Annotated in this window: 60 protein-coding genes, 1 tRNA gene and 2 pseudogenes (1 of these 63 running past the window's edge); 38 read left to right on the forward strand and 25 right to left on the reverse strand. The window is 36.5% G+C overall.

Translation table 11 applies throughout. The features are described from left to right. Positions 1–53 precede the first annotated feature (53 nt). From CWATDRAFT_RS00005 to tyrS, 6 genes are all read right to left on the reverse strand, one after another. The gene (locus CWATDRAFT_RS00005) at positions 54–1,580 is read right to left on the reverse strand and encodes an IS5-like element ISCwa2 family transposase (protein WP_007303038.1); all 1,527 of its coding nucleotides are present in this window, start codon (positions 1,578–1,580) and stop codon (positions 54–56) included. 125 nt (positions 1,581–1,705) lie between these two features. Further along, on the reverse strand, positions 1,706–1,915 hold the full coding sequence (locus tag CWATDRAFT_RS41575) for an RloB domain-containing protein (RefSeq protein WP_050018318.1): 210 nt from the start codon (positions 1,913–1,915) through the stop codon (positions 1,706–1,708). A 57-nt stretch (positions 1,916–1,972) separates the two neighbouring features. Continuing rightward, positions 1,973–3,277 carry an AAA family ATPase gene (locus CWATDRAFT_RS00015; protein WP_007303039.1) on the reverse strand — a complete coding sequence of 435 codons (1,305 nt, stop codon included), beginning with the start codon at positions 3,275–3,277 and terminating at the stop codon, positions 1,973–1,975. Positions 3,278–3,646: 369 nt separating this feature from the next. Continuing rightward, a complete protein-coding gene (locus tag CWATDRAFT_RS00020) occupies positions 3,647–3,973 on the reverse strand; it encodes a thioredoxin family protein (protein ID WP_007303040.1) in 327 nt (108 codons plus the stop codon). A 63-nt stretch (positions 3,974–4,036) separates the two neighbouring features. Further along, on the reverse strand, positions 4,037–4,810 hold the full coding sequence (locus CWATDRAFT_RS00025) for a PspA/IM30 family protein (protein WP_007303041.1): 774 nt from the start codon (positions 4,808–4,810) through the stop codon (positions 4,037–4,039). A 179-nt stretch (positions 4,811–4,989) separates the two neighbouring features. Continuing rightward, positions 4,990–6,219: a tyrosine--tRNA ligase gene (gene tyrS, locus CWATDRAFT_RS00030; RefSeq protein WP_007303042.1), complete on the reverse strand. Its 1,230-nt coding sequence runs from the start codon at positions 6,217–6,219 to the stop codon at positions 4,990–4,992. 221 nt (positions 6,220–6,440) lie between these two features. Between tyrS and CWATDRAFT_RS00035 the strand changes: the two genes are divergently transcribed. The 16 genes from CWATDRAFT_RS00035 to CWATDRAFT_RS00110 all read left to right on the forward strand — a co-directional run bounded on the left by CWATDRAFT_RS00035 (position 6,441) and on the right by CWATDRAFT_RS00110 (position 19,634). After that, on the forward strand, positions 6,441–6,638 hold the full coding sequence (locus tag CWATDRAFT_RS00035) for a hypothetical protein (RefSeq protein WP_042711047.1): 198 nt from the start codon (positions 6,441–6,443) through the stop codon (positions 6,636–6,638). A 223-nt stretch (positions 6,639–6,861) separates the two neighbouring features. Next, entirely contained in the window at positions 6,862–7,296 is a 435-nt protein-coding gene (locus CWATDRAFT_RS00040; RefSeq protein ID WP_007303043.1) for a ferritin-like domain-containing protein, read from the forward strand. Positions 7,297–7,472: 176 nt separating this feature from the next. Continuing rightward, positions 7,473–8,642, forward strand: a complete 1,170-nt coding sequence (chrA, locus tag CWATDRAFT_RS00045; RefSeq protein WP_007303044.1) for a chromate efflux transporter — start codon at positions 7,473–7,475, stop codon at positions 8,640–8,642. Between the two features lie 34 nt (positions 8,643–8,676). Next, on the forward strand, positions 8,677–10,104 hold the full coding sequence (locus tag CWATDRAFT_RS00050) for an FAD-dependent oxidoreductase (protein ID WP_007303045.1): 1,428 nt from the start codon (positions 8,677–8,679) through the stop codon (positions 10,102–10,104). Between the two features lie 125 nt (positions 10,105–10,229). Then, a complete protein-coding gene (gene lptC, locus CWATDRAFT_RS00055; protein WP_007303046.1) occupies positions 10,230–11,399 on the forward strand; it encodes an LPS export ABC transporter periplasmic protein LptC in 1,170 nt (389 codons plus the stop codon). A gap of 1 nt (position 11,400) precedes the next feature. Further along, positions 11,401–12,081, forward strand: coding sequence for a response regulator transcription factor NblR (gene nblR, locus CWATDRAFT_RS00060; RefSeq protein ID WP_007303047.1), 681 nt, complete (start codon positions 11,401–11,403; stop codon positions 12,079–12,081). A 65-nt stretch (positions 12,082–12,146) separates the two neighbouring features. Further along, positions 12,147–12,659, forward strand: a complete 513-nt coding sequence (locus tag CWATDRAFT_RS00065) for a DUF192 domain-containing protein (RefSeq protein WP_007303048.1) — start codon at positions 12,147–12,149, stop codon at positions 12,657–12,659. Between the two features lie 428 nt (positions 12,660–13,087). Next, positions 13,088–13,303: a DUF2949 domain-containing protein gene (locus tag CWATDRAFT_RS00070; RefSeq protein ID WP_007303049.1), complete on the forward strand. Its 216-nt coding sequence runs from the start codon at positions 13,088–13,090 to the stop codon at positions 13,301–13,303. 78 nt (positions 13,304–13,381) lie between these two features. Continuing rightward, positions 13,382–15,856, forward strand: a complete 2,475-nt coding sequence (locus CWATDRAFT_RS00075; RefSeq protein WP_007303050.1) for a dynamin-like GTPase family protein — start codon at positions 13,382–13,384, stop codon at positions 15,854–15,856. A gap of 70 nt (positions 15,857–15,926) precedes the next feature. Beyond that, entirely contained in the window at positions 15,927–16,289 is a 363-nt protein-coding gene (locus CWATDRAFT_RS00080) for a KGK domain-containing protein (protein WP_007308714.1), read from the forward strand. 124 nt (positions 16,290–16,413) lie between these two features. Further along, positions 16,414–16,743, forward strand: coding sequence for a KGK domain-containing protein (locus tag CWATDRAFT_RS41245; protein WP_007303052.1), 330 nt, complete (start codon positions 16,414–16,416; stop codon positions 16,741–16,743). A 142-nt stretch (positions 16,744–16,885) separates the two neighbouring features. Further along, entirely contained in the window at positions 16,886–17,104 is a 219-nt protein-coding gene (locus CWATDRAFT_RS00090; protein WP_007308716.1) for a hypothetical protein, read from the forward strand. Further along, positions 17,097–17,519, forward strand: a complete 423-nt coding sequence (locus tag CWATDRAFT_RS00095) for a putative toxin-antitoxin system toxin component, PIN family (RefSeq protein WP_007303053.1) — start codon at positions 17,097–17,099, stop codon at positions 17,517–17,519. Before CWATDRAFT_RS00090 ends, CWATDRAFT_RS00095 begins: the two co-directional genes overlap by 8 nt. 93 nt (positions 17,520–17,612) lie before the next feature. Then, a complete protein-coding gene (locus CWATDRAFT_RS00100) occupies positions 17,613–17,978 on the forward strand; it encodes a KGK domain-containing protein (RefSeq protein ID WP_007303054.1) in 366 nt (121 codons plus the stop codon). Between the two features lie 346 nt (positions 17,979–18,324). Then, positions 18,325–18,567: an HNH endonuclease gene (locus CWATDRAFT_RS00105; RefSeq protein WP_190273805.1), complete on the forward strand. Its 243-nt coding sequence runs from the start codon at positions 18,325–18,327 to the stop codon at positions 18,565–18,567. A 143-nt stretch (positions 18,568–18,710) separates the two neighbouring features. Next, a complete protein-coding gene (locus CWATDRAFT_RS00110; protein ID WP_007303056.1) occupies positions 18,711–19,634 on the forward strand; it encodes a nucleoside hydrolase in 924 nt (307 codons plus the stop codon). A gap of 6 nt (positions 19,635–19,640) precedes the next feature. Here CWATDRAFT_RS00110 and CWATDRAFT_RS00115 read toward each other — a convergent pair whose 3' ends face one another. The 4 genes from CWATDRAFT_RS00115 to pyrR all read right to left on the reverse strand — a co-directional run bounded on the left by CWATDRAFT_RS00115 (position 19,641) and on the right by pyrR (position 22,330). Beyond that, entirely contained in the window at positions 19,641–20,156 is a 516-nt protein-coding gene (locus tag CWATDRAFT_RS00115; protein ID WP_157134018.1) for a GNAT family N-acetyltransferase, read from the reverse strand. After that, a complete protein-coding gene (locus tag CWATDRAFT_RS00120; protein WP_007303058.1) occupies positions 20,149–20,427 on the reverse strand; it encodes a type II toxin-antitoxin system TacA family antitoxin in 279 nt (92 codons plus the stop codon). Before CWATDRAFT_RS00120 ends, CWATDRAFT_RS00115 begins: the two co-directional genes overlap by 8 nt. A gap of 118 nt (positions 20,428–20,545) precedes the next feature. After that, the gene (locus tag CWATDRAFT_RS00125; protein WP_007303059.1) at positions 20,546–21,787 is read right to left on the reverse strand and encodes a competence/damage-inducible protein A; all 1,242 of its coding nucleotides are present in this window, start codon (positions 21,785–21,787) and stop codon (positions 20,546–20,548) included. 3 nt (positions 21,788–21,790) lie between these two features. Further along, on the reverse strand, positions 21,791–22,330 hold the full coding sequence (gene pyrR, locus CWATDRAFT_RS00130) for a bifunctional pyr operon transcriptional regulator/uracil phosphoribosyltransferase PyrR (protein WP_007303060.1): 540 nt from the start codon (positions 22,328–22,330) through the stop codon (positions 21,791–21,793). A gap of 297 nt (positions 22,331–22,627) precedes the next feature. Here pyrR and CWATDRAFT_RS00135 point away from each other — a divergent pair, with 297 nt between their 5' ends. Then, positions 22,628–23,095 carry a two pore domain potassium channel family protein gene (locus tag CWATDRAFT_RS00135; protein ID WP_007303061.1) on the forward strand — a complete coding sequence of 156 codons (468 nt, stop codon included), beginning with the start codon at positions 22,628–22,630 and terminating at the stop codon, positions 23,093–23,095. Here CWATDRAFT_RS00135 and CWATDRAFT_RS00140 read toward each other — a convergent pair. Next, positions 23,092–23,427: a hypothetical protein gene (locus CWATDRAFT_RS00140; protein ID WP_007310013.1), complete on the reverse strand. Its 336-nt coding sequence runs from the start codon at positions 23,425–23,427 to the stop codon at positions 23,092–23,094. The two genes, CWATDRAFT_RS00135 and CWATDRAFT_RS00140, sit on opposite strands and share 4 nt — an antisense overlap. Before the next feature lie 172 nt (positions 23,428–23,599). Here CWATDRAFT_RS00140 and CWATDRAFT_RS00145 point away from each other — a divergent pair, with 172 nt between their 5' ends. Together CWATDRAFT_RS00145 and CWATDRAFT_RS39090 are read left to right on the forward strand one after the other, a co-directional pair. Next, positions 23,600–24,364 (forward strand): hypothetical protein, encoded by a 765-nt coding sequence (locus CWATDRAFT_RS00145; RefSeq protein WP_007303063.1) that lies wholly within the window; start codon positions 23,600–23,602, stop codon positions 24,362–24,364. A gap of 290 nt (positions 24,365–24,654) precedes the next feature. Next, positions 24,655–25,757 (forward strand): annotated as a pseudogene (locus CWATDRAFT_RS39090) (ISAzo13 family transposase). Positions 25,758–25,974: 217 nt separating this feature from the next. On the opposite strand, the gene CWATDRAFT_RS00160 reads toward CWATDRAFT_RS39090, so the two are convergent. Next, positions 25,975–27,441, reverse strand: coding sequence for an IS1634 family transposase (locus tag CWATDRAFT_RS00160; protein ID WP_007303066.1), 1,467 nt, complete (start codon positions 27,439–27,441; stop codon positions 25,975–25,977). Here CWATDRAFT_RS00160 and CWATDRAFT_RS00165 point away from each other — a divergent pair. The 3 genes from CWATDRAFT_RS00165 (at position 27,395) to CWATDRAFT_RS00175 (ending at position 29,331) form a co-directional block, all read left to right on the forward strand. Beyond that, positions 27,395–27,976: a helix-turn-helix domain-containing protein gene (locus CWATDRAFT_RS00165; RefSeq protein ID WP_007303067.1), complete on the forward strand. Its 582-nt coding sequence runs from the start codon at positions 27,395–27,397 to the stop codon at positions 27,974–27,976. The genes CWATDRAFT_RS00160 and CWATDRAFT_RS00165 overlap by 47 nt on opposite strands. A 64-nt stretch (positions 27,977–28,040) precedes the next feature. Continuing rightward, entirely contained in the window at positions 28,041–28,682 is a 642-nt protein-coding gene (locus tag CWATDRAFT_RS00170; RefSeq protein ID WP_007303068.1) for a transposase, read from the forward strand. A gap of 379 nt (positions 28,683–29,061) precedes the next feature. Beyond that, positions 29,062–29,331 carry a hypothetical protein gene (locus CWATDRAFT_RS00175; RefSeq protein ID WP_007303069.1) on the forward strand — a complete coding sequence of 90 codons (270 nt, stop codon included), beginning with the start codon at positions 29,062–29,064 and terminating at the stop codon, positions 29,329–29,331. Positions 29,332–29,348: 17 nt separating this feature from the next. Here CWATDRAFT_RS00175 and CWATDRAFT_RS00180 read toward each other — a convergent pair whose 3' ends face one another. Both CWATDRAFT_RS00180 and CWATDRAFT_RS00185 read right to left on the reverse strand, forming a co-directional pair. Next, positions 29,349–30,875, reverse strand: a complete 1,527-nt coding sequence (locus tag CWATDRAFT_RS00180; RefSeq protein WP_007303070.1) for an IS5-like element ISCwa2 family transposase — start codon at positions 30,873–30,875, stop codon at positions 29,349–29,351. A gap of 456 nt (positions 30,876–31,331) precedes the next feature. After that, positions 31,332–32,771 carry an NF041680 family putative transposase gene (locus tag CWATDRAFT_RS00185; protein WP_007303071.1) on the reverse strand — a complete coding sequence of 480 codons (1,440 nt, stop codon included), beginning with the start codon at positions 32,769–32,771 and terminating at the stop codon, positions 31,332–31,334. A 79-nt stretch (positions 32,772–32,850) separates the two neighbouring features. Between CWATDRAFT_RS00185 and CWATDRAFT_RS00190 the strand changes: the two genes are divergently transcribed. Further along, on the forward strand, positions 32,851–33,246 hold the full coding sequence (locus CWATDRAFT_RS00190) for a hypothetical protein (RefSeq protein WP_007303072.1): 396 nt from the start codon (positions 32,851–32,853) through the stop codon (positions 33,244–33,246). Between the two features lie 279 nt (positions 33,247–33,525). On the opposite strand, the gene CWATDRAFT_RS00195 is transcribed toward CWATDRAFT_RS00190, so the two are convergent. Continuing rightward, positions 33,526–33,598: transfer RNA gene (locus tag CWATDRAFT_RS00195), tRNA-Ala, on the reverse strand. Between the two features lie 663 nt (positions 33,599–34,261). Between CWATDRAFT_RS00195 and trhO the strand changes: the two genes are divergently transcribed. From trhO to chlG, 8 genes are all read left to right on the forward strand, one after another. Beyond that, complete coding sequence (gene trhO / locus CWATDRAFT_RS00200) at positions 34,262–35,149, forward strand: oxygen-dependent tRNA uridine(34) hydroxylase TrhO (RefSeq protein ID WP_007303073.1); 888 nt, start codon at positions 34,262–34,264, stop codon at positions 35,147–35,149. Between the two features lie 2 nt (positions 35,150–35,151). Then, positions 35,152–36,279 (forward strand): cobalt-precorrin-5B (C(1))-methyltransferase CbiD, encoded by a 1,128-nt coding sequence (gene cbiD / locus CWATDRAFT_RS00205; protein WP_007303074.1) that lies wholly within the window; start codon positions 35,152–35,154, stop codon positions 36,277–36,279. 324 nt (positions 36,280–36,603) lie between these two features. Next, positions 36,604–36,843, forward strand: coding sequence for an acyl carrier protein (locus CWATDRAFT_RS00210; protein WP_007303075.1), 240 nt, complete (start codon positions 36,604–36,606; stop codon positions 36,841–36,843). Positions 36,844–36,932: 89 nt separating this feature from the next. Continuing rightward, a complete protein-coding gene (gene fabF, locus CWATDRAFT_RS00215; protein ID WP_007303076.1) occupies positions 36,933–38,183 on the forward strand; it encodes a beta-ketoacyl-ACP synthase II in 1,251 nt (416 codons plus the stop codon). Between the two features lie 478 nt (positions 38,184–38,661). Further along, a complete protein-coding gene (locus CWATDRAFT_RS00220) occupies positions 38,662–39,927 on the forward strand; it encodes a site-2 protease family protein (protein WP_007303077.1) in 1,266 nt (421 codons plus the stop codon). Positions 39,928–39,970: 43 nt separating this feature from the next. Beyond that, positions 39,971–40,639 (forward strand): ParA family protein, encoded by a 669-nt coding sequence (locus tag CWATDRAFT_RS00225; RefSeq protein ID WP_007303078.1) that lies wholly within the window; start codon positions 39,971–39,973, stop codon positions 40,637–40,639. A 2-nt stretch (positions 40,640–40,641) separates the two neighbouring features. Continuing rightward, positions 40,642–41,208 carry a hypothetical protein gene (locus CWATDRAFT_RS00230; protein WP_021831401.1) on the forward strand — a complete coding sequence of 189 codons (567 nt, stop codon included), beginning with the start codon at positions 40,642–40,644 and terminating at the stop codon, positions 41,206–41,208. Between the two features lie 35 nt (positions 41,209–41,243). Beyond that, a complete protein-coding gene (gene chlG, locus CWATDRAFT_RS00235) occupies positions 41,244–42,224 on the forward strand; it encodes a chlorophyll synthase ChlG (protein WP_007303080.1) in 981 nt (326 codons plus the stop codon). 87 nt (positions 42,225–42,311) lie between these two features. Here the strand turns inward: chlG and rpsO are convergent, their stop codons facing one another. Further along, positions 42,312–42,581: a 30S ribosomal protein S15 gene (gene rpsO / locus CWATDRAFT_RS00240; RefSeq protein ID WP_035827972.1), complete on the reverse strand. Its 270-nt coding sequence runs from the start codon at positions 42,579–42,581 to the stop codon at positions 42,312–42,314. Positions 42,582–42,748: 167 nt separating this feature from the next. Here rpsO and CWATDRAFT_RS00245 point away from each other — a divergent pair, with 167 nt between their 5' ends. Continuing rightward, entirely contained in the window at positions 42,749–43,345 is a 597-nt protein-coding gene (locus CWATDRAFT_RS00245) for a serine/threonine-protein kinase (protein ID WP_007303082.1), read from the forward strand. 84 nt (positions 43,346–43,429) lie between these two features. Here CWATDRAFT_RS00245 and CWATDRAFT_RS00250 read toward each other — a convergent pair whose 3' ends face one another. From CWATDRAFT_RS00250 to CWATDRAFT_RS36795, 5 genes are all read right to left on the reverse strand, one after another. Next, a complete protein-coding gene (locus CWATDRAFT_RS00250) occupies positions 43,430–44,470 on the reverse strand; it encodes a group II intron reverse transcriptase (RefSeq protein WP_007303083.1) in 1,041 nt (346 codons plus the stop codon). A gap of 3 nt (positions 44,471–44,473) precedes the next feature. Next, positions 44,474–46,000 carry an IS5-like element ISCwa2 family transposase gene (locus tag CWATDRAFT_RS00255; RefSeq protein ID WP_007303084.1) on the reverse strand — a complete coding sequence of 509 codons (1,527 nt, stop codon included), beginning with the start codon at positions 45,998–46,000 and terminating at the stop codon, positions 44,474–44,476. A gap of 200 nt (positions 46,001–46,200) precedes the next feature. Beyond that, on the reverse strand, positions 46,201–46,842 hold the full coding sequence (locus CWATDRAFT_RS00260; RefSeq protein WP_007303085.1) for a transposase: 642 nt from the start codon (positions 46,840–46,842) through the stop codon (positions 46,201–46,203). A gap of 64 nt (positions 46,843–46,906) precedes the next feature. Next, positions 46,907–47,488: a helix-turn-helix domain-containing protein gene (locus tag CWATDRAFT_RS00265; RefSeq protein ID WP_007303067.1), complete on the reverse strand. Its 582-nt coding sequence runs from the start codon at positions 47,486–47,488 to the stop codon at positions 46,907–46,909. A gap of 154 nt (positions 47,489–47,642) precedes the next feature. Then, the gene (locus CWATDRAFT_RS36795) at positions 47,643–47,798 is read right to left on the reverse strand and encodes a hypothetical protein (RefSeq protein WP_157134019.1); all 156 of its coding nucleotides are present in this window, start codon (positions 47,796–47,798) and stop codon (positions 47,643–47,645) included. 131 nt (positions 47,799–47,929) lie between these two features. Here CWATDRAFT_RS36795 and CWATDRAFT_RS00270 point away from each other — a divergent pair, with 131 nt between their 5' ends. Continuing rightward, on the forward strand, positions 47,930–48,184 hold the full coding sequence (locus tag CWATDRAFT_RS00270) for a SemiSWEET transporter (protein ID WP_021830395.1): 255 nt from the start codon (positions 47,930–47,932) through the stop codon (positions 48,182–48,184). A gap of 85 nt (positions 48,185–48,269) precedes the next feature. On the opposite strand, the gene CWATDRAFT_RS00275 is transcribed toward CWATDRAFT_RS00270, so the two are convergent. Continuing rightward, positions 48,270–48,608, reverse strand: a complete 339-nt coding sequence (locus tag CWATDRAFT_RS00275) for a hypothetical protein (RefSeq protein WP_007303086.1) — start codon at positions 48,606–48,608, stop codon at positions 48,270–48,272. Positions 48,609–48,823: 215 nt separating this feature from the next. Between CWATDRAFT_RS00275 and CWATDRAFT_RS00280 the strand changes: the two genes are divergently transcribed. Continuing rightward, entirely contained in the window at positions 48,824–50,155 is a 1,332-nt protein-coding gene (locus tag CWATDRAFT_RS00280; RefSeq protein WP_007303087.1) for a cytochrome P450, read from the forward strand. A 146-nt stretch (positions 50,156–50,301) separates the two neighbouring features. Here CWATDRAFT_RS00280 and psaJ read toward each other — a convergent pair whose 3' ends face one another. The 3 genes from psaJ to lpxD all read right to left on the reverse strand — a co-directional run bounded on the left by psaJ (position 50,302) and on the right by lpxD (position 52,163). Beyond that, positions 50,302–50,430 carry a photosystem I reaction center subunit IX gene (gene psaJ, locus CWATDRAFT_RS00285; protein ID WP_007303088.1) on the reverse strand — a complete coding sequence of 43 codons (129 nt, stop codon included), beginning with the start codon at positions 50,428–50,430 and terminating at the stop codon, positions 50,302–50,304. A 56-nt stretch (positions 50,431–50,486) separates the two neighbouring features. Next, on the reverse strand, positions 50,487–50,981 hold the full coding sequence (locus tag CWATDRAFT_RS00290; RefSeq protein ID WP_007303089.1) for a photosystem I reaction center protein PsaF, subunit III: 495 nt from the start codon (positions 50,979–50,981) through the stop codon (positions 50,487–50,489). A gap of 138 nt (positions 50,982–51,119) precedes the next feature. Beyond that, the gene (lpxD, locus tag CWATDRAFT_RS00295; RefSeq protein ID WP_007303090.1) at positions 51,120–52,163 is read right to left on the reverse strand and encodes a UDP-3-O-(3-hydroxymyristoyl)glucosamine N-acyltransferase; all 1,044 of its coding nucleotides are present in this window, start codon (positions 52,161–52,163) and stop codon (positions 51,120–51,122) included. A gap of 127 nt (positions 52,164–52,290) precedes the next feature. Between lpxD and CWATDRAFT_RS00300 the strand changes: the two genes are divergently transcribed. The 4 genes and pseudogenes from CWATDRAFT_RS00300 to CWATDRAFT_RS00315 all read left to right on the forward strand — a co-directional run. Continuing rightward, positions 52,291–53,574, forward strand: a complete 1,284-nt coding sequence (locus CWATDRAFT_RS00300; RefSeq protein WP_007303091.1) for a glycoside hydrolase family 10 protein — start codon at positions 52,291–52,293, stop codon at positions 53,572–53,574. Between the two features lie 482 nt (positions 53,575–54,056). Further along, positions 54,057–54,903 (forward strand): annotated as a pseudogene (locus CWATDRAFT_RS00305) (prohibitin family protein). 233 nt (positions 54,904–55,136) lie between these two features. Next, a complete protein-coding gene (locus CWATDRAFT_RS00310) occupies positions 55,137–55,796 on the forward strand; it encodes an energy-coupling factor ABC transporter ATP-binding protein (RefSeq protein WP_007303094.1) in 660 nt (219 codons plus the stop codon). A 68-nt stretch (positions 55,797–55,864) separates the two neighbouring features. After that, positions 55,865–56,102, forward strand: partial view of a hypothetical protein gene (locus CWATDRAFT_RS00315; protein WP_007303095.1) — the 5' portion only. 83 nt of this gene lie beyond the right edge of the window; only the first 238 of its 321 coding nucleotides appear in the window; the start codon lies at positions 55,865–55,867; its stop codon lies beyond the right edge, outside the window.

A 56,102-nucleotide genomic window follows, 5' to 3' on the forward strand; every position in this document is an offset into this window, starting at 1 on the left:
AAAATCAATTATTGGCCTTTAAATAGGGTTTGCTGAAAAAGTTTCTCCAAAATTTATGCCACTTTTGACCAAGAATTTTCTGACAAATCAATAAGTTTTAGTACATAAAAATTGTTTAAAGTATAATCAAAATTAATGAAAGGCGGTTTAATGAGTTCCCCTGTTCTATTATTAGTAAATAAGGACAAAAAAAGCGACAAAAACTGCCTCAGAAGTTTACAAAGATTGACAACTAAAAATGTAATAGCAATAGATGTAATGGAGGTTTCAGGGAGTTTTGTCATCACGAGATTTAGGCTAAATCTTCGTTTAGCTTGTCCAAACTTTCCCTCAATAGCATTACGGAAGCATTCATCGGAGTGGGCTTGTTTCTTTTCTTCTTCACTGACATTTTTCGGAGGTCTTCCTAACTTCGGACCACTGATTCTTATCCCTCTTTCCTTACACCAATTTCTGTTTTCCCTAGTTCGATAAATTTTATCTACATGGACGGATTCGGGATAATAGCCAAACGTTTCTTTATACTTTTCTACTTGTTCTTTTAAATGACAAGATTCATTGAAGTTTTCCCAACTTATTTTGTCTAGAAACACATAGTTATCTACACAGCTTACTGAGAGTTTAGCTCCAAACTCTATTGGTTTTCCTGCTTTTCCCCTCACTATTGGACGAATATGCGGTTGAGTTAAACTTACAATTCTTTGAGGAACACTCTGGGTCTTATTCTCCCACATTGACTGTTGTTGTTCATAAACTTTTTTGATAGTCTCTAGACAATTTTTCTGTCTTTTACTCAGATTTTCCAGGGAAGCCCCAGCTTGAATTAAGTCTTCTATATTTCCTAAATTTTTCTTAAGGTATTTTAACTGTTTCCCGATAGCTTTTCTTCTTTCTTGATAAGATACTTTTCGTTTTTTAGCTACTTTTAAGTATTCCTTTCTAGCAATTATTCTAGAAGTTCTCGGCTTTTTTCTCAATTTTACTCTTAATGGTTTATAAAGATTATCTATTATTCTTTCTGTCTCAATTCTGGCTTGATTTAATATGCCTAAATCCGTTGGGTATTTGATGTCTGCTGGCGCACAAGTCGCATCTAAAATTAGTTTACCTTTATTTTTTATTTTTTCTCCTTTTTCTTGGAGACAATCCTTTTTTTTTACTTCTTTATCACTCTTGTCTATTTCTCTTTTTACTATTTTTTTATTGATTTTGTTTATCAATTCTCCATCAATTCTTTTCCTAAAATGAACTAGCATTGAAGATTCCAGTGGTGGCTCTTGTTGATAACAATTTAAACCTATAAAGTATTGTAGATAAGGATTTTCTCTAATCTGTTCTATAGTTTCTCTATCACTTGTTCCTAATTTTTCCTTAATAATTAATGTCCCTAATGCCATTCTAAATAGTTTGGCTGGCGCACCTTTTTCTGCTGAAAAAAGTTTAGCATATTCTTCCTCAAAATCATCCCAAGGTATCAACTCTGCCATGATTACCCAACGATTATTGGGGGACAATTTGCCCTCGAAAGGTAATTCAAATTTTTCTGGGGGCGGTAAAGGTTGCTCCTCTTTTCGATACATTTGTTCTTGACCAACAACTGGGAGGTGTTTCTACCAATTATAGCGGTTTGTAGCCGACAAAGCTGATCTTTTTTGCGATCGCGAATATGGGTGTAACCTTTTAAAGAATAGGGTTTTGCTTTTATTCAGCAAACCCTATTTATTGTACTGTTAAAGTTTTGAAAATTATCTTTATCAAAAACACACCAAACTTGATCATAGTCATCTTCTTTTTTATATTCAATTGTTTTATTTACTAAGATATCAGGATCTTTGTTCAATCCTTTAACTTTTATAACCTTACGAGGAACACGAAAACACTCAAAGTAGTTTTTTCTGTTTCTTCTCCTCCACAAACAATTAAAAATAGTTGTTTAGGCTCTCTTGTGTTTTTCTTTCGACTTGAATATCCTCTAGGATTTCTCTCTGTTTTCGCCATTAGAATTAATTAGTGTAGTTAAATCTCCAATATAGGGTATTGCACCATATCGACCTTTGATGTAATCATTTTCAAAGGCAGCATCATCACTAATTTTATATTCTACTAAAGAATATAAATCACTTGCACCATATCTATCTTTTTCAGTAAACCAGATTTGATCCCTACGAAAAAGTTTAGGACTGAGTAAGTTTGTGTCATGAGTCATCACAATTAGTTGACCATTATTAGGGTTGGTTTCATTAGAGTTAAACAATTCAATAATAGTACGACTAATTAAAGGATGTAATCTTGCATCAAATTCATCAATTACCAAAGTTTGACTATTTTTTAAAGTATCAAAAAGTGGTCCAGCTAAAGCAAAAGCTTTCTGCGTACCCTCGGATTCATCTTCTGTAAAATCAAAGGTTTCAGTAGAGATAAACTTATTCTCAGAATCAAATTTACGATGTTTGGTTGTAATCAAAGTTCCTTTTCCTCCTGAGTCTCTAAGTATCATTTTTCTAAATTCTTGAGGTAAATCATCAGAAAGTTGATCTTCAGTAACTTCTATTTGAGTAACGTTAATGTCATCAATTCCTAAATCTAGCTTTTTAATTAAGTTGATGATTTCGTTTTTATTTTCATTCTCCATTAAACACTTTACTGTAAAAGAACGATAAGAAGAATCATTTAAACCAGAAATCACCTGTAATGAATTAGTTAACCAGTTAAGAATATCTTCCGCAATTTTAATATTAAACTGAGCAGATACAGATAAGAAAAGAGCATTATCTCTTGTCAGTTTTTCAACTCCATTTGCTTGATATCTCTTAATAGTGTTTATTTGACCTTCTTTTCTCTCAAAAAGCTTGCTTTCCCTAACATTGGGAATGTAATATAACCATTCTGAGACAATTTTTTTTGTAGTTGCTTCAAACCCGTAACGATATTTAATCCCATCCAATAAAAAAACAATTTCAAAGAAAGAAGGATTATTCTCAGTTTCAAGACTCAATCTAAAAGGTTCTATGTCTATATCATCTGTGCTTTGAGTCTGTCTAGATGAATTAATCATAAACCATTTCATAAAAGCTAAAGCTTTAATGAGATTACTTTTTCCACTAGCATTTGCATCATAAATAGCAGCACTTTTGAGCAATTTTAAATCATCATCAACAGCAAAAAGATTATCATTATGAATAGTATTATTATCAGCAGTAAGATCGGCCGCTACCATACTAAAAGTAACAACATCTTTAAATGATCTATAATTTCCTACACTGAATTCAATTAACATTAAGTAAGTTTTTGCTATCTAATAAGACTAGAAAGACAAGAGCAATTTCCTCGCTTAAGCATAACAGACAATGGACGCTTTAATACAATCAATCTGTGCTTAAGTTCATTAAACCATGATAAATAAGACTTGCACCTTGAAATTTATGATAATACCAATTTCTTAAAGTAGGGGTTAACGCTTTGACTGCGCTCAGCGTTAAACCCTGCAATATAAAGTTATGTAGTCTAAGGTTATTTCTGATAAAAGAGATTCCTTATGTAGATGCTAAATAAGACTAAAATACGACTCTAAACTGTAGTTCAAAAGCTTAAACTGTATTGTACAAAATGCTTAAGGGGGAGAGATTGAACTCTCCAACCTTACCCACTACTTGAGATGTTTATTAAGCATCTCTTCTAACTGTGGTCTGGTGATCGCTCCTTCGTGTTTGGCCAATAGTTCCTTATTCTTATATAGTCGTAAAGCAGGAACACCCTCTACTTTGCACTTTGTCCGTGCATTGGGGTTGGGGTCAACCTCTAATTTAACTACTTTAAGACTATCGCTATAGCTATCAGCAATCTTACTAACAGAAGGAGAAACCAAACGACATGGACCACACCAAGAAGCCCAAAAATAGACTAATACAGGGGTTTGTGTTTCAAACACTTCTGCATCAAATTGAGGATCTGTAATTTCGAGAACACTACTCATAGTTTAGTTATCAGTGATCAATGATTCCGTTACCAGTTAATAGCTTACAGGGTTTGCTTACCTTTAGAGATTATCCAGTTGACGGCGTAAGTCATCTAATTCTGCATCAACTGCACTATCTTTAGGAGTCGCTTTATCCTCAGTTGATCCTTCTGGTAAAGCGGCTTTTGGTTCAGCAGATCCCGTCATTTGGGCTTTCAGCATAGCCAGTTCATCTTCTACACCGCTTCCGGCTTCCAGTTCAGCAAATTGATTTTCTAGACTCGATCCCCCTATTTCTCCTACTGCTTGGGAACGGGCTTCCATATCTAAGACCTTGTTTTCCATGCGCTCAAAAGCAGCCATAGAACCACTGGTATTCAGACCACTCATGGTTGATTGTAGTGCTTCGTTAGCCTTAGCAGCCTTAGCCCTAGAAACGAGCATATCTTTCTTGGTCTTAGCCTCAGCAATTTTGCTTTCTAAGGCCGTTAAATTACGGCGCATGGTTTCAATTTGAGCATTTTGCTGATCCAATTGTTCCTTGAGGGTGGTGGCGGTGTCTGTGAAAGATTTTTTCCGAACTAAGGCTTCTCTAGCTAGAGTTTCCTCTCCTTTGGATAGAGCTAATTTTGCCCGTTGTTCCCAGCTATTAGCTTCTTGGAGAGCTTTTGTGTATTGTCCTTCGGTTCGTTTTTGAGAACCCATAGTTTGGGCAAAAGCTTGTTTTAACTCGATCAAGTCTTTGCCCATATCCTCAATGGTTTGTTCTAAGATTTTTTCAGGATCTTCTGCTTTGCTAACAAGATCGTTGAGGTTGGCTCTGACAACTCGGCCTAGGCGATCAAATAATCCCATAATACTTTTTGTCCTCTTGGTGTGTACAAGGTTGAGTTTAAGGTTTCAAGTTAAAATGACGTTGTTATACCCGTCAAGTTAGACGTTCTTGTATTCTAGTGTATCAAACACAAGACAGGACGCAGAAACTTGGCTTCAGAGTGAGGAGTTAGGGTTTTGGGGTTCGGATTCATAAATTTTCAAGCCTTTACTAACTTGATAAACTTCTTTTTACCCACTTGTAAAACTTTACCTGAGAGTTGTTCTGATTGCTCAAAGGTTATATTAACATCGGTAATTTTTTCTCCGTCTAAACGAACTGCACCCCCTTGTATTTGTCGTCTGCCGTCCCCACTACTTCCACAGAGTCCACTGGCACTTAAAATGTAGAATAATTTAGCCGGAAATTCTACTTTTGATAAGTCATATTCGGGTACAGCATCCGTTGCACCAGTGCCTTTATTTTTTACTAAATCTTCGGCGGTTTTTTGTGCAGTTACGGCTGCTTGTTTGCCGTGAAATTGTGAGACAATTTCTAGGGCTAATAACTTTTGAGATTCACGAGGGTTTTCTGGCAATTCCTCTAAGGGTAAATTGGTTAAGAGTTCAAAATATTCTTTAATAATAGCATCGGGGGTTTTTTCTAGTTTAGAATACATTGATAACTCATCTTCTTTTAATCCCACGTAGTTATTGAGAGATTTTGACATTTTTTGGCTGCCATCTGTACCTCGTAAAATTGGTAATAATAATCCAAACTGAGGTTTCTTGCCAAAGTGTCTTTGTAAGTCTCTACCAACGGCAATATTAAACTTTTGATCCGTTCCACCTAATTCTACATCGGCATCGATCATCACCGAGTCATATCCCTGCATTAAGGGGTAGAGAAATTCGTGGAGAAAAATAGGATTTTCTTGTTTATAACGTTCAGCGAATCCCTCTTTAGCCAACATTTGTCCTACGGTCATAGTGGCTAAAAGTTCTTGAATTTTTGCTAAGTTTAGCTCACTTAACCATTCAGAATTATAACGAATTTCTAATCTTCCTGGTGTTTCAAAATCTAAGATAGGACGTAGTTGCTCTAAATAACTTTCGGCGTTTTTTCTCACAGCTTCAGAAGTCAATTGTTTACGAACTTCTGACTTACCAGTGGGATCACCAATTTGTGCGGTAAAATCTCCGATAATGACCACTGCAGTATGACCAGCATCTTGAAACCCCCGTAACTTACGAAAAGGGATACTATGACCTAGATGAATATCGGTTCCAGTGGGATCAATTCCTAATTTAATCCTCAAAGGACGATGGCATTTTTCTATCAATTTCTCTAAGTTTTCTTCGGGGTTATTCGATTCAGGTTGACTGGGAAATATCTCGCTGGTTCCTCGATATAACCAATTGAAAGAGTCAGGAATCATGACTGATGACATGGTAGACAAATAAGAATTGATTGTTTGATAAGATACTCTTTATTTTAGCAGATTTTACCCTCTGCTTATCACATTTGCTAGAAGTTTCTCGGTAAGAGTTCTTAGGGGATTCTGTAATATCCATGAATAAAAGATAAAAATTTTTCTATGATCTTTCCCAGGTCTTTTTATTTTTGTTAAGCTATAATAGTGTTTAATCATCGTTATTACTGAGGATAATCATGACGACAGAAAGAGAATACCAAGAAGGACAAAGACGAATTAGAAAACTAAGAAGACAGAAACCAAAAAATAATAATCAGTTTCTCTGGTTTGTGGTGGGAATTATTGTTTTTGTTGGCTTAATTATAGTTCAATCTTCTCGAAATCGCTCTCCAGAAAACCTTCTTCCTGCAACCTCAGATAAAATTAGTCAATAACTTAGAGATTTTTTGACTTGTAATAAACTTTTTTAAGTTACACCAGTCAACTAAATTTATTATAATAACTTAAGAAAAAACTTAAGCTTTATTTTACGGAGTAAGCAGTAGACATAGGATAACCTAAAATTATAGTATGTGGATACGTAATTTAATCGTCTTCAAAAAAGAGACCATAATTGTTATCCTTGTAAGTTTACTTCTTCTCCTCAAAAGGTAAAATATGAGAGCACTTGACAGAGAAAAAACCAATGCTTTGCTCAACACCATCATGGAATATGAATTAGCCGGTGTTGTTCGCTACACTCATTATTCTTTGATGGTAACAGGACCCCATCGTCTTCCTATTGTACAATTTTTTCAACAACAGGCTACAGAATCCTTACTTCATGCTCAACAAGTGGGAGAAATTTTGACTGGTTTAGAAGGCCATCCTAGCTTAAACATTGCTCCTATGGAAGAAACTAATGAGCATAGTTTGAAGAATATTTTAGAAGAAAGTCTCAACCACGAAAAGAAAGCCTTAGATTTATATAAAGACTTATTAGATGTGGTGGAAGATGCTTCTATTTATATCGAAGAATTTGCACGGGGAATGATTGGGCAAGAAGAAGTCCATAACATAGAATTGAAGAAAATGTTACGGGATTATGTTTAATCGAATCGAAGTAATGTAATTGAGAAGCAACCCAGATGTTATATCTGGGTTAATCATGAAATAATCGAGAAAAATTATATAATTGGTGAAAAATGTTAATTCAGTGAAATCCTTCTTTCATAACTTTAGGCAGAAAAATAACAAAAGTTGTCAATTCAGTTATAGGGAAATAAACCATGACAGAGGATTTAAAGCAACGTTTAGTCTCTTTAGCGTCTGTCTTCCTTAAACTGGGAGTAATTGGTTTTGGGGGACCGGCTGCCCATATCGCCATGATGGAAGCAGAAATCGTTACTGATCGTCAATGGCTTGAGCGATCGCAGTTTCTGGATCTTTTGGGGGCAACAAATCTAATTCCAGGCCCCAATTCCACAGAAATGGCCATTCATGTTGGTTATATCTATGGAGGGGTTTGGGGCTTAATGGTGGCAGGAATTTGCTTTCTTTTCCCCGCCATCATTATGACTACTATTTTAGCCATCATTTACACCCAGTTTGGCAGTTTGCCCCAGATCGCCCCTCTATTATTTGGTATCAAACCAGCAGTTATTGTGGTTATTATTTCTGCCTTATATCGGTTGGGTAAAAAAGCAATCAAGCAGCGCAAATTTTGGTTAATTTTTTTATTAGTCATCATTTTGAATTTATTGGGACTAAATGAAATTTTTTCCCTCCTTTTAGGGGGATTATTTGGTATGGTGGGGTTGATATTAATCGAAAGTAAAGCCAACACCATTCCCCTACTTGTGTTCTTCATTAGCAATAATATTGCTCAAGCAACAAACCAGAGTAAGCCTACTCCGTCTTTATGGCAGTTAGGGTTATTTTTTCTGAAAATTGGTAGTATTTTATTTGGTAGCGGTTATGTCTTAATTGCCTTTTTAGAAGGAGAATTAGTCAATCAATATGGTTGGTTAACTCAACAACAACTCTTAGATGCGATCGCTATTGGACAGTTTACCCCAGGCCCGCTTCTTTCTACTGCTACTTTTATCGGCTATGTAATTTTGGGAATGCCAGGGGCGATCGTCGCTACATTGGGCATCTGTTTGCCTTCTTTTTTCATTGTTTTAGCTGTTAATCCCATTATCCCGAAATTACGCCGTTCAAAATGGACTGCAGCCTTTCTAGATGCAGTAAATGTCAGCGCAGTAGCTATCATGGTAGTGGTAACATTAAACTTACTATATCAAATCCTTTGGGTTCCCACCGACGGACTTCCTGTTAACTGGGAGGCGATACTAATTATTATTTTGGCTGGATTTGCTCTTTTTAAGTATAAATTGAATGCAGCTTGGGTGGTGTTGGGATCTAGTATTATAGGATGGGGTTTATCCTATATTTAGCCCTCATAAATTCGCAGTTACTCCTTAATTAGTTATGAGTTTAGATTATGATCTAGTTATTATTGGTAATACTAATCAAGCTTTTTTTGCGGCTTCAGAAGCTATTAAATTTAACGCAAGAGTGGCTTTAGTATTGGGAAATATCCATGATGATAGTTGGCAAGAAATTGATAGTTTAATTTTTAACTATTTGACTTATATTGAACGCCACTGGCACAATTTAAACAATTGGTATCTCAACATTAATCTAGATTCTTGGTTAGATTTTAATCAATTACAAAAATGGAGTAATGAAGTCAAGAAAGATATTAAAGCAACTAATAATTTAGAAAGTTTAGCTAATTTAGGGGTAGATATTATAGAAGAATCAGGGGAGTTTTGCCGATTGCCTAAACTTGGTTTTGTTCTTAAAAATAGAACTTTGCGCTCCCGTCGTTATTTATTAGCAACGGGAGCTATTTATAACATTCCTCAAATTCAAGGATTAACAGAAGTTGGTTATATTACCCCCGAAAGATTAGATATAGATCAACTTCCTAATAGATTGGTTATTCTATCACAAACGGCTTTAGGAATCGAACTAGCACAACAATTAAACCGTTTAGGAAAAGAGATTACACTTATTTTTGACAACTCTAATATTTTACCCCTAGAAGACCCCGATATTATACAGCTTATTCAAGCTATCTTAGAAACAGGAGGGATAAAGTTATTAATGAATTGCCCTATTACTCAAGTAAGAGAAATAGAAGGTACAAAATGGATTCAAGCAGGAAATGAAGCTATAGAAACCGATGAAATTATTATTGCTGACAAAATAAAACAACAAACACAAGGATTAAATTTAGAAGGAGTAAGAGTTAAGATAGAAGCCGATAAAATTCAGATAAATAATAAATTGCAAACCACTAACCCAAGTATTTATGTCTGTGGACAGACTATTAGTTCATATAATTTATCTAATTTAGCTTGCTATGAAGCCAGTATTGCTGTAAAAAATGCTATTTTATATCCAATTTTTAAAGTTAATTATAACCTTTCTCCTATGCGAATGTTAACTAATCCTATGTTTTCACAAGTAGGGTTAACAGAAACACAAGCAAAGCGAGATTATAAAAAAGATTTAATAATTGTAAAACAAAATTATAAGAGTCTAGTTAAAGCGAAAATGTTAGACGAAACCACTGGTTTTTGTAAACTAATTACTCGTCGTAATGGTATGATTTTAGGATGTGGTATTATTGGTAATCAAAGTGAAGAAATTATTAACTTAATCGCTTTAGCTATACAAAATAAAGTTAAGATTCAGAAAATTTCTCAATTGTTTCCTCCCTACGGAACCACATCAGAAATACTATTTCAAATTTCTCAAAAATGGCAAACACAAAAACCCCCAAAGAATACATTCATCAATAATTGCTTAGAAACCCTACTATTTTGGCGTAGAAAATGGAATAAATAGAAAAAATATAATGAATATTGGTACAAAATTTAACTTGAATAGTCGTTAAAATGCTGAAAAGCTGAAAGAAGCGTTATAATTAACCCCGTTAGGATCAGCAGTAACCAACCATCATTAAGCAAGGAATGAACCAACAGCATCAATTGAGAAAAGTGAAATATTTACCTCTAAAATGGTTTAAAGGGGTGATTTTGCTGTTACTATTAAGCCTAGTTGCTTGTCAATCTAGCCAACCAGTGTCCCAAACCCTAGAAACTTCTGGGGAAACCAGAGACGAAACTAACTTAACACTACAAAATGCAACCCTAGAACAATCTAACGCTGAAGGGGAAATTCTTTGGAAAATACAAGTAGATGAGGCAAAATACAGTCCAGACCGCCAAACAGCCAATTTAACCGCAGTTAAAGGCAATATTTTCCAAGATGGTGAAATTGTATTACAAGTCAAATCCGATTACGGGGTAATTCAACGAGACGGGGCCCAGATTTTTCTCAGAGATAACGTAGTAGCTGTTGATCCCCGTAATAAAGCAGTCCTCAAGAGCGAAGAAGTGGAATGGCAACCCGAAACCTCCTTATTAACCGTTCGCAAAAATGTACGGGGTTCTCATCCTCAACTCGAAGCATCTGCAAATGAAGGCAAATATAACGCCCGTGAACAAAAATTAGAATTAACAGGGAAAATTAAAGCCACCTCAGAAGCAAGACAGTTACAATTAAAAACAGAAAAGTTAATCTGGCAAATTCCCAAACAAACTGTCATTGGCGATCGCTTTTTGACCATGATTAGATTCCAAAACAAAACTATTACTGATCGCCTTGTGGCCAATAAGGCCAGGGTTCTTTTAGATAAAAAACAAGTCATTATTAAAGAAAATATTGAATATAAATCCCTTCAACCACCCCTACAAATAGCCACCAACGAAATTATTTGGCACTATCAAACCCGTCAAGTTTATTCCAGTCAACCGGTTCAATTGATTCAATACGATCAAAATGTTACCGTCACTGGTAATCAAGGTCATGTTAACCTAGCAGAAAATATAGCTTATCTTAAAGGAGGAGTTCGAGGAATCAGTCCCATGAACGAGAGTAATTTGTACTCCAATAACTTAACCTGGAATGTAGTGGCCCAAACCATTGAAGCTCATGGTAATGTAATTTATGAGCAAAATCGAGACCCTAAGTTAAATCTGACTGGAGAAAAAGCCGTTGGTACTTTAGTGGATAATAATATTGTTGTCACTAATAGCGATCGCCAAGAACGGGTTGTTACCGAAATTTTCCCTGAATAAAATGAGTTTAAATCCTTCTATTGTTCTCGTTAATCTTAATAATATGTTTAACGAGCGTATTAGTCCTGAGTTACAAGAAGCTGGTTATACACCGATTATTGTTGATGATAGCCATCAAGTGCTAGAAAATGTCAAAATCCATCAACCAGCAATGGTGGTAATTAATCGGCAGCATAATGATAACACAGGATTTTCTTTGTGTAGTCAGTTAAGAAAGCAGCAAAAGTCCATCATTTTAATTATGATGATTAATGCAGAAACAGTCGAAGAAAGGGTTGCTTGTTTGGAAGCAGGAGCCGATGATTATCTAGTGAAAACCGATTATAGTCCAGCACTATTAAAGTTAGTTTGTTTTTATTTAACACCCACTCAAACTGCTAAAGAACAATTACAATATAGTGATATCATTCTTGACTTGACAACTAGAAAACTTTTTGTTAACAATAACTCTATTGAGTTAACAATGAAAGAATTTGAGTTACTTAAATATCTCATGTCTCATCCCCAAGAAGTTTTGAGTAGAGATAAAATTTTAGAAAATGTTTGGGGAGATGAATTTCAAGGGGAATCTAATGTAATTGAGGTTTATATCCGTTATTTACGGATCAAAATCGAAAACGAGGATCATAAACGTTTAATTCATACAGTTCGAGGTGTGGGTTATGTTTTGCGCGAAGGGTAACTTCAATAATTAACAATTAACAATTAATAATTAACAATTAATAAAATTTTGAACTATAAAAAGTTATGTTTAAAACAATCAGTTCCATACTTTTAATTGGTATTTTTTTAGTGGGATGCTCCCCTTCAACACAAGCAGAATATTCTAAAGATGTGAACAAAGAAATTACAGAAAACGGTCAACTGCTTCCCATTGAAGCTACAGTTACTATTGATAATACCCTGATAGAATTGGAAGTAGCGAAAACCCACGAACAACAACAAATAGGGTTAATGTATCGTCAATTCTTAGACAAAAATAGGGGCATGATTTTTGTATTCGAGGAGTTACGTCCTCTTAGATTTTGGATGAAAAATGTTAACATTTCTTTGGACATGATTTTTCTGATCGATGGCAGAGTAAAAGCCGTTTTGTCCAATATTCCCCCCTGTAGCCTTGATCCCTGCTCAACTTACGGACCGGACGGTTTGGCTAACCAGGTAATTGAACTACCAGGAGGAAGGGCTAAAGAATTAGGCATTGAACCAGGTGATCAACTGGAAATTGAATTTACAGAAAAGACATCTTTTAATCCTTAAAATAATAATGATTTTTATTAATTTATGTTTTGAAAAATATCTATAGATTTTCTAAATTATTTATAATACAATCTAGACGTAGGATTAAGGGAAGACTTTATCTTCCACAGTAAAAAGCCTTATGGTTCTGTGACTGCTTTACTGATGGTCATTAATAGGGCAATTGATGGTGTGAAGAGAAAAAAGGAAAATAGGGGAATTATTAAACTAAAAAAATAATTTCTCTGATAATGTGAGGAGTTTAGAAGGAAACAGAGGATAAATATCGACAAGTATCCTAGTAACTCAGTATTTAGGCCCCTCTCGGGGAAAGATTTGTCTAGATCAATGAACTCAAATATCAATAAATTATTACGCCTAACAACGATCATGACAGACTTACAAAACCAAGACTACTATTTTTGATTCATTCTCAAGGTAAGATAATTATGCCACACACCACATCTCCACAATTTTTGCGTTTTCTCCACGAAGAACTTTGTTTATCCGCTGATTCTATTGCCATTGCCCAACGTTCTATGAATGAAACTAAAGGGCCTTTACCGATGCTACTCTGGCAATATGGTTTAATTAATTTGAACGAGTTGGATAAAATTTACGATTGGTTAGACGGTTCGGTTTACCCGAGTAATCAAGATTTATAATTGAGTATAATTCTTTAAATTGAGAATTTTCTAAGGATACGGGGAACACTAAAACAAACGACCTTTTGGACTTTTGATATGATTCCCCAATCTGAAAATTTGCCTATCCATGTTGATAGCTTACTAGAACTTTTTTGTCAAGAACCCACACTGCGATCCCAACAAGATATCAGTACCATTGAAGCATCGTTAAGAAAAGCAGTTTCTCCCCAGTTTGAAATTGTTTTTGCTGGTGCATTCAGTGCTGGAAAATCTATGTTGATTAATGCGCTTTTAGAACGAGAATTATTATACAGTGCTGAAGGCCATGCAACGGGGACAGAATGTCATATTTATTATGCCGAACCGGAACAAGAAAAGGTAGTTTTAACTTTTTTGAGCGAAGCAGATATTACAGAACAAGTTAACCTGATTTGTCAAAAATTAGGCATTGATAAAGTTCCTGATATTAATAATCCTGAAGTTAAGAATATCTTAACTTCAATGGGTCAAAAAATCATCGCACAAGAAGGGGGAGAAAGTAAGTCAGAAAAAGCTAAACAAGCTAAAGCATTGATACTTTTATTAGAGGGATTTAGCAATAATTGCGATCGCATACATCCCCTTAATGCGGCCACTTATTCTATGGAACAATTTAACTTTTCTAACTTGACAGAAGCTGCAAGTTATGCTATGCGAGGCAGCAATAGTTCAGTGTTGAAAAGATTAGATTATTATTGTCATCATCCCCTATTAAAAGATGGTAACGTTTTAGTTGATATGCCGGGGATTGATGCACCGGTTAAAAAGGACGCTGAGGCAACTTATAAGAAGATTTCTGATGCGGATACTTCGGCGGTTGTTTGTGTCTTAAAACCCGCTTCTGCGGGGGATATGAGCATAGAAGAAACGGAACTTTTAGAGAAGATGCGAGAAAATTTAGGTATCCGCGATCGGGTATTTTATGTATTTAATCGCATCGATGAAACTTGGTACAATGGCCAACTGCGTCAACGTCTAGATAGTTTGATTCAAACTGAGTTTAAAGATAGCTCTCGGATACATAAAACCAGTGGATTATTAGGGTTTTATGGTAGTCAAATAAAACAGACTAATAGTAGCGATAGTTTTGGACTAGATACCCTGTTTTCTGAGAGTGTAAAAAGCATAGGAGGGGAAGAAGAAACTCCCCAGTTTGTTAGCGAATTTAACAATTATTGTGCTAATTCTGGTAAGTTGACTCGCACTGATTTTAAAGTATCGGTTAATGGTTACGAGACACCCAATGAAAATTATGTCCGTATTTTAAGCGAGTGGGGAAACCCCTTAATTAATCAGTTGATTACTGATAGTGGTATTGAGGAGTTTCGGGACTCTATTACTCGTTATTTGACAGAAGAAAAAAGACCTCAGTTATTTGCGACATTAGCGGATGATTTACAACCTTTGTGTATTGCTTTACGGCAGCATTATTTAAATCAATATCGAGACTTAGAGAGTCAACCCCGTGAAATTGATGCTATGAAAGCACAGGAGTTAAATCGGTTAAATCATGAGTTACAAGAAGTGGGAATACAGTTCCGAGAACATATTGAGCATGAAGTTAATGAAATTGTGGTTAATGGGGATCATTACTTTGAAGAAGACTTCAACAAATTGAAAGCGAGGATGGTTAGTCGGTTAGATGAATTATTACAAACTTTTTCCGTAGCAAATGCTCATCGTCGAGCAGCTATAAGTCATCCACGTAATTCTACTGTTCCCTTGATTGCCATTTTAGTTGAAGCTTTGTATTATCTAGCTAATGAGTTAGAAGATGTATTCGTGGATGGGGTGACAACTCTGGTTTCTGAATTTTGTCAACGACTGTTACACCGTGTTAAACAAACGGAATATTACCGTAAGTTATACCGTTTATTGGGGAACGATGGAGGAGTAGAAACCCAGTTGAAAGAAGTAGAAAAAACATTGATTGCTGCTTTGGTGAGTGAGTCTAAAGTTGAATGCGATCGCTATGTAAGAGAAAGTCCCAGATTTTATGATGAAGGTACTTTTTCTATCTATCAGTTTCGTCAAACATTACAACAAACTTCTCAAGTTTATGATTGTAGTAGCATGGTAGAAGCGGAACCAGCGATCCGTCAATTATTAAAGTTAGATTTTGAACCCAAAGTATCAGCAACCATCCGTAAACATTTTCGTCAAACCATTAATATGACGCTCAAAAGTCAATTATTACCCATGGCCGAGCAACAAGCAGATATTATTTTGCAACAGTACGATCAAGCAAGAGACTATTTAGGGCAAACTTTGGAACAAGAAGCACAGGAAAAAATTGCTCATAATATACGGTTACAAGGGGAAATTAAAGAGAAAATTGCTACTTATAATGAGGCCGTTCCAGGGATTAATAATTGTCTCCAAAGTATGCAAGTTTATGAGCGTCAATTACCTTTAATTAATCAGGGAAGCTTCCAAGATAAAGATATTAAGTCTGATCTTGAAGTGAACAAAATTTCTGTTAATAATGGTCACAACTCAAATATTGATGTTGAGGTAGTTGATCTAGTTTAGATTTTTCTAGGGTGGGTAATACTCACCCCACTGTTTTGTACAAATTTTCAACAATTTTTTGATGTATATTATGAGTAACAAACAATTATTAACAACAAATAAATACTTGAAAAATGACGATGATGTGATGGCTTTTTCTCCTGATTCTTTAGTGAAGGTATCTAAGGTTAAAGATGCAATAACTTCTTTTATGAAGAGTCGATTCTTAAAAGTCTTAACTGATCATTTTCATCATATAGGAATAAGAGGAGAATTCATAAATAGCTTTGATGTTTTTAAATATGGACAAAATTGTGAAATATTACAAGTGGGTTCAAATGGTTGGAAAAAAGGAAAAATAAGACTAAAAGTTAGTTTAGAGTTTATCCCTGATGAACCAGAAATCAATGAAATAGAATCACCTTTAGATGATATTCGTCAATCAATGAATTAACTATAAATCTTTGTAGGGTGGGTTAAGTAACCAGTAAACTTCGGAATTATTCTGATAGTAAAATATTTACTTAGCCCACCACCTAAACTATAATTAAATTAAACAATAAATTAGTAAAATTTCCATGAATAACAATCTTGAATCAAATAACAAAATAATATTATTAAATCCAGATGATATCATTTCCGTATCTTCACAACATGATGTTATTTTAATAAAAAATAACACATTTAAAGTCCAAGAAATAATGAATAAGTTGACACATACAGTTAAAGATGCACATTGGTCTGATGTTAATAAATGGTCTGTTGAAGGTGTAGAATGTGAAGTATTAATTCCTAATAAAACATGGCAAAAAGGAAAGGTTAAATTTTGCATAGAGTTTATTCCCGATGAACCAGAAATCAACGAAATAGAATCACCTTTAGATGATATTCGTCAATCAATAAATTAACCGTAAATCTTTGTAGGGTGGGTTAGGTAACAAGTAAAATTCGGGATTATTCTGATAGTTAAATATTTACTTAACCCACCATCTCAACTATAATGATAATAGGGTAAAATCAAATAAAATAGAAAGGTTCAATATACAAAGCATGGAAAATATTACCATTCAAGTTGATTCTAAAATTGCCAAAGCTTACCGAGAAGCTGATCCTAATAAACAGCAAACTATGGTTCATATTTGGAAACTTATTATTGATGAAATGTTAAAAAATGATAATTTTGAAGACATTGTTGATGGAATTCGCCAAGAAGTAAAAGAAAAGGGATTAACTCCTGAAATTTTAGAAGAATTACTGAAAGATGAGTAAATTACGAGTTGTTTTAGATACTAATATTTTAATTAGTGGATTATTATTCTCACCTTCGACTCCCCAACAAGTGTTTGATGGAGTAATAGCTAAAGAAAATATACTAATTTCTGATGATACTTTTCAAGAATTATCGCAAACCTTAATTCGCCAAAAATTTGATAAATATCTATCCTTAGAAAAGCGAGTTAAGTTTATCTCGAATTTAACAAAAACAGCAGTGATAGTTAATATCACTGAAAGAGTTAATATTTGTCGAGATCCGAAAGATAATAAATTTTTAGATTTGGCTATTTCTGGAAATGCTACTCATCTCGTCACAGGAGATAAAGACTTACTAGAATTATCTGCTGTTAGAAATACTTTAATTATTACACCCAGTCAATTTTTAGCTGTTGTAGGGTGGGTTAAGTAACCAGTAAATTCAGGGATTATTCTGATAGTTAAATATTTACTTAACCCACCACCTCAACTATAATAAAATTAAACAACAATCACACAAAAAAGCATGAATAATAATCTTGATACAAATAATAAAATAGTCTTAGATTTACACGATAAATCAGATAGTGTATTATTGGTAAGTGAATCATCTATTAAAGTTAAAATTTTAATGGAAAAAATGAAATATGCTTTTTCAACCGAAGGATTTAAGGAGTTAAAGTCTTCTATATCTAATATTGCTAATTTATACTATAGTGGAGACATTTGGTTTAATAATGGAGTAGATTGTGAATTATTAGAAGCAGGAAAAAATAGGAAAAAAGGAAAAGTTAAAATTAATATACAACTAGAATTTATACCCGATGAACCTGAACCTGAAATTAAGGATAATGATTCAGTATTAGACGATATTCGTCAATCCATTAATTAATAATAAATCTTTGTAGGGTGGGTTAAGTAACCAGTAAATTTAGGGATTATTCTGAGAGTTAAATATTTACTTAACCCACCATCTCAACTATAATTAAATTCAAGAAAAATCAAACAAAATAAACACAGCAATAAATATGAATAATAACGAATTTAGGCTCTACTGAGATTGTGGTATAGAATGTATAAAAATACACAAAAAACCTGTGATGGGTTACGGCGCAAATCAAAAGTTATAAGGTTTACCGAAAAATAATCCCTGCTCCTAACCCATCCTACGAATTATAAGTTTTGCTTATAACCATAAGTTCAGGAGAGCAAAATTTTAGAATACTTACTAAAAAATGATGAAGAAAACCCCAAGAATAAAAATCCCAAAGTCCGTTAGAAATTATGTTTTTCACAGAGACAACTATCAATGTCAAAGTTGTGGCAAAAAAGAACAAGAAACCCAGTTAAACATCGATCATATTATTCCCTTAGCAAAAGGAGGAAGTAATGATATCAGTAACCTACAAACCCTATGTCAAACTTGTAACCAACAAAAAAAACATCATTTTGATCCTCGCTTTCGTCGTCACTTTACCTAATTAAACCACTATATAGCAATCAGTTTTCAGTGGTGAGAATTAAGGAAAGCTGATCCCCCCTAACCCCCCTTACAAAGGGGGGAACTAAAGGGGGGATATTGAGGGTATCATGAATTATTCGGAGATTAATATAATTAATAACCATGACTAAATTAGTATTATTCGATCACGATGGCGCAATTGATGATTTTTTGGCAACATTATTATTAATGACTATGCCTAATATAGAAGTTTTAGGCATTATTGTCACCCCTGCTGATTGTTATATTAATGCTGCTTTAAACGTAACTAGAAAACTACTTGATTTAATGGGATGTGATCCTATTCCCGTAGCAGAAAGTACCGTCAGAGGAATTAATCCTTTTCCAGCTTTATACCGTCGTGACTCTTTAATAATAGATAACTTTCCCATTCTTAACCAAGAAAATACCATCAAAACTCCCTTAGTTTCCCAAACCGGACAACAGTTTATGGTGGAAACCTTGCACCGTGCCTCCGAACCGGTTACATTGATGGTAACAGGGCCATTAACTACCGTTGCTACAGCTTTAGACATTGACCCCACCATCGAAAACAAGATTAAAGAAATAGTCTGGATGGGAGGTGCATTAAACGTTGCAGGAAATGTAGAAAAAGAGTTTGCACCGGAACACGATGGTAGCGCAGAATGGAACGCTTATTGGGATGCGATCGCAGTTCAAAAAGTTTGGCAAACTAATATTCCCTTGATAGTTTGTCCTTTGGATATTACCAATAAAGTCCCTGTTACCCCTGAGTTTATCCGTAGGTTAGCTAAACAAAGACAGTCTCAACTGTCAGATTTAGCAGGATTATGTTACGCTTTAGCTATACCTCAAGACTATTATTGTTGGGATGTGTTAGCAACTTCTTATTTGCATCGTTCAGATTTATTTTCCTTGAAGTCATGGCCAACCGAAGTGATCACAACAGGAACATCTCAAGGGAGAATTAAAGTAGTTGAGAAGGGACGAAATATCTTAGCAATGGATACAATTGATAAAGATCAATTTCATGATTATATTCTCCAACAATGGACAAAATTTTAGAATTTTTTAAAGATTAAATGATTGAGAAAGGGTAGAAATGGGTAGAAAGAGAGATAAAGGTGCATCTTGAAAGGGAATAAACTCATGTTTAAGATAAAATGCTTTAGCATGGTCGTCTATTGCATCCACCCTTACTGCAAACAGTCCAATGTCTTGAGCAGTCTTAAAAGTTCGTAATAGCGCATTTACAAGCAATTCTGACCCTAATCCTTGTCTTTGCACCGATTTATCCACTGCTAGTTTGCCAATTAATAAAGCAGGAATAGGATAAGTTGGCAGTTTTTTCTGATAAGTTTGGGGTAATGAGTCAAATTCAATTACACTTGCGCTTAAAGTATAATAACCTTGTATTTTTTGTCCTCTTTCTTCGGAAATTGCCACAAAGGTTTTAGCAATTCCTTTTTTATGGTTTTGACGGGCGTATTTTTTAAGGTAATCATTTAAAATCGGATAACCACAGTCAAACCCTTCCCGTTGATGTTGCTTTTCTATGGGCAAAAATAGCCATATTTTATTATTCATCACCATACTTTGCTTTATATTTTTGGATTGCTTCTTTTAGCTTTCCTTTAAGTGGGGGAGGGTTTTCTAAGGTGGAGAGTAATAAATCTCTATCTTGGTTAGATAAGATTAATCGTTCTTCTTGTTCAATTTCTTTCTTAGCAATGCGAATTAGGTGGAAAAGAGTATAAGAACTCAATGATACGCCTTTTAACCTTGCTGCACGTTCTAAGAGTTCTTTTTGTTCGGGGGTAACTCGCAAATCTAGACGACTACTTTTAGAATGAGACATAGAAAACGATTAGATACAAAGGCTAGGGTTATTTCTAGCTTAGTCATTTAGGCGTACATTGTCCACACAATATGTTGAAAAAATTAATAGTAGTACAGGTATATTGCCCGTTATCAATTTAATATAATTTTCGCCTTAATTTATCCAAAGCGGTACAACTGCTGAGATAACGAATAATATCCCGACTGCGATCCCCAAAAGTACATTTAATACTCTCCACCTCATCATTAGGGCCAGCAATACCAAGATAAACCAAACCAACAGGTTTAACCTCCGTTCCCCCTCCAGGCCCAGCTATCCCTGTAATACCAATACCCCAATCAACCCCTAAACGTTTTTTAACCCCATTAGCCATCTGTTGGGCTATAATATCGCAAACTGCACCCCTTTCCTCCAAAACCTCTGGGCTAACGTCTAAAAGAAAAATCTTAACTCGATTATCATAAGCAATCACCCCACCCCAAAAATAGTCCGAACTTCCGGCAATATCCGTTAACATCCCCCCTAAACCGCCACCGGTACAAGACTCTGCCACCCCAACAGTTTGCTTTTTGTTCCGTAACAACTGCCCTACCACCTTCGCCAAAGTATCATCATCCCGACCAAAATAGTCCTCTCCAGCGATTTTAATGATCTCTTGGGCTACTGGTTCAATAATAGTATTAGCTTCGGTTTCAGAGGTAGTTTTGCAGGAGATGCGTAAACGAACTTCCCCCAAAGAAGCATAGGGGGCCACCGTTGGGTTAGTCAGATCAAATAAATGGTTTACCTTAGCAGCCAAAGAAGACTCACCAATGCCCCTAAAACGCAGCATTCTACTAAAAATGATTTCTTTGCCCCAACCTTGGCTTTTCAGGTGAGGAACCGCCGTTTCTACCCACATCCGCTTCATTTCCGAAGGGACTCCAGGGAAAGTCATAATGGTTAAATTGCCTTGAGGTTGCCAGATCATACCGGGGGCCGTTCCGGTGGGGTTAGGTAAAATGGCAGCACCTTCAGGAATTAAAGCTTGTTTACGGTTATTTTCTGCCATCTGCCGTCCCCTAGCTTGGAACTTGCGTTGAATATCCTCTATAACCTCTGATTTTTCTACTAAGGGGGTATTGAAATGTTGCGCTATGGTTTCCGTGGTTAAATCATCGGGAGTCGGTCCCAAACCCCCAGTAAATAGTAGAATAGAAGACCTTTGACTAGCAATGGAGATTACTTCCTTGAGACGAGTCGGGTTATCCCCCACCACAGTTTGATAATAATGGGGAATACCTAAAATAGCTAATTCTTTGGCCAAAAATTGAACATTGGTATTAACAATGTCCCCTAATAAAAGTTCTGTACCAACGCAAATAATTTCTGCACTCATTCTTTATTGTCTGGTAGGACCACTTAATAATTCTACGGCATCACGGCCATCGATTTCTTGTAAGTAAACCTTGACTTGTTCACTGGAAGAGGTAGGTAATTTTTTTCCTGTAAAATCAGGATGAATGGGTAACTCACGATGACCCCGATCCACTAATACCAATAAACGGATCATTTTTGGTCTTCCATACTCGGTTACTGCGTTTAAGGCAGCCCGAATAGTTCTCCCTTTGTAGATGACATCATCCACTAAAATAACGGTCTTTCCTGTGAGATCAAAAGGAACTTTGGTTTTAGCAGGGGTACGGGTTTTAATGCGATCTAAATCATCTCGATAAAAGGTTACATCAATAGCACCCACTGGCACTTTTATATCTTCTAGTAGTTCAATTTGTTGAGCTAACATATTAGCTATAGGAACCCCTCTCGTGTGAATTCCTAATAAGATAATCTCCGATAAATCCCCAGATTTTTCGATAATCTGAGAAGCTAAACGAGTGATTACCCGTCGTATTTTTTCAGATGATAGTATCTTTTTGACCATTCTAATTTAAACCCTATCATGATGTGTGAACCTCGCCGTTAACGACGGAGTCTTATTTTAAGCTAACACGCATTTAAACTCCCCAAACTCCCCACACTCCCCACACTCCCCATCTCCCAGTCACCCCATCACCCCGTCTCCCAGTCACCCCGTCACCCAGTCACCCCGTCACCCAGTCACCCCATCTACCCACCTCCCAATTTCACCCAGTGGTATCACCCAAAAGGGTGAAGATTTTAATAATAGATTATCCTTCAATGAATGAGGTAAGCTGCTAGAATAATAAAAGGATACAACTTGGAAAGTCGAACAGCAATCAGGCGATCGCCAAATAATCATCACACACAACCTGTTTGTCTTCATGCTAAAAACTGTCCTTCACTTAAGGCAATGAAGGAAAGAGAAGACATTGACAAGTTGTTGAATGAAAAGTCAGATGAAGATCAAGAAACAAATTTTGTACGAGATTTTTTAAGTTATCTTGCCCTGTCCGCCTTTTGCATTATTTTGGGGCTTTTGATTGGGGTTCTAGGTTATCATTGGACAGCCCAACTGACTTGGTTAGATGCGACGGTTGAAGCGTCTATGATTCTCAGTGGCATGGGTCCTGTTAACCCTTTACTGACCAATGGTGCAAAATTATTTGCTTCCCTTTATGCCCTATTTAGCGGTCTAGTTTTTGTCTTAGCGATGGGTGTGGTTTTATCTCCTCTAATTTACAGTTTGATGAAACAATTACGCCTCAATAGATGTCAAAAAGATTAGACTTTCAGTAACCCTTCATATCTGGTTTCTACTTGAGCAATTAATTCCCGTAAACTGGGATCGTTTTCTAGTATTTCCCAAACTTGAAAAATATAATCGTCCGATACTTGATCTAATGAGCAGTTTCGCTCCGGTAGTAGAGATAAATATTGTTCTAAGATAATAGTCGTTCTTAATAACCATTGTCCTTTTTCCTCGTCTTCCATTTTTGCATATAGTTTTTTGCCATTTTTTAAAGCGGTTTCAACACGGGTTAATTTGGTTTTTTCCTGTTGAATCATCCATTGCTGCATATCGGTGGGATATTGTCTAAATTTTTCTCTAATTTTCATTATTAAGGGATAATTTTTTGATTCTCTCATCCTAACTTCCATTTTATTCAGAGCTATAAAAACAGCAGGAATAATTAAGCTTTTGCACAGTTCAAGAACTAAATTCTGAATAGATTCTACTCTCAAAATCTGAGATAGACTAAATCAGGAAAGACAAAATCATTTTCTAACCATGACTCATCCTAAACATTCCAACTCCTCTTTTCGTTACCTAATTGCAGGACTCAAACCCTTAGCTAGTGTGAAAGTTTGGGGTTCTGTGGGAATTATGGCACTGGTTGCTATGGTACTATGGCAATATTCCCTTCATCCTGAATGGTTAGGGAATGACCAGGGAACTGCTTCAAGTATTGATGGAGAATTTGAAGGAGAAGTTGGCAATAATGTGGATATTGGGGTAAAGATACAAGATTTAGAAGAAAATCGTCTAGATTCTTCAAGCATTCCCGTAGCTCCTCCCGAATTGCAAAATAACCCTCTAGATCAACTCACCCCGGACACAAATCAAAGCAATCCTTTCTTATCTCCCTCTGTGGATGGAAACAATCCAGAGATGAAGCAAAAACAAGCTCCCTCCATTAAGTTTGAACCCCTAATGCCCAGTGTCAAGAATTTGGGTTCTTTGTTTCCTCCTCTACAACCTTCTAAAAATAGAAGCAAACCCATTGAAATACCTGATGATTTGGAAAATGTAGAGACATCCCCCGAAAACCCTGCCTTAGAAAATGCCTTACAGGAAGTTTTTTCTCAAGACTTGCCAGAGGTTAACCCGTCCAATATATCCCCTAAAAATAATCAACAACCATCACCCAATCGCAACCGGCCAGCACAGCCTAATTATCAAACCTCCCCCGCTTCAGGAAGAAATAACCCTTACTTTAACCAACCTCAGACTCAACCCAATAATTCCTATCCCTACACTTCTCCTCAACCTTAGGTGATTTCCGAGAAAGCTTTTCCCATAGGGGGTAATCGCTTGGACTAAAGGCTTTCAAGAAATAAAAGGAACAGAGAGTTAGCGGATCTTGGTACACAACTTTAAAATTTCATAATTGGCTTGTCTGAAAAAACAGAAGAAATAGATTAAAATGAAGAGGTAAAAAGATTAGAGAGAGTAAATTGAGGCTAAAACAGACAAATCATCCCTTAACCCCGTCGATGGTCGATGATTTACGTTTAGCAGCCTCAAAAATGACGGGAGCAGAGCGTCGTTCATTTCAAGCTGAAATGTGTCTCAAGTATTGTGGAGGAAGTGCCAGACAAACCGAAATCGTGTTTGGTTGGGGGAGAAAAAATGTTCAACTTGGATTACATGAAAAACGAACTGGGATAGTGTGTTTAGGATTACAATCAGTCAATAGTGGATGTAAAAAATGGGAGGAAAGATACCCAATAGTTGCCCAATCATTGAAAGAAATAGCCGAAGCTCACGCACAACAAAACCCCACATTTAATAACCCCATTGCCTATACAAGATTAACGGCGGCTGAAGCCATTAAACAATTAAGAAATCTAGGATATAATGGAGAGGAGGTTCCTGCTGCTTCGACAATGGCAGATATTTTAAATCGTTTGGGCTATCGATTAAGAAAAGTGGTAAAAGCTAAACCTAAAAAAAAATCTCGGAGACGGACGCTATCTTCGAGAATATAGAGAAAAAAGATAGAAAAAAAGACCCTTCTGTGAAACGTTTAAGTATGGATTGTAAAGCAACTGTGGAAATAGGAGAATATTCACGTGGCGGACAAACCAGAGGTTATAATCAAGCTCAAGATCATGATATGGGAACTAAAGAAAAATACGTTCCTTGTGGGATTGTAGATGAAGAGACAGGGCAACTTTATGTAACTTTTGGAAGTTCTTATAAAACGAGTGATTTCATGGTAGATAACTTGGAGCAATGGTGGACAAGTCTGAGTATAACTGAAAAGCAGCAACTAGAGAACATCCAAATTAAAGTTGATAATGGAGCAGAAAATAGTGGAATAAGAAGGCAATTTTTGAAGAGAATGGTAGAGTTTGCCGACCAAACTAAGAAATCTATTCAATTACTATATTTTCCTCCTTATCACAGTAAATATAATCCCATAGAAAGATGTTGGGGAATTTTAGAGAGGCATTGGAAAGGAACACTTCTGAGAAATGCTCAAACGATGTTAGCTTGGGTAAAAACTATGACATGGAAAGGCTTAAATCCGATAGTTAAGTTAAGTAAAAAAGTTTATCAAAAAGGAATTTCTTTAACGAAAAAAGAGATGAAGGAAATTGAGAAACGTTTAGAACGTAATCCTCACTTACCTAAATGGGATATTTTGATTAGACCCAGTTAGTCTAAAAAGTTAATAAGAGTGTAAAATTAAGTGAATTTCCTTTTTAAAAATAGTCAAAGCTAATTTAAAAGTTAGCGTATTTCTTTCTTTTAGATAGGGAGGTTTTTGTTCGCGGAAAGTATCCGCGAACAACTTTTTATTTTTCCCTTTTCGCTTATTTGAGATGTTCTACAAACAGATTCTGAGAATGGGTGGGAAACTTTTTCTTGGAAATCACCTAATGAATACCTTGAAAACATTGAAATATCCACCTCAAAGTCGGACGCAATGTTACTTTCCCTACTTGATTATTTATTCCTTTTTTGACTCTTTTTAAACAATTTCTTAATTCTCTTTGCCCCAAGTTATAAATCAACAAACACAAAGACATTAAAAATAACATTGTTTCTATTCTTTCTGGTTTTTCAACGAAGAAACTATCAGTAAAAAATAAGGGATCTTTCAAAAATTGAAATCCTCTTTCCGTAGATTGCTGGTTTTTATAAGTTATCAGAATTTCACTAGCTTCTAATTTATTTTCCTCTACTAAGTTAGTTGCTAAAATAAATTTTCCTGCTTCTTTAGTCTTTCTACTTATCTCTTCATCTTTTTTGATGATCAGACTAATCATTTTATAAATCTTTTCCTTTTTTTTCGAGTAAGTTTCAATCAGTTCAACTTCTTTTATTTCCAACAATCTCAATTTTTTATTAATAGCTTTTAATTTATATCGAGCAGCTTGAGGATGTTCAAATTCTTCAGATTGTATTTCTTTAAGAAATTTTTGGGATTTCTTCTCTTCTTGGGAAAGTTGTTTTTCTAGTTTTTCCAAATCACTTTTCTGTCTTTTTTCACTCAAGACTATTAACCAAGTTTGCTTGATTCCACCATAAGTAACAATTTCTTCTTTCCAGGTATAACTTTCTAAATTTAGGTCACTTCTTTTTTCTTTATCTTCATCTTTTACCTCTTCCACCTCTATATTTTGCACTAATTCTTTTGCTTTTTTTATGGTCATTGGAACTCTCGTTATCCATTTTAAATGTTGGATTAGTTGGAGATTTTCTTGACCATATAAAGCACTATCACAAACCATGATACTATCAAACTTTATTTGCTTTTTGAATTCTACTAAAACTTTTCCAAATACAGCTTTATCAGATTCATTTCCATCTCCTACTCTCACAAATAATGGAATATCTCCATCTTGGCTTGTTATTAAATCCAAGACACATTGTTTTAAGTCTGGTCTATGATCCCGAGAATATCCTTTCTTAATAAAAATTGGTCTTTCTTTAATAATTTTTTCTTCTTCCTGTTTCTCTTTATCTTCTTCCCTTTTATATTCTCCATCTAAATGAAATGATGTGGAATCTAAATGGGAGTATTTAAGGTCTATTTTAAATTTTTTAATTACTTCTAAAACTACTTCAATAAAAATATCATTTAGTCCATATTTATATAATTCATCCATTACTCTCCCAATTTTATCATCATTAAGGTAATCAGGTTTAATTCTTTCTCCTAACAATTTCTCAATGGCTTTATCTTGAAAAAACTGACTGAATAAATATAGAGGTCTTGAAACAAATCCTAGTGCAGCTTGGCGAAAGTAATCCACCAGATTTTTACAGAAACTTTCGTGACTAGCCACGACAATGTGTTTCAATGAAACTAACGGAAGAATCTCGAAGTTGATGTCCATGATAAAAGCATTGCCAATTAACCTCTCCAACCTACAGAAAACAGTACTCCAACAAATAGTGAGAGGGACAACAAACCCCTATCGCCTTGTTAGACGAGCCAAGCTAATCTTAGCCGCAGCATCAGGAGAGAGCAATAGTTCGATTAGTCGAAGATTAGAATTAGACCGAGTACAAGTGCGTCAGTGGCGATCGCGATGGTTTGAGGAGAGAGAAAAACTGAGTGCCGCCGAAGAACAACAGGTAACGGAGAAAGCATTAATGGTCTTGATCAAAGGAATTTTAAGCGATCGCCCAAGACCTGGAACAACAAAATCCTTTACGGTCGAACAAGTAGTCCAGATTGTAGAGATCGCTTGTGAAGAATGTGAAAAATCAGACAGACCAGTGAGCCATTGGACACCTTCAGAGTTGGCGGATGAAGCCATAAAAAGAGGAATTGTCGAAAAGATTTCCCCCCGTAGTGTGGGGCGTTTTTTAAAAAGAAGCGACATTACAACCACATCTCGTTCGTTACTGGTTAAATGCCAAAATTGATGATCCCTTAAAATTTAAAAAGCAAGTCAAATATATCTGTGAACTTCATCAAGAAGCTAAAACTTTGTTAGAACAAGGAATTCATTTAATTAGTACAGATGAAATGACAGGGATTCAAGCTCTTGAGAGATTATTTCCGAACAAAAGAATCAAGCCTAAACAAGTAGAAAAAATCGAATTTGAATATGAAAGACACGGAAATTTAAGCTTGATTGCGAACTGGGATGTGGCAAGAGGAAAAGTTGTTAGTCCCTCTATTGGACCGACAAGAACAGAACAAGATTTTTCTGAACATATCCAGAGAACGATTAAGATTGATGAAAAAGCAGAATGGATTTTTATTGTAGATAAACTCAACACTCATAAATCGGAAAGCTTAGTCAAATTAGTAGCAGAAAGCTGTGGAATTACTATTGATTTGGGGAGAAAAGGAAAGGAGGGGATTTTGCAATCTATGGACAGCAGAGCAGATTTTTTATCAGATGAATCTCATCGAATTAGCTTTGTTTATATTCCCAAACATACATCGTGGCTTAATCAAATTGAGTGTTGGTTTTCGATCTTAGTCAGGCGTTTACTCAAAAGAATTACTGTCCGTTCAACTGAAGAACTATCCCAAAAAATTCTCAATTTTATTGATTACTTTAATCAACATTTTGCTAAGCCGTTCGTTTGGAAATTTAAGGGCTTTAAAGATCATAAGTGACTGGTGGATTATTTTTGCTAAGCTGCACTAGCATAAACCTGTATTTATTATACGATATACCTAAAGAACGATATTCTAATGGCTATTGACTTGAGGATTTCTTGTGCTGTTTCATAGTGGTTATCCCCTTTTAACCCTGCTTCCATCCTGGTTTTACTAAGTCCAAAACGGAGGGTTATGTCGTTACTCTTAGGATTTTACTCCTTTGATTCCGAGTTTGGCTCCTTTAGCCAACAAACCAACAGTTATTCTGTTATAAAGGTACAGAACGGGCTACACACTTATACTTGGTACAAGCTTTCTAGCCCAACGAATCACACCTGAACTTCAAGGGGAGGTAGCAACAGGTAAGGAAGATATAACAAAAGTTAGACAAGAATTGAAAGAGAAAGAAGAAGACTTAAACAAAAGAATCTCAGAGATCACAGGATTGCAAAGGGATGTTGAGACAGTTGGTAATTGCTTAACCGGTGTGTTGGAAGCTTTCCAAGAAATAAGTCAAGATAATGGACCAGACGCTCTTATAATTCTAGGAAGAGTAGAAAAAGACTGCGAAAAATCTGGGGAAATTCTTGAGGAAATTGAAAATCTTGAGACTTCCTTAGATGAAGTTACTCAAGATAGTTTGGAGTTAATTAGGGTTTGCTGAAAAAGTTTCTCCAAAATTTATGCCACTTTTGACCAAGAATTTTCTGACAAATCAATAAGTTTTAGTACATAAAAATTGTTTAAAGTATAATCAAAATTAATGAAAGGCGGTTTGATGAGTTCCCCTGTTCTATTATTAGTAAATAAGGACAAAAAAAGCGACAAAAACTGCCTCAGAAGTTTAGAAAGATTGACAACTAAAAATGTAATAGCAATGGATGTAATGGAGGTTTCAGGGAGTTTTGTCATCACGAGATTTAGGCTAAATCTTCGTTTAGCTTGTCCAAACTTTTCCTCAATAGCATTACGGAAGCATTCATCGGAGTGGGCTTGTTTCTTTTCTTCTTCACTGACATTTTTCGGAGGTCTTCCTAACTTCGGACCACTGATTCTTATCCCTCTTTCCTTACACCAATTTCTGTTTTCCCTAGTTCGATAAATTTTATCTACATGGACGGATTCGGGATAATAGCCAAACGTTTCTTTATACTTTTCTACTTGTTCTTTTAAATGACAAGATTCATTGAAGTTTTCCCAACTTATTTTGTCTAGAAACACATAGTTATCTACACAGCTTACTGAGAGTTTAGCTCCAAACTCTATTGGTTTTCCTACTTTTCCCCTCACTATTGGACGAATATGCGGTTGAGTTAAACTTACAATTCTTTGAGGAACACTCTGGGTATTATTCTCCCACATTGACTGTTGTTGTTCATAAACTTTTTTGATAGTCTCTAGACAATTTTTCTGTCTTTTACTCAGATTTTCCAGGGAAGCCCCAGCTTGAATTAAGTCTTCTATATTTCCTAAATTTTTCTTAAGGTATTTTAACTGTTTCCCGATAGCTTTTCTTCTTTCTTGATAAGATACTTTTCGTTTTTTAGCTACTTTTAAGTATTCCTTTCTAGCAATTATTCTAGAAGTTCTCGGCTTTTTTCTCAATTTTACTCTTAATGGTTTATAAAGATTATCTATTATTCTTTCTGTCTCAATTCTGGCTTGATTTAATATGCCTAAATCCGTTGGGTATTTGATGTCTGCTGGCGCACAAGTCGCATCTAAAATTAGTTTACCTTTATTTTTTATTTTTTCTCTTTTTTCTTGGAGACAATCCTTTTTTTTTACTTCTTTATCACTCTTGTCTATTTCTCTTTTTACTATTTTTTTATTGATTTTGTTTATCAATTCTCCATCAATTCTTTTCCTAAAATGAACTAGCATTGAAGATTCCAGTGGTGGCTCTTGTTGATAACAATTTAAACCTATAAAGTATTGTAGATAAGGATTTTCTCTAATCTGTTCTATAGTTTCTCTATCACTTGTTCTTAATTTTTCCTTAATAATTAATGTCCCTAATGCCATTCTAAATAGTTTGGCTGGCGCACCTTTTTCTGCTGAAAAAAGTTTAGCATATTCTTCCTCAAAATCATCCCAAGGTATCAACTCTGCCATGATTACCCAACGATTATTGGGGGACAATTTGCCCTCGAAAGGTAATTCAAATTTTTCTGGGGGCGGTAAAGGTTGCTCCTCTTTTCGATACATTTGTTCTTGACCAACAACTGGGAGGTGTTTCTACCAATTATAGCGGTTTGTAGCCGACAAAGCTGATCTTTTTTGCGATCGCGAATATGGGTGTAACCTTTTAAAGAATAGGGTTTTGCTTTTATTCAGCAAACCCTAATTAGTGTTTTTGATAAATAAATAGAAGCTAATACATTGAAATAAGACATCATAATACTAAACTGATCACATAAGGTTTACTCTCATTATTTAAAAGATAAAAAGCGGTTTTACCTCAGATAACAAGTTTTCTGTCTCTGAGTTAACAACACTGGATTCATTAAGAGCATACCCAAATGCGATCTAAATCTTGGACTTTGGACAAAAAAAGTTTGTTAGCGTATATTTTACGCTAAACTAAAATCCCAAAATATCGGCTCTGTATCAGTCAATAAAATTGGCTGACAAATAGGGCTAATCTATAGATTCTGAGGAAAACTAAGGAGCTTTTAAGTTTTCAGTTGATTTTTTGCTCCCTTTCTTGATAACATCATGACGAGTTCGTGGGGCTTTTTTGTAACCTTTAATACGTCCGGAAGAAAAACCTCGACGTTTGGGAAATTTGGCGAAAGTCCCCAAGGTCGTAATTATTCTTGAAAAGTCTCCTTGAACTAGACTAGGGGTGATTTTGATGGATTTATTAGTCTTCAAATACTGTTCCCAATCACGGGGTAAAACCACAGCTAATTTTCTGGCAGCCCACAAATTTACATAAGAAAGAAGTGTTAGTTTAAACCAATTTTCTTCATGATGTACATCGGGAGTTAAATAAGATGTCATCAATAATCTTTGTTTACCAAATCGAAAAAGATTTTCCATGTCATAACGTTGTCGATAACACTGATAACAATCAACTAAACTTAACTCATCGCGCCGAGAACCAATAACAATAAGCCACATAGGTTTCCAAATACTATTTCTTTCTTGATCTCTGACAACAATCTGGAGTAAAGTAAAGGGGTGATTGTTCATTTTATAGTTTTTAGTTCCTCTCATTAACATCTGTTTCCATCCCGAAATAGTCACTGTTAATTGACGACCTTTTTTCGTTGTAAAGGGAACATGATGAACTTCATCAGGTTCAGCCCAAGTTTGGTCATCTTTAAGGTCAAATTTATCCCCATACCAACGGGGATGTCCCGAAGTTTTGGCTTGATTTGGGTCCCGAATAAATTGACGATAAAAAACTCGGTCACTTCTAACTCTTGTAATAGTAACTACGTCTTCATGCTTAACTTGTTCCCCAATAAAATCCTTTTGGCTGTAGTCACTATCAGCCACTAAGACAGATAATTTATCAGAAAATAAAGAACTTTGCCAGATTTTTTTTAGTTGTTGATTGCCTTGATTTACTCCTTTATGTTTAGAGGGGACTCGCTCTCCTGATAAGGGGACAGCCCAAGGGACTTTTTCTGTGTCTATTTGGTCAGGTAAAGCGCAGACAACGGAATAACAATGTCCAATATTAATGGGTTTATTTCCCTTAATTGGATTGGGGTAATGAATAAAGGTTTTATCCGCTAACGTTTCGGCAAACGGTCGTGGACAGGGAGTTGTGTCAATACCAAATAAGTTATAATATTTTGAAATGGGAGGAATTGTTCTCGATACCGCTGAAAATAAAGTCTCAATTCTCTGTTCATAATTAGGGTCAGTTTGAGTGGGTAAAAACTCTTGAATTCCTCTATATAAACTGTTATAATCTCTTCTAAATAAAGGATTGAGAGACAATTCAACGACTGAGTGAGCTTGTTGGTTACTGGAGAGGGCCTCGAGTAATTCTATAATAGTTTCTTTTCTAGCTTTTAGTCCTTGGAAGAGGTTAGACCTCCACACCAGGAATTCCTCGACAGAAGTAGCCGTTTCATTTTTGGTCATTTTCAAAATTTATTACCTTATAAATTAGCGGAATATATACGCTAACATCAAAAGAGGTTGTTTGTTACAGTTAAGGCTAATGTCATCACATTCCGAACTTAAGACCAGTCAAGATGTCCACCTGAGAGCCAAACAAATTAAGAGTCTAATTCGCTCTCTTAAACAGAAAATAAAGAAAATTGAACGGGAAGGGGAAGTAGCACCAGCTAATTGTCATATTATTCGTTATCAGGTTAATGGAAAGGGAACAATCTACTGGTATTACAAACTACAGGCTGCTGAATCAATTTTTCCTATGGCCACTAATAATGAGAAAAAAACCAAATATAAATATTTAGGACGAGCCGGAAGTTCTGCTCATATTGATGCTGTAGAAAAACTCACTAGAAGAAATCTCATTGATGAATTAGAACGAGTCATTCAATCTCTAACTGAAAGCTACTTAGATATCTATATTGGAACCGAAACTGAATGAAGCTATTTAATATTTAAAATCCCCTAAAAAGATGGAAAGAGAGTTTTTAAAATCACCTTAATTCTCTATTTTAGCTCTGGAGATATGTTTAGCGTAAAATTTACGCTAACAATTGTTTTTTATCCAAAGTCCAATAAATCATATCATAAGAGTGATTTTTGTCGTGATCTCAATCATAGTCAACATTTAATCATACTCATAACTATTATGAATTACTGGCTACTCGAAAGTCCCATTATTACTGAAAGCTATTTTCAGTAGCCGTTCTCATTACTTATATGGAGAGTAGCGGACTTGAACCGCTGACATCCTGCTTGCAAAGCAGGCGCTCTACCAACTGAGCTAACCCCCCGAGTAGGATCACCGACAACTGATTGTGTCGATATTTTACTCACTCCCACCATTATACATATATTTATTTAAAATAGGCAAGGGGTGAAAGAAAAATTTTTTAAGCCGTCTACTCTCCTAATCTTATCTTCCATGGGCGTGAAGCACCCCAACTAAACTTCGTTATAGTTGGAGCTTCCAATTCGAAAAAGATTTAGGACGGTTTTATTCGTCTTCGAGGTTTCCCGTCTCATTGGCAGTTGCCTCCATAAGACAAGTCTTATTTTGGTCTTACACAGCCTCCACAGGCAGACTCTCACCTTCCGCAAGAGTTATTACTTTTCGTCCTACTAACCATATCTTCTGATTCCGAGATAGGGGGTTTTGGGCTTCCCTGAGTCTGGCGAGTACATACTTTATGCCACTGGGGCGGCCTCTTACACAGTCAGGTTGGTTGGCAACTAATTCACATATTTTAGCACAAAAAAGGAAAATGTGGACGCTGCGCGGGTTTATTTATTGGTTGGCATTCATGAAAGGCTGTATCTGCCGTCGCACGGCAGATTTTATAAGCCCCGTCCCTACCTAAAATGTTGATCTTTTTGTAGTATTTTTAGGTAGGGACTTCTGCCAAGATTCTGTTAAAACTATTAAACCCCTATTCACTGTCATTTGCTAGACTAACATGACTTATACTGTTGCTACGTTCTATAAGTTCTTTCCTTTTGCTGATTATGCTGAGAAACAGGGCTTATTCTTGGAATATTGCCAAAATCATCAGATCAAAGGAACTATATTATTATCTCTCGAGGGCATTAACGGAACTATTGCCGGAACAGCTACTAATATTGAAGCAGTAATTAAATATTTAGGCAAGGACAAACGTTTAGCTGACTTAGATGTTAAATATTCTACTGCTTCTGATCTTCCTTTTGAAAGGATAAAAATACGTTTAAAACGAGAAATTGTTACCCTGGGAATACCAGAAGTTAATCCTAATAAACAAGTGGGAAATTATGTTGAGGCTGAACAATGGAATGATTTAATTAAGGACGAAGAAACTATCGTTATTGATACGAGAAACAGTTATGAAGTAGATATTGGAACGTTTCGGGGTGCGATTAATCCTAATACCCATTCTTTTCGAGAATTTCCTGATTATGTACAGCACAATTTAGATCCTAAAAAACACAGAAAAATAGCTATGTTTTGCACTGGTGGAATACGCTGCGAGAAAGCAACATCTTTCTTATTGAAACAAGGTTTTTCTGAAGTTTATCATCTTAAAGGAGGTATTCTAAAGTATTTAGAAGAAGTTCCAGAGAGGGAAAGTTTATGGGAAGGAGAATGTTTTGTTTTTGATGAAAGAGTTGCTATTAAACATCAACTAGAAATAGGAAGCTATGAGATGTGTTTAGGTTGTGGTTATCCCATTTCAGAAACAAATAAAGCATCACATAAGTATGAAGAAGGTATTTCTTGTCCCCATTGCTATGATAGTTTAACCCAAGAAAAGATTGCTAAACAAAGAGAAAAACAGAGACAATTACTACAAAAGAAAAATATACAGTAAATATGATTCAAAATCTATCTGGTTATACCTTACCTGTCTTTGCTTGTGCATCGGCGATCGCTGCCTTATGGCACTTACAAAATAAAAATCACAGTGATACAGTTTCTCTAGATTTAATAGAACCAAAGAAAACAGTAACTATCCCTATTCAACAAGTAGCTAGAATCAAGCAAAATACTGCATTAGCTATTACGGTAAGTGTTCCAGGAGCTAATTTAGATTTGACCAGGAATACGCCAATATGGGCAATAGTTGAACTAAAAGAAAATAATGATAATAATGAGAAGGAACAAATTATAATCAAAGGAGGAGAAGGAATAGGTAAACAGATCAAGAATAATAATTACCCTGCTATTTATTCCTACGCAAATCAATTATTAAAGTGTAATTTAAAACAATATTTAAACCTAGGAGAAACTATAATTGTCACAATTATTTTACCCGAAGGAAAAAAGTTAGCAAAAAGAACATCAAACGAAGCATTTGGAATAGTGGAAGGACTCTCTTTATTGGGAACTTCTGGTATATCTCAACCCTTGAGTTCTCCCGATCAATTAGAGAGTTATCAACAAGAATTAAGAGAAAAAGCAAAACAATCTGATACCTTAGTATTTTGTATAGGAGAAAATGGGTTAAACCTTGCTAAACAAATGGGAATAAAAGAGCAAAATTCAATCAAAACTGCTAACTGGTTAGGCGCATTATTAGTAACAGCAGCTAGGGAAGAAATAGAGGATATTTTATTATTAGGTTATCATGGCAAACTGATAAAATTAGCAGGAGGAATCTTTCATACTCATCATCATTTAGCCGATGGAAGAATAGAAACATTAATAACTCATGGTGCAAAGATGGGATTGGAAACTGCCATTTTACAACAATTATTAGACTGTAAAACTACAGAAGAGGGATTACAGTTATTGATGAAAATAGATGCAGAAAATAATTATAATTGGACGGCAAGGATTTATAATTCTTTAGCAGAAACTATTGACAAAAGGAGCAGGAATTATGTTAAAAACTATATAGATTTTGATGTTAATATTGGTTCAATTCTCTTTGGACGCGATCGCCAGATTATTATGGTTAGTGAGGCAGGAAAATTGTTACAGAATAAATTAATAGTTTGAGAAATGTGTAATAAAATGATCAAAGTATAAAATAGTCTAGCTGCGCAAGTGCTGCCCCCTCCCTGACTCCTTTACTTTATATGCACGTTAAGTTTTTTTTGTCAATAGTAATTAACAAAAATTAAATATCATTGCCTTGGGAAAGGGAGAGCTTATGCTTCTCGCTTATTGATGGTCTTTCAAAAAGAGCAATCTTAAACTAATATGAATAATGCTGAATAAACCTTAACTGTAAAGTCAATTCTAGGAAATGGTAAATTCCGCCCCATTTCCTCCTCGTCATGTTTAGTCCGACGAGGTTGTTAGCGGTAAACTCAAAGATTAATGAACCAACAAATATTTGAAGAAGTACAAAAAATCGTCGTCGAACAACTTGAAGTCGAAGCAGACAAAGTGACTAAAGATGCCAACTTTGCCAATGACTTAGGGGCTGATTCTCTAGATACAGTAGAATTAGTAATGGCTCTAGAAGACAAGTTTGAGATCGAAATTCCTGACGAAGCAGCCGAAAACATTGCTACAGTCGAAGCTGCTGTTAAGTACATAGAAGAAAAACAGGCTTAGGCTTAATAATAGTATTAAGTATTTTGATCCCCCCATCCTCCCTCCTAAGTGCAATGCTGGGTAGATCCATCTTTTAATAAGGGAAAATCATGACAAATTCACAATTGAAGCGAGTAGTGGTAACGGGGTTAGGTGCAATCACCCCCATTGGCAACACCCTAACAGATTATTGGCAAGGTTTAATGAATGGAAAAAGTGGTATCGCTGAGATTACCAATTTTGACCCGTCTAAACACGCTTGTCGCATTGCTGGGGAAGTGAAAGGATTTGACCCCCAGGACTACTTAGATCGCAAGGAAGCAAAACGGATGGACCGTTTTGCTCAATTTGGTGTCTCCGCCAGTTTACAGGCATTGGCTGACTCTAAGTTAGTTATTAATGACCTTAATGCTGAACAAATTGGCGTAATCATCGGTACAGGAGTGGGGGGAATCAAAGTTCTCGAAGATCAACAAGAAGTTTATCTCAACAAAGGCCCGAGTCGTTGTAGTCCTTTTATGATTCCCATGATGATAGGCAATATGGCATCCGGTTTAACCGCCATTAATACAGGAGCGAAGGGCCCGAACACTTGTACTGTGACAGCTTGTGCTGCCGGGTCTAATGCCATCGGGGATGCCTTTCGTCTGGTACAACGGGGTTATGCGAAAGCCATGATTTGTGGTGGCACTGAGGCTTCTGTTACCCCCTTATCCTTGGCTGGTTTTGCCTCAGCTAGAGCCTTATCAACCCGTAACGATGAGCCTCAAAAGGCCAGTCGCCCGTTTGATAAAGATCGAGATGGCTTTGTTATGGGGGAAGGGTCAGGAATTTTAATTCTTGAAGAATTAGAACACGCTTTAGCACGAGGGGCAACAATTTATGGAGAGATGGTGGGTTATGCCATGACTTGTGATGCCTATCACATGACGGCACCTGTCCCAGATGGTGCCGGTGCTACCCGTGCCATGGAGTTAGCCCTCAAAGATGGGGGTATTTCTCCCGAACAAGTAACTTATATCAATGCTCACGGCACCAGTACCGCAGCTAACGATGTTACCGAAACCAAAGCCATTAAAAAGGCTTTGGGAGATCGTGCTTATGCCATTGCTGTCAGTTCCACTAAATCCATGACCGGTCATTTATTAGGGGGATCTGGAGGGATCGAAGCTGTAGCTACCCTAATGGCGATCGCTAACGATCGCATTCCCCCAACTCTTAATTTAGATAATCCTGATCCAGACTGCGATCTTGATTATGTACCTTATGAGAGTCGTCCTCTAGAGATTGATGTAGCTTTATCTAATTCCTTTGGCTTTGGTGGTCATAACGTGACTTTAGTCTTTAGAAAATATCGTTAATTACCTGTTTTTGAGCAGTGCCGTCATCAAGCAAAAACAGTCTTTTCTCCTATATCTAGCAGTATTTAGTAGAAAAGACTGTTTTTTTTTCATAGATCCCAGGCTCAAACCTAATAATTGTAAGTTTTTGATGTTTTCTAGCTTTTAGTATTTTATTGTAATACTTAATAATATGACTAGATATCGCCCTACTCTTATTTGAGCAGATGATAATCCACTTATTAGCCTAATGATAACTATACAAAAAATAGTGTTAAGTAATCCCAAAAATTAGACAAAATATCAAAGATTATCTTAAACATTCTTATCTCCTCTCCTAAATAAGCTGAATGATTCGAGAAGACAAGTTTACGTTAAAATATTAATGAGGAATTGATTGTCAAAAAAATAATCAAGAACTTGATGGCTAAAATTTGAAGCTTAAAAGCCTTAGCCTGAAAATTGTTAAGAAAAATAAAAAAATAGATTCCCTTTGATCATGGACGGAAAATGGCAAATAGGTTCTTTATTGAGTATACCGCTTTATATTGATTCTTCCTGGTTTTTTATTCTGGGATTAGTTACCCTAGTTAATTCTCAAGAAATCACTCAACTTAACCTAGTTGAGCATCTGTGGTTGGCTTGGATAGCAGGGCTAATTCTCGCTTTATTCCTCTTCATATCTGTACTTCTCCATGAATTAGGTCATAGTTTAGTGGCATTGACTCAAGGCATAAATGTTAACTCCATAACCCTCTTTTTGTTCGGGGGAGTAGCAGCGATGGAAAAAGAATCAGACAACCCCACAGAAGCATTTTGGGTAGCGAGCGCAGGTCCTTTGGTCAGTTTGGGATTATCTATTCTCTTATTTACTGTGTCCTATAGTCTTCGCTCCTCTAATAACTCAGACACTATCGGTCGTCTTCTTGTTTATATGACGGAAGATACTGCAAGAATTAATCTAGTGCTAGGGATTTTTAATTTAATTCCTGGCCTTCCTTTAGACGGAGGACAAGTTCTTAAAGCCATCGTCTGGAAAATAAAAGGCGATCGCTTTACAGGAGTTCGTTGGGCTGCGGCCAGTGGTCAATTAATCGGTTGGTTGGGTATTAGTTTCGGTTTATTGATCATCTTGCTAACAGGATCATTAAGTGGACTCTGGATAGTGTTTATCGGTTGGTTTGTCCGACGCAATGCAGAGAATTATAAGAACATTACTGAATTACAAGAAAGTCTCTTAAGCATTACCGCTAGTGAGATTATGGAACGAGAATTTAGAGTGGTTAATACTCATCTGAACTTACTTCAATTCGCTCAAAACTATCTTCTCAGTGAACTCCATGATCATATGGTTTATTTTGCCGCTTCAGAAGGCCGTTATCGAGGCTTAATTGTTGTTGAAGATTTACAAAATATCGAGCGCAGTCAGTGGGATACCGTAACCCTATGGGACGTTGTTCGTCCTTTGAATACCATTCCCTCAGTAGGGGAAAAAACCCCCTTAGTTACTGTTATTGAGAAATTAGAGGCTATTCACGAACGTTCCCTTAGCGTATTATCTCCGGCCGGTGCTGTTGCCGGAATTATCGATCGCGGAGATATTGTTAAGGCGATCGCTACCCATCATCAATTACCCATTCCTGAGACGGAAATTAAACGGATAAAAGACGAAGGCACTTATCCGAGTTATTTACAATTACCGGCGATCGCCAAAACCCTAGAGGATCTCACGAAAGCCAAAATAGAGAATAAACAGCAACTCTAACACATAGATGAGATAATGATGGAATGGGTTGATGTAGGGAAAAATGACCAAGGAGAATTCTGTATTAGCGTCTAGCTCCTCCAAAACCACCATTATTGGCATCATCAATGGTAAAGGGGGTGTAGGGAAGACAACCACTGCAGTCAATGTGGCTGCTATTTTGGCTGAAAAACAAGAGGTTTTATTGGTGGATGCCGATCCCCAAGGTTCCGCCAGTTGGTGGACTCAACGAGGTAAAAAGGGGATTGATTTTGATTTAACCGAAGAAAATAACCCTAAAATTCTCGAAAAACTGCGTAGCATAGAAGATTATGAGGTTATTGTTGTTGACACCCCTCCGGCACTACGATCCGAAGCCTTAAAATCGGCGATCGCTTGTGCTGATTATCTAGTCCTACCCACCCCCCCAGCGGCCATGGATTTAACAGCATTGATCGAAACAGTTAAAACCACGGTTATGCCCTTAAAGGTCGCTCATCGGGTATTATTAACAAAAGTAGACTCCCGCAGTTTAAAGGAAACCCTAGAGGCTCAAAACACCTTACTGGAATTGGGAATTCCTGCTTGTCATGCCTTTATCCGTCAATATAAAGCCCATGAGCGAGCGGTTTTAGACGGGGTTCCTATTACCGAATGGCGTGGCAAAAATGCCAAAGAAGCACAAGCCGATTATCGTCGAGTTGTAGAAGAATTACAACGGGATTGGACTTAATTATGACTAAAAAAAGCTTATCAGATTTATTACGAGAAGAAGCAAAAAGCCCTTCAGAAACTATTACTGAAACAACACAAATTTCCACAGTTCCAACTAATCGCAGTCGGATGACTAAAGCACAGTTAGATGAACTAATTACTCAACTCAACCAAGCTTTACAAGAAGAGAAAAAAAAATTTGATAGCTTAAACAATCAAGTTAAAACCTTAGAAACTGAAATTAAAGACGAGAGAGAATTGAGTCGTCGTCTCCAAAATGAACTACAAGCAGCAGAGAACTATCAATCTCAATTAAACGAACAAAAACAATTAGTTGAGAAACTTTACACCCAACTGCAACAAAAAGAAGAATTAGCAGTGGAATTAGCAGAAAAAAATGAACTCATTGCTAGTTTACAAGCTAAATTACAACAAGAACCATTACCTCTGGTATCCACTGATTCACCCCCCGAATTGGTGGTACAAGAAACAGCTTTAACCCGTCAAGCAAAGGAGTTAGAACCCTTTACTGCACCAGTTGTAACCAGCAAACCATTGACCAATGACGATATTGGTTGGTTCGATTAATTATCCATCATCCATTACCCATTATCCATTCACCTATGTCTGATTCTTCTACTTCAAATGTTAACGAACAAAGCAGCAAAACCCGTCAATTATTAGGGATGAAAGGGGCTAGTGCTGGAGAAACTTCTATATGGAAGTTACGCCTACAGTTAATGAAACCCATTACTTGGATACCTTTAATCTGGGGTGTGGTTTGTGGGGCAGCCTCATCAGGAAATTATACCTGGACCCTAGAAAACTTTTTGATGGCCGCTGCTTGTATGTTGTTGTCAGGTCCGTTGATGGCCGGATACACCCAAACCATCAATGATTTTTATGATCGCGAAATTGATGCTATTAATGAACCCTATCGTCCCATTCCCTCTGGGGCTATTTCTGTTCCCCAAGTGGTGACACAAATTTTGGTGTTATTGGGTTTGGGACTAGCTTTAAGTTTTGGCCTAGATCGATGGGTTGGCCACGAGTTCCCCATTATGTTGTGTTTAACCATCGGAGGGGCATTTCTCGCCTACATTTATTCAGCCCCACCTCTAAAGTTAAAACAAAATGGTTGGTTAGGAAATTATGCTTTAGGGGCAAGTTATATTGCTTTACCCTGGTGGGCTGGCCATGCTTTATTTGGACAGTTAAACTGGACTATTGTTATTTTGACCCTCTTTTATAGCCTGGCCGGTTTAGGTATTGCTGTGGTTAATGATTTTAAGAGTGTGGAAGGCGATCGCCAATTGGGTTTAAAATCCCTACCTGTGATGTTTGGGGTTAACACCGCAGCTTGGCTGTGTGTGATTATGATCGATGTGTTTCAAGCTGGTATTGGGGCTTATTTAATTTACATCCATCAAAATCTCTATGCTACTATGGTGCTGTTATTAGTAATTCCTCAAATCACCTTTCAGGATATGTATTTCTTGCGTAATCCCTTAGAAAACGATGTAAAATACCAAGCCAGCGCACAACCCTTTTTAGTTTTGGGGATGTTAGTGGCTGGATTAGCTTTAGGCCATGCTGGTGTATAACCTAAGTTTGGGAGGTTTGGGAAGAATCAAGATACAGCAAATTTTCTGTCTTCCCCCTTCCAACCTTTGCCTCAAGTAAAGTTAAAGTTAACGACGAATGCCAAGACGTTCAATCAAGGCTTGATAACGATTGGTATCTTTGCCCTTGATATAAGCCAATAACCGACGACGGCGACCAATCATTTTTAGGAGTCCTCTACGGGAAGCATGATCCTTGGGATTTTGCTTAAGATGATCGGTCAATTGGGTAATGCGCTTAGTTAAAATAGCGACTTGTAAATCAGCCGAACCGGTGTCGGTTTCGTGAACCTGATATTCACTAATCAGAGTTTGTTTTTCGTTAGCGGTTAAACTCATAAAAATAATCAAATAAATACTCCAACCTCTCATTATATCATTTATTTTGGGATTTAACTAAAAATTCTACTCCCAATTATTAATATCTAATGAAACCTGAGAAAAATTAGTGTATAACTGAATCTGGCAGTCTACACTAGAGAAAGATTGACCCATGGCAAGTCCAGATGAGCGTCTGCATTAACCCCCAATGTTCTAACCCTGAAAACCAGGATACTTCCTTATTTTGTCAAAGCTGTGGCTCTGAGTTACTGCTTGATGGACGTTATCGTGTTCTTAAAGAACTAGGCGGTGGCGGTTTCGGTAAAACCTACGAGGTACTGGATAGTAATCCCCAAAAATCCCAAACAAATCAACCAATCTATAAGGTTCTTAAAGTTCTTCTCCATAATCACCCTAAGTATGTTGAACTGTTTGAGAGAGAAGTTAATGTTTTGAGTCGTCTGAAACATCCAGGGATTCCCAAAGTTGAACCAGATGCCCATTTCACATTTTTCGTGAAAAATAGTGATAAGCCCCTGTATTGTTTGGTAATGGAAAAAATAGAGGGGCTAAATTTGAGCCAGTATATTGCTCAGCGAGGTAAGTGTATTTCCCAAAAGATGGCCATTCAGTGGTTAATGCAGCTATTAAGAATTTTAGAAGAGATTCATCATCATAACTTTTTTCATCGTGACATTAAGCCTTCCAATATTATGTTGCGTTCTACGGGACAATTAGTTTTAATCGATTTTGGCACCGCTCGAGAGGTAACAGAGACTTAGGTTGAGTCGAGGGAAGCTATTACGCTTCGCCCCTCTCATTTAGATCCGGACGTGCGACTTTCACCGCATCCGGCTCCCGACAAACTAGACTTTTTCAGTCTTGCCCATGTGGATGTGCTGGTGACAGCTATGGTGGACTGCCATTAAATTTTTTGGTTTCCAGTTATCGTGGTTTCCATCTATGTGATGGAGGTGTACCCTCTCATCATCTGTAAACTTCAGTCCACAATATCCACATGAATGGTCTTGTCTTTTCAGACATTTAGAGGTTGCTCCGTCGTAGAGTTTGCTGTTACGCTTACTCCAGTAAACCGTGTCCCCATCGTATGGAGACTTGTTACTTTTGACGTTGACGTGACGATTCTTACTGTAAGGTACTGCTGGAAAAGCCTTCTTGATAAGTTCTGTTGCCGTATATCGGTTCAGTTTCTTTTCTTTGTTGAAGACTTTGAATGCTCTGTGTACAGTTCCCCAAAGGGAGAAGCGAGAGCCGTCCATTTTACAATACCTATGGTAGTTTCGCCATCCTCTGACTAGGGGGGCTAACTTAGTAGCTTTAATCCTAGCCCCATAATTCGAGCAGTTGACGATATCTTTAACTTTCTGACGGAATGCTTTGTAATTGTCCTCTGATGGGACGCAACTAAATTTCCCGTTGGTTTGTACTTTAAAGTGCCAACCTAGAAAATCAAATCCATCTGTCGCTTTGACAAGCTTGGTCTTTCTTTCGCTTACTTTCAGTCCTCTGGTTGCTAAAAATTCCTGTATATCCTTAAGTATCTTGTTTTCATCGTCTTTTGATTTTAAAATGAGAACCATATCATCCGCATAACGGATGGAGTTATGAAGATTCTCTATACCATCTAGAGCGATGGTAGCTAGTAGAGGACTCACCACCCCCCCTTGGGGGGTTCCTTGTTCTGGAAATTCTGGGTTGACACCTGCTTTTAGGCATCTCCATATCCCATTCTTAATTGTCTGGGGGGCTATTACCCTTTCCATAATTGAGATGTGGTTAATCCTGTCAAAACACTTTTCTATGTCTAACTCAAGTATTCTTTTGTTTACTCCGTTACATCTGGAGTTTAGGTTGTTAAATAGGGTTTGCTGAAAAAGTTTCTCCAAAATTTATGCCACTTTTGACCAAGAATTTTCTGACAAATCAATAAGTTTTAGCACATAAAAATTGTTTAAGGTATAATCAAAATTAATGAAAGGCGGTTTGATGAGTTCCCCTGTTCTATTATTAGTAAATAAGGACAAAAAAAGCGACAAAAGCTGCCTCAGAAGTTTAGAAAGATTGACAACTAAAAATGTAATAGCAATAGATGTAATGGAGGTTTCAGGGAGTTTTGTTATCACGAGATTTAGGCTGAATCTTCGTTTAGCTTGTCCAAACTTTCCCTCAATAGCATTACGGAAGCATTCATCGGAGTGGGCTTGTTTCTTTTCTTCTTCACTGACATTTTTCGGAGGTCTTCCTAACTTCGGACCACTGATTCTTATCCCTCTTTCCTTACACCAATTTCTGTTTTCCCTAGTTCGATAAATTTTATCTACATGGACGGATTCGGGATAATAGCCAAACGTTTCTTTATACTTTTCTACTTGTTCTTTTAAATGACAAGATTCATTGAAGTTTTCCCAACTTATTTTGTCTAGAAACACATAGTTATCTACACAGCTTACTGAGAGTTTAGCTCCAAACTCTATTGGTTTTCCTGCTTTTCCCCTCACTATTGGACGAATATGCCGTTGAGTTAAACTTACAATTCTTTGAGGAACACTCTGGGTCTTATTCTCCCACATTGACTGTTGTTGTTCATAAACTTTTTTGATAGTCTCTAGACAATTTTTCTGTCTTTTACTCAGATTTTCCAGGGAAGCCCCAGCTTGAATTAAGTCTTCTATATTTCCTAAATTTTTCTTAAGGTATTTTAACTGTTTCCCGATAGCTTTTCTTCTTTCTTGATAAGATACTTTTCGTTTTTTAGCTACTTTTAAGTATTCCTTTCTAGCAATTATTCTAGAAGTTCTCGGCTTTTTTCTCAATTTTACTCTTAATGGTTTATAAAGATTATCTATTATTCTTTCTGTCTCAATTCTGGCTTGATTTAATATGCCTAAATCCGTTGGGTATTTGATGTCTGCTGGCGCACAAGTCGCATCTAAAATTAGTTTACCTTTATTTTTTATTTTTTCTCTTTTTTCTTGGAGACAATCCTTTTTTTTTACTTCTTTATCACTCTTGTCTATTTCTCTTTTTACTATTTTTTTATTGATTTTGTTTATCAATTCTCTATCAATTCTTTTCCTAAAATGAACTAGCATTGAAGATTCCAGTGGTGGCTCTTGTTGATAACAATTTAAACCTATAAAGTATTGTAGATAAGGATTTTCTCTAATCTGTTCTATAGTTTCTCTATCACTTGTTCTTAATTTTTCCTTAATAATTAATGTCCCTAATGCCATTCTAAATAGTTTGGCTGGCGCACCTTTTTCTGCTGAAAAAAGTTTAGCATATTCTTCCTCAAAATCATCCCAAGGTATCAACTCTGCCATGATTACCCAACGATTATTGGGGGACAATTTGCCCTCGAAAGGTAATTCAAATTTTTCTGGGGGCGGTAAAGGTTGCTCCTCTTTTCGATACATTTGTTCTTGACCAGCAACTGGGAGGTGTTTCTACCAATCATAGCGGTTTGTAGCCGACAAAGCTGATCTTTTTTGCGATCGCGAATATGGGTGTAACCTTTTAAAGAATAGGGTTTTGCTTTTATTCAGCAAACCCTAATTAAATTATAGCATATTTTATTCTAACAATCTAGTGCAGCTTAGCAAAAATAATCCACCAGTTACTTATGATCTTTAAAGCCCTTAAATTTCCAAACGAACGGCTTAGCAAAATGTTGATTAAAGTAATCAATAAAATTGAGAATTTTTTGGGATAGTTCTTCAGTTGAACGGACAGTAATTCTTTTGAGTAAACGCCTGACTAAGATCGAAAACCAACACTCAATTTGATTAAGCCACGATGTATGTTTGGGAATATAAACAAAGCGAATTCGATGAGATTCATCTGATAAAAAATCTGCTCTGCTGTCCATAGATTGCAAAATCCCCTCCTTTCCTTTTCTCCCCAAATCAATAGTAATTCCACAGCTTTCTGCTACTAATTTGACTAAGCTTTCCGATTTATGAGTGTTGAGTTTATCTACAATAAAAATCCATTCTGCTTTTTCATCAATCTTAATCGTTCTCTGGATATGTTCAGAAAAATCTTGTTCTGTTCTTGTCGGTCCAATAGAGGGACTAACAACTTTTCCTCTTGCCACATCCCAGTTCGCAATCAAGCTTAAAGTTCCGTGTCTTTCATATTCAAATTCGATTTTTTCTACTTGTTTAGGCTTGATTCTTTTGTTCGGAAATAATCTCTCAAGAGCTTGAATCCCTGTCATTTCATCTGTAGTAATTAAATGAATTCCTTGTTCTAACAAAGTTTTAGCTTCTTGATGAAGTTCACAGATATATTTGACTTGCTTTTTAAATTTTAAGGGATCATCAATTTTGGCATTTAACCAGTAACGAACGAGATGTGGTTGTAATGTCGCTTCTTTTTAAAAAACGCCCCACACTACGGGGGGAAATCTTTTCGACAATTCCTCTTTTTATGGCTTCATCCGCCAACTCTGAAGGTGTCCAATGGCTCACTGGTCTGTCTGATTTTTCACATTCTTCACAAGCGATCTCTACAATCTGGACTACTTGTTCGACCGTAAAGGATTTTGTTGTTCCAGGTCTTGGGCGATCGCTTAAAATTCCTTTGATCAAGACCATTAATGCTTTCTCCGTTACCTGTTGTTCTTCGGCGGCACTCAGTTTTTCTCTCTCCTCAAACCATCGCGATCGCCACTGACGCACTTGTACTCGGTCTAATTCTAATCTTCGACTAATCGAACTATTGCTCTCTCCTGATGCTGCGGCTAAGATTAGCTTGGCTCGTCTAACAAGGCGATAGGGGTTTGTTGTCCCTCTCACTATTTGTTGGAGTACTGTTTTCTGTAGGTTGGAGAGGTTAATTGGCAATGCTTTTATCATGGACATCAACTTCGAGATTCTTCCGTTAGTTTCATTGAAACACATTGTCGTGGCTAGTCACGAAAGTTTCTGTAAAAATCTGGTGGATTACTTTCGCCAAGCTGCACTAGTACTATTAGAGATTTTATTAATAATTTTTTGGGAAAAATGAGTGATTGATTTATCTTTTCATCTTTGTCTAATTCGGGTTGATTTTAACTTAAAATCTGACAACAGACTGTTGGTTGGGGAAATCTGCGATCGCTCTGTTCAAACCCACTTCCTGTAAGGCTTCTGTGTTTGGCGATCGCAGATTTTGTGAGAAATTCGGGTGTAGTTTTTGCTGGTTAGAGACATAAGTGCTAGACTGGTTCATAAGGGTTAATATCATGATTTAATCGCAATCATCATGAGTTTACCTTAAATCGGCCTTGGGCATAATAATTATTATATTTTTATTATTATTGTCCCCTATTGGAATTTTTCAGCAAAACCCACTACTGAGCTATGGATTCGATTACTTGGATTGGTTTATTAGCAGGAACTCTAACCACTATTTCTTTCTTTCCACAAATGTTAAAAACGTGGAAAACTCGCTCGACAAAAGACATTTCTTTGGTGATGTTTTTGCTATTTTGCGGAGGTGTATTGTTATGGATTGTTTATGGATTATTTCTTGGGGATATTCCTGTGATTATGACCAATGTAGCGACTTTTATTCTAGCTTTTCCTATCTTAGTTTTGAAACTAAAATATAAGTAACCAAAAAAGTCCCGCATTTTATTTTCAAAATTGTAGATTATTTAAATAACCATCTGCGGGACAGACTCACTAAGTCTACGAAACTTTAATCTTCATCCATGGGAGGATAAGCTTCTTCTATTTCCCATAATCTATCTTTATGATCTATGAACCAACTACGAGTTTCTGGGGTTAATTGAACCCAGATAATTTCCATTGGTACATGAGGAGAAGAATATTGATACTTCTCCCCTAATTTTCTCAAATTATCAATAATATGAGGAGATAATCCAAACACAGACCAATCGACGTGCAAACGTCGGCCAAAAACACCTCCTGTTGGGTCAAAAACCAGTTGAGATGCTCTGACTAAATCGGCAAAATGTCTAGGTTCTAGTCCTGTTATCTTCTGGATTTCCATTCCTTGGCTACGACTTGGCTGCATAGCGACTTTCCCTAAGCAAATAATTCTGTATCCATTGTAACTGATTAAGGTCAAGTTTTATCTATTTTTTATCCCTCAATCATAACTTATTTGCGAAACATTGACTTTTGATAATAAATATTGGTTTATGTTACTATAGTTAATAATCATTGACCTAACTTAACCTTCAGTAATTCAAGAATTAATTATTATAGTTTTAAGTATTTAGACTGATTATGAATTTACCACCGACCCTTTCTCAACCACGACTACTAAGACTGTTTAAACTTATTTTTTATCCCTTAGATTATCTAGAAGATAATTATCAAAGATACGGGGATATTTTTGTTGCTGGTAAATCTGAAACCCCTTTTGTTTATATTAGCAATCCCCAAGGAATTCAAACAATATTAACTAGGGACAAAACTGATTTTAAAACCGGAGGAGGTAGTGGCTTTTTAAGCACCTTATTAGGTGATAATTCTTTGCTATTTTTACAGGGGGAAAGACATCGAAGAGAACGAAAATTATTGATGCCTCCTTTTCATGGGGAAAGACTAAAAAGCTATGCAAATTTAATTTACTCTATTAGCGATAAGGTTACGGATAAACTACAAATAAACAGATCTTTTAATGTTCGTGACATAATGCAAGAAATTACTTTAAAAGTAATCTTAAAAGCTGTTTTTGGTATCACAGAAGGAGAACGTTATCAACGCTTACAAGAATTATTAAAGTCTTGGTTATCTTTTTTTGATAGTCCTGCTAATGCCATACTTATTTTCTTTCCTTGGCTGAGAAAAAACTGGGGTAATTGGACTCCTTGGGGACGTTTTTTGCAAATAAAAGCGGAGATTCAAGAGTTGATTTACACCGAAATTAGAGAACGCCGTGAACAAAAAAAATACGAAGGAACAGATATTTTAACCCTGTTAATGTTGGCTAAGGATGAAGAAGGAAAACCCCTGAGTGATCAAGAATTACACGATGAATTGATTACTCTTTTAATTGCAGGCCATGAAACAACTGCTTCTGCTTTAACCTGGGCTTTATATTGGATTCATTTTTGTCCAGATGTTGAAGATAAATTGCGATTTCATTTCTCAAATTTGAATAATAATACTGACTTATTGGATATTGTGAAGTTACCTTATTTAGATGCAGTTTGTAAGGAGACTTTACGTATTTATCCAGTGCTGTTAACCACATTTATTCGTGTTTTACAAACTCCCCTAGAATTAATGGGCTATCAGTTTAAACCTGGGACAGTATTTGCTCCTGCAATTTATTTAGTTCATCATCGAGAAGACATTTATCCTAATTCTCAACAATTTCGTCCAGAAAGGTTTTTAGAAAGAAACTTCTCTCCCTATGAGTATTTTCCCTTTGGTGGGGGAAGTCGTCGCTGTATCGGTATGGAATTAGCCAAAATGGAGATGAAAATAGTTTTATATACTATCTTATCAAAACATAAATTAAAGCTTCCTTCTTCTCGTCCCCTTAAAGCTGTGAGACGTGGCTTAACTGTAGCACCTCCCAGTAATTTTAAGATGATTCTTAGTAATTAGGACATTCCAGAGATTCGGAGTTCCAATGTACAAAAAAATTTGGAACAAGGATTTATACCTTGTTCCAAAAATTTTATTGTGAAACTTTCAAACTCATTAATGTTTAAAAAATTATCAGCTAAAGGGGTGAATTGTAGCTTAATTTTTTAACCTAAAGGGTGAAACAAAAGATCCGGAAAGAAACGATTGAACTCGATTAAAATCCCTGCGGTAAAGGTTAACAATGCCATAATTAGAACAGGGGCGGTGGACAAAAACTTTGTAAAATCTGCCATGAATTTAGTTCTCCAAACAATTGATGATCAATGAAAAAAGTACAAATGGTGTTTAATTAACGAGGGGATACGTTGATTTCGCTGTCCTTAGCGGTTAATTTGCCAGTGACTAATTCTCGGAAAGCAGCTACAGGCCAAATAAAACCAGTTAACATTTTGCTGATAGCTAGGGGAACATCGATGATGATCTCTTTCATCTCAGAGTTTTTCTCATCGCGGACAGCGATTAAATAAGCGCGTCCAACCCAGCCGATCCAACCAGCGATATAAAGGAACATCAACCCAGGAATGGTAAAGTCTCCAGCGTGAGCGAAGTTACCATCTACTACTAGGTGAGGATAGCCTTCAGGACCACATAACGCCTCTGCATAACGTTCAGCACGTTTTTGACCAGATAGAGGATCATTGGTGGTATTAAGGAAGTTTTTAGATTTTTGTTGGTAAGCGGGGTTTTCGCTGCAAGGGGTCAAATTATCATAAGCGGCTGTTGCAGTGGGGGCAAAGCTGAACCACAGGGCAGCAACGAGAATTAAGGCGAACAATCGTTTCATAAGTTTTGTTTCCTTTTGTTACAAAATACTAAGTTTGTTGTACGCAGGATAGGAAAAATCAATGGTACATTGCAAATATCTTACCCAACTTTAAAGTCTTCGTAAAGATACAGTGCAAAAATTGACACTCCCCCCCCTTTATTCTTCTAATTTTTTCTGTAACCGTTTCAACGTTTGATACATCTCGGGTAGCTTTTTATAGATTGCAGATGCTTTTAAATATAACTTATTGGGAACTGCTGGACTACTAGAAACAATTTCCCCAGGGGCTACATCACTGGGAATACCTGTTTGTGCTGTTGCGATCGCACCGTCTCCTATTTTGGCTTGGTTCGCGATACCCACTTGTCCGGCTAAAATTACCCTTTTACCCAAGGTAACACCACCAGCTAAGCCAACTTGAGAAGCCATAACGCAATTTTCCCCAATTTGACAGTTATGGGCAATATGCACTAAGTTATCCATCTTTGTATTACGACCAATACGAGTTGTTCCCACAGCCGGGCGATCGATGGCACTATTACAGCCGATTTCTACCCCATCCTCCAGAATTACATAACCAGACTGCTCCATCTTAAACCAACCTTCACGGGTGGGAACAAAGCCAAATCCTTCGGCCCCAATAACGGCTCCACTGTGAATAACGCAATCTTTTCCAATTTGCGCCCGTTCGTGGATGGTACAATTAGCATGGATTAAGGTGCGATCGCCTATAGTCACTTCGGGATAAATAACAACATTACCCTGAATACAAGCATTATCACCAATTTTTACCCCCTGTTGAATAATGACATGGGGACCAATATAAACATCTTTGCCCAAGGTGACACTGGGATCGATAACTGCGGTTTCATGAATACCAGGGGTTGGCCGAAAGGGTTGATAAAACAATTTAATGGCGTGAGCAAAGGTTAAACGGGGTTCTGGGGTCGCTAACCAAGCAATACCTTTTCCTGTCGCTTCTTGCTGTAACCCCTGGTCACGGGGCAAAATCAAGGCACTGGCAGCGGTTTTAGACACCATAGCAGCGAACTTGGGACCTTCAATATAACTTAGCTGTTTTTCCTGGGCTTCACTAACAGCAGCAACGCCTATAATATCGGGATTATTATCTTTATAAGTGCTTAAACTATGTTCAGTGACTAAAAAACCTAGTTTTTCAACGATTTCTTGAAATTTCATCTTTATAGTAACTATTTATAATGCTATTTCTCTGTAGACGTAGCTTGGTGTTCTACTGTTGCGAGATCCCGATTATCGCTAGAATGAGGATTCTACTTTATGTTTCCTGCTTAGTTATCTGAAAACTATGAAACAAAACCTATTTGATAAAAGTGCTAATGCGCTGGTTAAATTTAGTCGTCGTTGGGGTCGTCAAGGTTGGCTAATTTTTTTAGTTTGCTTTGGCATCTATTTAACCTTAATTCCCTTTACACATCCTTTTTCTGCCCAGTCTCGTGAGCAACCAGCAGAAATAAGAGGGGTGTGGTTGACTAATGTTGATAGTCAAGTCTTGCTTGATTCAAAAACTCTAACCGAAAGCATCAATACTCTTTCTCAACTTAACTTTAATACCTTGTATCCTACGGTTTGGAACTGGGGTTATACTTTATACCCTTCCCAAGTTGCTCAATCTGTTGTCGGTAAAAATTTAGACCCCACACCTGGCCTGCAAGGTCGAGATACACTCAAAGAAATTGTTGAACAAGGTCATGAAAAAGGAATGTCTGTTATTCCTTGGTTTGAATTTGGATTTATGGCACCGAAAGACTCGGAGTTGGCTAAACGTCATCCAGACTGGTTAACTAAACGACAAGATAATAGCACCATGTGGTTAGAAGGGAATACCCATGAAAGAGTTTGGTTAAGTCCTTTTAACCCTGAAGTTCAAGAATTTTTAACCGATTTATTAATTGAAATTGTTACTAATTACGATATTGATGGCATCCAAGTAGATGATCATTTCGGTATTCCCTTTGATTTTGGTTACGATGATGTTACAGTGCAAATCTATCAACAAGAACATAATGGAAAACGTCCCCCCGCAACCCCTAGTTATCTAAAAATGGGACGTAATAATTGTTTAGCTAAAGACGCAGCTTGGACAGAATGGACTAACTGGAGAGCAAAAAAAATTACCGAATATATGGGAGAAGTTTTTGCCGCAGTCAAAGCAGTTAAACCTGATATCATGGTTTCTGTTTCTCCTAACCCTCAAACTTTCTCAAAAAATTGTTTTCTTTTAGACTGGTACGCTTGGGAAAGAAAAGGACTTGTTGAAGAATTAGTCTTACAAGTTTATCGCCCAAATATGGTAGATTTTCAACGGGAAATTAATCGACCCGAAGTCCGACAAGCTAAAGCACGTATCCCCTTCGCTGTTGGGGTTTTGTCCGGTTTAAAAGGTCGTCCCGTTCCCATGCAGCGCATCAACAACCAAGTAAAAGCAACTCGTAATCAAAAGTTTGCAGGTGTCTCTTTCTTCTTCTATGAAAGCCTCTGGAACTTTGGACCAAAATCACCCAAAGAACGTCAATTGATGTTTAAACAAATATTTCCCACTACTGTTAGTCGTCCCCTGATCAAAGGTTAGTTTTATTCGTAGGGGTTTAGCAATGCTAAACCCCTACCAGTCAACAAATATAACTTAAACTTATATAAAAGTATGTATTATACTTGTATATAATATAATCTAAATAACCCAAAAAATAGTAACATTGAATACAAAATCTCAAAAAAATGTTCACAGTGATAATAAATCAGCAAAAATGAATAACGGAAGAATGGGGGTTGACAAAGCATACTACTTTTTTATATTATTTCAAAGAAAGTAACGGTAGGCTAAGTGTATATATCTCCTATTTTTTGTCGTCTGGGTTTGAGATAAAAAGATTTATAGAAAACTTGTCAACATCAGGAGTCTTCAACACTGAATCATTGGTAAAAAAAAATCCAAATCCAAACTCCGAACTCCGAACTCCGAACTCCGAACTCAGTCTGGTTATTTTTCGTTACACATAAACAGGCCAATAACAGCTAAAATCAGAACTAGGTTAGGATTAAGGAGAAACATTTGTGAGTCGTCAATCATCCCCAAGTTTGCAACCCTTATTGGGTGGTATTATTGCTGCGTTATTAGTAGTGATTAGTTTCAATTCATTTGTTGTGATTAACCCTGGACAAGCAGGGGTTTTAAGTGTTTTAGGAAAAGCTCAAAATGGGGCATTATTAGAGGGACTTCATTTTAAGCCACCTTTAGTGTCTGCCGTGGATGTTTATGATGTTACCGTGCAGAAGTTTGAAGTTCCGGCTCAGAGTGCAACCAAAGATTTACAAGATTTAAGTGCAAGTTTTGCCATTAACTTTCGTCTTGATCCCGTGCAAGTTGTTACTATTCGACGCACCCAAGGAACCCTACAAAATATTGTTTCTAAAATTGTTGCCCCTCAAACCCAAGAATCATTCAAAATAGCAGCAGCAAAACGTACTGTAGAACAGGCCATTACCCAACGAAGTGAACTCAAAGAAGACTTTGATAATGCTCTCAATTCTCGTTTAGAAAAGTACGGTATTATTGTCCTAGATACCAGTGTCATCGATCTGAACTTCTCTCCTGAATTTGCCAAAGCGGTAGAAGATAAACAGATCGCCGAACAAAAAGCACAAAGGGCTGTTTATATTGCTCAAGAAGCCGAACAAGAGGCGCAAGCTGATATTAACCGTGCTAAAGGTAAAGCCGAAGCTCAAAGGTTGTTAGCAGAAACCTTGAAAGCTCAAGGGGGGTGAATTAGTGCTACAAAAAGAAGCGATCGAAGCCTGGAAAACTGGTGGCGCACAAATGCCCAAAGTTTTAGTCATGGGGGGAGATAGTAACAGTAGTGTTCCCTTTCTCTTCAATTTAAAAGACTTAGCTAGTGATTAATCAGTGAGCAGTGAGCAGTTATCAGTGATCAGTTTTTTAAGTTACAACACAAGTAAACATCATAAATAAACTGTGAATGTTTAGAGTGGGCAATATTCAAAAAAAATCTTATAATAACTATCTAGAAAATACCTGAAACATTGCCCACCAAATTTTTATATTACTGCATAATATATAATTGATAAGAATAAAAACAAATTAAATTCTAAATTATAAATTCACTTTCATTTTCTATGACAAATTTTGCTATTAATGTAGATAATATCAGCTTTAGTTGGCACGAAAAAGCCCAGGTTTTAAACTCTTGCTCATTGGGCGTACCAGAAGGAGAATTTTGGATGCTCTTGGGAGCAAACGGCAGTGGTAAGTCAACGCTGTTGAGATTATTAACTAATTTACTAACCCCCCAAAATGGAACCATTACCATGACTCCTCCCGTGGGCTTTGTCTTCCAAAACCCCGATCGCCAGTTAGTCATGCCCACCGTTGGGGCCGATATTGCCTTTGGGTTAGTAGAGGAAAAATTACCCCCTCCAGAAGTACGTAATCGTGTCCGAGAAGCCTTGAGCGCAGTTAACCTGCTAGAGTTAGAGAGAAGACCTATTTACGCTCTCAGTGGCGGACAAAAACAGCGTGTCGCTATTGCCGGAGCCATCGCCCGTCATTGTTCTGTCTTATTGTTGGATGAACCCACCGCATTACTTGATCCCGATACCCAAATCGAATTAGTAGAACAAGTGGAAAATTTAGTCAAAAGTCGAGGCATTACGGCCCTATGGGTGACACATCGTCTAGAGGAATTAAACTACTGTGATGGAGCTTTTTTATTGGAAGGAGGAAGAGTTGTACAACAGGGAGATCCCCAACTAATTAAAGCTAAAATTTCTCATTAACATTCCTTTAAATAATAAATAAATAACTACCTGGAAACTTTTTCAATATATCTTTTTTCATGTAAAAAATGTCAGAAAAAAAAGCAACACCATCATCTGTCGAGGGATCAGCAACCTCTACAAATACCCGAAGGAAAGCAAGAGAAAAAAGAGTTAACACTGTTCTAAAATTTTTGAAAATATTGGGAATACCAGTTTCTGGAGGGGGAGTCACAGGGACAATTATATTACTGAAAAATGGTAAATACGAATTAGCCATCATTACAACTTTGATTAGTGTATTGGCTTTAGTTATAGCGATATGGG

It is taken from the genome of Crocosphaera watsonii WH 8501 (genome assembly GCF_000167195.1).
Lineage (GTDB): Bacteria > Cyanobacteriota > Cyanobacteriia > Cyanobacteriales > Microcystaceae > Crocosphaera > Crocosphaera watsonii.

Bases quoted from the DNA above. Each gene is read 5' to 3' on its own strand.
- CWATDRAFT_RS00005 (WP_007303038.1), bottom strand. From the start codon at position 1,580: ATGTATCGAAAAGAGGAGCAACCTTTACCGCCCCCAGAAAAATTTGAA.
- CWATDRAFT_RS00015 (WP_007303039.1), bottom strand. From the start codon at position 3,277: ATGTTAATTGAATTCAGTGTAGGAAATTATAGATCATTTAAAGATGTT.
- CWATDRAFT_RS00020 (WP_007303040.1), bottom strand. From the start codon at position 3,973: ATGAGTAGTGTTCTCGAAATTACAGATCCTCAATTTGATGCAGAAGTG.
- CWATDRAFT_RS00025 (WP_007303041.1), bottom strand. From the start codon at position 4,810: ATGGGATTATTTGATCGCCTAGGCCGAGTTGTCAGAGCCAACCTCAAC.
- tyrS (WP_007303042.1), bottom strand. From the start codon at position 6,219: ATGTCATCAGTCATGATTCCTGACTCTTTCAATTGGTTATATCGAGGA.
- CWATDRAFT_RS00035 (WP_042711047.1), top strand. From the start codon at position 6,441: ATGACGACAGAAAGAGAATACCAAGAAGGACAAAGACGAATTAGAAAA.
- CWATDRAFT_RS00040 (WP_007303043.1), top strand. From the start codon at position 6,862: ATGAGAGCACTTGACAGAGAAAAAACCAATGCTTTGCTCAACACCATC.
- chrA (WP_007303044.1), top strand. From the start codon at position 7,473: ATGACAGAGGATTTAAAGCAACGTTTAGTCTCTTTAGCGTCTGTCTTC.
- CWATDRAFT_RS00050 (WP_007303045.1), top strand. From the start codon at position 8,677: ATGAGTTTAGATTATGATCTAGTTATTATTGGTAATACTAATCAAGCT.
- lptC (WP_007303046.1), top strand. From the start codon at position 10,230: ATGAACCAACAGCATCAATTGAGAAAAGTGAAATATTTACCTCTAAAA.
- nblR (WP_007303047.1), top strand. From the start codon at position 11,401: ATGAGTTTAAATCCTTCTATTGTTCTCGTTAATCTTAATAATATGTTT.
- CWATDRAFT_RS00065 (WP_007303048.1), top strand. From the start codon at position 12,147: ATGTTTAAAACAATCAGTTCCATACTTTTAATTGGTATTTTTTTAGTG.
- CWATDRAFT_RS00070 (WP_007303049.1), top strand. From the start codon at position 13,088: ATGCCACACACCACATCTCCACAATTTTTGCGTTTTCTCCACGAAGAA.
- CWATDRAFT_RS00075 (WP_007303050.1), top strand. From the start codon at position 13,382: ATGATTCCCCAATCTGAAAATTTGCCTATCCATGTTGATAGCTTACTA.
- CWATDRAFT_RS00080 (WP_007308714.1), top strand. From the start codon at position 15,927: ATGAGTAACAAACAATTATTAACAACAAATAAATACTTGAAAAATGAC.
- CWATDRAFT_RS41245 (WP_007303052.1), top strand. From the start codon at position 16,414: ATGAATAACAATCTTGAATCAAATAACAAAATAATATTATTAAATCCA.
- CWATDRAFT_RS00090 (WP_007308716.1), top strand. From the start codon at position 16,886: ATGGAAAATATTACCATTCAAGTTGATTCTAAAATTGCCAAAGCTTAC.
- CWATDRAFT_RS00095 (WP_007303053.1), top strand. From the start codon at position 17,097: ATGAGTAAATTACGAGTTGTTTTAGATACTAATATTTTAATTAGTGGA.
- CWATDRAFT_RS00100 (WP_007303054.1), top strand. From the start codon at position 17,613: ATGAATAATAATCTTGATACAAATAATAAAATAGTCTTAGATTTACAC.
- CWATDRAFT_RS00105 (WP_190273805.1), top strand. From the start codon at position 18,325: ATGAAGAAAACCCCAAGAATAAAAATCCCAAAGTCCGTTAGAAATTAT.
- CWATDRAFT_RS00110 (WP_007303056.1), top strand. From the start codon at position 18,711: ATGACTAAATTAGTATTATTCGATCACGATGGCGCAATTGATGATTTT.
- CWATDRAFT_RS00115 (WP_157134018.1), bottom strand. From the start codon at position 20,156: ATGAATAATAAAATATGGCTATTTTTGCCCATAGAAAAGCAACATCAA.
- CWATDRAFT_RS00120 (WP_007303058.1), bottom strand. From the start codon at position 20,427: ATGTCTCATTCTAAAAGTAGTCGTCTAGATTTGCGAGTTACCCCCGAA.
- CWATDRAFT_RS00125 (WP_007303059.1), bottom strand. From the start codon at position 21,787: ATGAGTGCAGAAATTATTTGCGTTGGTACAGAACTTTTATTAGGGGAC.
- pyrR (WP_007303060.1), bottom strand. From the start codon at position 22,330: ATGGTCAAAAAGATACTATCATCTGAAAAAATACGACGGGTAATCACT.
- CWATDRAFT_RS00140 (WP_007310013.1), bottom strand. From the start codon at position 23,427: ATGAAAATTAGAGAAAAATTTAGACAATATCCCACCGATATGCAGCAA.
- CWATDRAFT_RS00145 (WP_007303063.1), top strand. From the start codon at position 23,600: ATGACTCATCCTAAACATTCCAACTCCTCTTTTCGTTACCTAATTGCA.
- CWATDRAFT_RS00165 (WP_007303067.1), top strand. From the start codon at position 27,395: ATGTGTTTCAATGAAACTAACGGAAGAATCTCGAAGTTGATGTCCATG.
- CWATDRAFT_RS00160 (WP_007303066.1), bottom strand. From the start codon at position 27,441: ATGGACATCAACTTCGAGATTCTTCCGTTAGTTTCATTGAAACACATT.
- CWATDRAFT_RS00180 (WP_007303070.1), bottom strand. From the start codon at position 30,875: ATGTATCGAAAAGAGGAGCAACCTTTACCGCCCCCAGAAAAATTTGAA.
- CWATDRAFT_RS00185 (WP_007303071.1), bottom strand. From the start codon at position 32,771: ATGACCAAAAATGAAACGGCTACTTCTGTCGAGGAATTCCTGGTGTGG.
- CWATDRAFT_RS00190 (WP_007303072.1), top strand. From the start codon at position 32,851: ATGTCATCACATTCCGAACTTAAGACCAGTCAAGATGTCCACCTGAGA.
- trhO (WP_007303073.1), top strand. From the start codon at position 34,262: ATGACTTATACTGTTGCTACGTTCTATAAGTTCTTTCCTTTTGCTGAT.
- cbiD (WP_007303074.1), top strand. From the start codon at position 35,152: ATGATTCAAAATCTATCTGGTTATACCTTACCTGTCTTTGCTTGTGCA.
- CWATDRAFT_RS00210 (WP_007303075.1), top strand. From the start codon at position 36,604: ATGAACCAACAAATATTTGAAGAAGTACAAAAAATCGTCGTCGAACAA.
- fabF (WP_007303076.1), top strand. From the start codon at position 36,933: ATGACAAATTCACAATTGAAGCGAGTAGTGGTAACGGGGTTAGGTGCA.
- CWATDRAFT_RS00220 (WP_007303077.1), top strand. From the start codon at position 38,662: ATGGACGGAAAATGGCAAATAGGTTCTTTATTGAGTATACCGCTTTAT.
- CWATDRAFT_RS00225 (WP_007303078.1), top strand. From the start codon at position 39,971: ATGACCAAGGAGAATTCTGTATTAGCGTCTAGCTCCTCCAAAACCACC.
- CWATDRAFT_RS00230 (WP_021831401.1), top strand. From the start codon at position 40,642: ATGACTAAAAAAAGCTTATCAGATTTATTACGAGAAGAAGCAAAAAGC.
- chlG (WP_007303080.1), top strand. From the start codon at position 41,244: ATGTCTGATTCTTCTACTTCAAATGTTAACGAACAAAGCAGCAAAACC.
- rpsO (WP_035827972.1), bottom strand. From the start codon at position 42,581: ATGAGTTTAACCGCTAACGAAAAACAAACTCTGATTAGTGAATATCAG.
- CWATDRAFT_RS00245 (WP_007303082.1), top strand. From the start codon at position 42,749: ATGAGCGTCTGCATTAACCCCCAATGTTCTAACCCTGAAAACCAGGAT.
- CWATDRAFT_RS00255 (WP_007303084.1), bottom strand. From the start codon at position 46,000: ATGTATCGAAAAGAGGAGCAACCTTTACCGCCCCCAGAAAAATTTGAA.
- CWATDRAFT_RS00265 (WP_007303067.1), bottom strand. From the start codon at position 47,488: ATGTGTTTCAATGAAACTAACGGAAGAATCTCGAAGTTGATGTCCATG.
- CWATDRAFT_RS36795 (WP_157134019.1), bottom strand. From the start codon at position 47,798: ATGAACCAGTCTAGCACTTATGTCTCTAACCAGCAAAAACTACACCCG.
- CWATDRAFT_RS00270 (WP_021830395.1), top strand. From the start codon at position 47,930: ATGGATTCGATTACTTGGATTGGTTTATTAGCAGGAACTCTAACCACT.
- CWATDRAFT_RS00275 (WP_007303086.1), bottom strand. From the start codon at position 48,608: ATGCAGCCAAGTCGTAGCCAAGGAATGGAAATCCAGAAGATAACAGGA.
- CWATDRAFT_RS00280 (WP_007303087.1), top strand. From the start codon at position 48,824: ATGAATTTACCACCGACCCTTTCTCAACCACGACTACTAAGACTGTTT.
- psaJ (WP_007303088.1), bottom strand. From the start codon at position 50,430: ATGGCAGATTTTACAAAGTTTTTGTCCACCGCCCCTGTTCTAATTATG.
- CWATDRAFT_RS00290 (WP_007303089.1), bottom strand. From the start codon at position 50,981: ATGAAACGATTGTTCGCCTTAATTCTCGTTGCTGCCCTGTGGTTCAGC.
- lpxD (WP_007303090.1), bottom strand. From the start codon at position 52,163: ATGAAATTTCAAGAAATCGTTGAAAAACTAGGTTTTTTAGTCACTGAA.
- CWATDRAFT_RS00300 (WP_007303091.1), top strand. From the start codon at position 52,291: ATGAAACAAAACCTATTTGATAAAAGTGCTAATGCGCTGGTTAAATTT.
- CWATDRAFT_RS00310 (WP_007303094.1), top strand. From the start codon at position 55,137: ATGACAAATTTTGCTATTAATGTAGATAATATCAGCTTTAGTTGGCAC.